We start from the raw sequence: 55,590 nt of genomic DNA, 5'->3' as shown, positions 1-55,590 counted from the left end.
CTTTTCCTTCAATAGAGACAACTATATGCGGCTTGTCCGCTGGTTCTTTTGCTTTTTTCTGAACGGCCTGCAACGATTTCGGCACTACATAAGAAGAAGGTCCAACTAAATAATGGGGGAGAAGCTTTTCACGCTTTTCCTGGTAAAGTGTTTGGAAGACGCAATCTGCGGCAGTACCACCCTCTCCAAAATCATCGAAATGAATGATAGTTGGTATGAATGCTTTCAATTCTTCTACAAATGGAACCTCTGTATTTCCACCATCATATATCACTAATTGAGGAGAGAGTTTTTTTAGCTCTGCTACTAACTCTTTCTCAGTTTGATAGCTAATGGGTTTAAAGCCTCTATTGATTAAATATTCGATTGCTTGTTGATCGTGTTTGATCAACAAGTTGGTATTTGATTTATCAAACATTGCAGCAAGCGTTGCAATTCGTTCAATTGGGTATAGGTTCATACACGAAGTTACAGCTCCAACAAAAACAGTCTTTTTCATTGATTCTTCATTATTTTGGTAGTTCATTATATCCCCATCCTTTCAGCGCTCTATTCAACTTATGGGACAGGGAGAGGTAATATGTATAGATTTCTAGTAATTGATGAACTTTTTGAAGAGTGCTAGCTTACGAATTTATTTGTTTAAATGTTGATCATATCCACTTCTAAATAAAAAATGACAAAGAGCGACTTATTCAGCCAAAAGACTGAATTGTTCGCTTTATAGGCATACTACCTTATACTAGGCTGTCGTATTTGTTACAATACCTATAGGAATTTTGAATTGGAGGTAACAACAAATGAAGATTTTGCTTGTCGACGGCACGCTTCTTGGCCGCAAAACAGGTGCCATTTTAGAGCAAGTGGAACAATATATCAAAGAATTGGATGAAGGGCTAGAAGTATCTCAGCTACATCTGGCAGACTTTGAACATCAATTTGTGGATGGACGTCCATTTGATCAATATAATGATGATATGAAAAAACTCGTAAAAACCATTGAGGAAGCAGATGGCTACATTCTGGCTACGCCTATTTTCCAAGGATCTATCCCAGGTGTCTTAAAGAATACATTTGATTTCTTACATCCAAAAGCATTGCGCTATAAACCAGTTTCTATCGTGGCGAACGGTGGGACTTATCAACACCACCTAGTTGTAGAAAACCAACTAAAACCTATTCTTGATTATTTCCGTGCGTTAGTGACACCGAATTACGTATATACACACGGAGATCATTTTGACTCAGAAAACAAAATTATCGATGAGAATGTACACGAACGCCTTCGCGAAATGGCACGTGTTTTCGTCAAATACTGCGAGCTAAGCAAAGATTTACCGAAAGAAACAATTGACCAGCACTAATAAAAAAATCCTTGGCCACTAGGGCCAAGGATTTTTATTTTAATCGAGTTTTAACCCTTTTAATGCCTCTGCTAAAGCATTATTCACAGGTTCATCCTCTTTTTGGTTTTTCAAATATTTTTGGACTGTCCGTTTATCCACTTTTCCTTTGGATTCTTTTTCACGTCTTTGTTTAAAAGTGGATAGTTTTTCACGATATCCACATTTACATGTGAATATCTGTCCTTCACCTTCACCACGTAATTCTAACTTCTTATGACATTGTGGACAACGTGCGTTAGTTACGCGCGCTACATTTTTACGATGTCCACATTCGCGATCTTGGCATACGAGCATTTTACCTTTTTTACCGTTCACTTCAAGCATTGGCTTTCCACAGTCTGGACAAGACTTTGTGGATATATTATCATGCTTGAATTTTTTGTTGCTGCTTTTAATTTCTGAAACGATTTCTTTTGTATGTTGCTTCATTTCATTGATAAATACATCTTTTTTCAGCTTGCCTTTTGCGATGAGCTCTAGTTTTTGCTCCCATTCCGCAGTTGTTTCAGGTGATTTCAATTCTTCGGGTACTAAATCAAGAAGCTGGCGGCCTTTACCTGTGATGTGGATATCTTTTCCGCGTTTTTCGATTAAGAAAGAATTGAATAATTTATCGATAATATCTGCACGTGTAGCTACTGTACCAAGTCCGCCAGTTGTTTTAAGCGTATCTGCGAGCTTTTTGTCATGTGTGTTTAGATATTTCGTTGGATTTTCCATAGCTGAAAGTAATGTCGCCTCAGTAAAACGTGCGGGTGGTTTTGTTTGGCCAGACGTTTGAGAGATTAATTTCACTTGCAGCGTTTCGCCTTTTTCAATGCGTGGCAGGAGTTGTTCTTTAATATCTTCATGAGTCTCATCTTCATCAAAACGGTTTTCATATACTTCTTTCCAACCACTTGAAAGTATAGTTTTCCCTTTGGCAATAAAGTTTTCGTCCTTAATTTTCGCGCGCAATGTTAGCTGTTCATATTCATGGGCTGGAGATAGAACTGCTAGGAATCGTTTGATGACCAAATCATAGATTTTGCGTTCTTTGTCATTCATCGCAGAACGATTAACGTAAGCTTCAGTCGGAATGATTGCATGGTGGTCCGACACTTTTTGATTATCAACAAATGCTTTCGTTGCCTTAATTGGTTTGGTTAAAATCCTATTGGCAATTGTACGATACTCACCAATGCCACAAGCCTTTAGACGTTCAGGCAAAGTAGCAACAATGTCTGTTGAAATATAGCGTGAATCTGTACGAGGATATGTTAACACTTTGTGCTGTTCGTATAGTTTTTGCATGATATTTAATGTTTCTTTTGCGGAATAGCCAAACATTTTATTGGCATCACGTTGAAGCTCTGTTAAATCGTATAACCCAGGGGAGAATGTCTTTTTCGCTTTCTTCTCTACCTCTACAACCGTTGCACTTTGGCTGCCCAGTTTATTCACAATGGCATCTACTTTTTCTTTATTAAAGCTGCGAGAATTGCCTTTTTCGTCTTGCCAAGTCAGTTTTAAGTTATTGGCTGTGCGTGCTTCAATACCGAAATATGTTTGCGGCTTGAAGTTTTTGATCTCATCTTCTCGTGCAGCAACCATTGCTACTACTGGTGTTTGTACACGACCACAATTAAGCTGTGCATTAAATCTGGTCGTCAAGGCACGGCTTGCGTTCAGGCCAATATACCAATCGGCCTCAGATCGGGCAACTGCTGCATGATATAAATGTTCGTAGGCTTTACCGGGTTTTAAATTTTGGAAGCCATCTTTGATTGCTTTATCTGTAACAGAAGAAATCCATAATCGTTTGATCGGCTTACGCACATGTGCTTTTTCAATAATCCAACGTGCGACCAATTCGCCTTCGCGTCCGGCATCTGTTGCGATGATAATTTCATTGACATCATTGCGGTTTAGCTGTGTTTTGACCGTGTTGAATTGCTTACCGGATTGTTTGATGACAGTCAATTTTAGTCGGTCGGGCAGCATTGGTAAATCTTCTAAATTCCACGTTTTATATTTTTTATCGTAAGTTTCTGGATCGGCTAATGTCACAAGATGCCCTAATGCCCATGTGACAATATATCGGTCGCCTTCCAAAAAGCCATTTCCTTTTTTATTGCACTTCAATACATCCGCAATATCTCTTGCGACAGAAGGCTTTTCTGCTAATACTAAGCTTTTTGCCATACTATTCTTCTCCTTTAAACTTGTGTATGGTTACTATAACATAGTTCCAGGATTTGAAATATGGATGAGAACTATTGGTAACTGGAGTTCATTAAATTTGTTCTTAAAAGGAAGGGGGATGAGTGTATGTCTCCTAAAGAATATTCAGATGAAACCTGAAGATATGCTTTGACAGAAGGAGCAAATAAAGAAACGGAAATCAAGAATGTCTATTCCAGAATCTTTGCGACAATTGATAGTATTAGTTCTAATGTAGATGAAAAAAATTAATGAAGTATAGTTTTTAAGAGGAAATAGTTAAGAATAAATGTGAGGAAACATTAAAGGATAGATAAGCCTTGGTGAAATTTCATTCAATTTCTCTTATAAGCAATGCCTTTAGGTGTTGCTTTTTTATAATGTTTAATAAATCATTAGGTAACGTTTATCCCACCAACATCATACGTTTTTATCAAACGACGTTACTTAAAAGAATTTTTTCTTTACCTGCATTCTAAATAATGCCATCTTACCTCTTTCATGCTATATACAAATTTACATTTCTTTTATTTATCTTAAAAATAGTAAATACATAGAATATTATTTGAGAATAATCCTGTTGTACGTTCGTTGTACTTTATGAAAAAGCTTTTTCCATCACATAAGGAGCGGAAATTATGAAAAGTTCATCGTCAAACTTTATCATCAGACTAAAAAAACAGAAAGAAGATGCACTCGATTATATTTTAGAGGTATATATGCCCCTTGTGAAAACAATTGCCTCTAAGATTTTGCACAATATGAGACAACTGGATATCGATGAATGTGTCAATGATGTTTTTTTAACTGTATGGCAAAATGCGCATCAGTTTCAGGGTGATCCACAAGATTTTAAAAAATGGATAGGCATGATAACAAAGTACAAAGCAATTGATCGTTACCGCCAGGCTGAAAAACAACTAGCACTTGAACAATCAGATGATCCACTTGAACAGACTGCAAGCCATTTACAGACAGATTTATCTGTATTAAAAAAAGAAGTGAAAAATGAGCTACTGCTTGCGCTAAGCAAATTAAGTGAAATGGATCGTGACATTTTCATTATGAAATATTACTTAGAGCTTACGAATAATGAAATCGGCGATAATCTTGGTCTTTCGAAGGCAGCGGTGGATAATCGCTTGTATCGAGGTAAGAAAGTATTAGCCACAAACACAAAATTAAAGGAGCTCTTTGTATGAGTAAAAAAGAATGGATGGACATAGATATAGATAACCTTGACCTGTTAGAGGTATCAAATGTCGAAAAAGCGCGCGTCAAACAACATGTATTAAAGAAACGTAAAAAATCAAAGACTTGGCGTAATATTGTCATCGCAGCTGTCATTATGGTTAGCGTTACTGGTGCAACTGGATTTGCATTTCCAACTATTGCAGCCCAAATCCCGTTTATGAATCATGTGATTAGCTATTTCAGCAATGAAGAACAACAGGTGTATAAAAACTTTGATACCTTCTCAACAGAGATGGGGCTTGCCAAGACAAGCAATGGAATTACGGTCATGATTGACAAAGCAGTATATGACGGCACGAATATAACTGTATCCTACGCACTAGAGACTAAGCATGACCTTGGGGATGAGAGGGAAATAACTGCACGTAATTGGTTCCGTGTCGAAGGTGCAGATGGAGGCACTTTTTCTGAAGATGTTAGGAAAATTAGTAATACACGTTATGTATGCATTGCCACATTTACCCCAGACTTTAAAGATAATAGAAAGCCAAATGAAGTCCAAGTTACTTGGAAACCTGAAGCTTTTTATAGTTTTTCTAAGGATCGAGAGTTTAAAGGTGATTGGACTTTTAACTTTTCATTAAATCGCATAGAGGGAGATAAGCTGCTTGTGAATAAAACAGTAAAAAATAAGAACATAGATGTTACATTGAGTTCAATTGTATTTACAGATGTCTCGACCATCATAGCCTATGATCAGATAGTGACAGACGAATTCCTGAAAAAATGGCCAAGTGTAACACCTATGTTTCGAGTAACAGATGACCTGGGGCATGTATATTTGGAGGGCTCTGGCGGTGGTGGAGTTACGAACGATAATGGAAAGACTTTCAAAGGGAGTACCACATTTCAATCAATCCAAAAAGATGCCAACAAATTAATTATTCAACCAATCGCGATTGCGAGTCTTATGTATGGGAACGGCCATAAAAAGATTGAACTGGAACCGATTATTGTAGATTTAAAGAGGTAAAATGGCTTCCTAAATTTTGTTGTACTTTTTGTAATATTGCAGATTGAAGACAAAATGAGGTGGGAATAAAATGAGATTAAAGAGGACGCTTCCTAAAAGGTATTTATTTTTGCGCCTATATATATTGCAAATAGTTATTATAATTTGTTTTACTTCTGGGAAATACAAAGTCATACATTCAATCAATTAGAAGACTTTGGACGATAAAAAGCCAATCGTTTTACTCCATAAAATTTTTTTTACAGGATAATTCCTCCTGTAAAGAGGAAGCCCTTTTGAGGGCTTCTTTTTCTTATAAATGTGTTTGAGGTTAAAGGGTACCTGTCTTAAGGGAAGTGCTAATGGTAGAAGAGTTTTACTTATCTTTCCCCATATACTCTTTAATTTTACGTTCTTCCCACTCTGCACCAAATCTTCCAGAAGAAAATGTTGTTATGCCGTGTATAGCAACCCCAATACCCCAACCTCCAAGCGGATATAAAAACCATAAATGACTTGAATCAGTGATGATGTTTATGAAGAAAAGCATAAGATTAACTAGAATATAAACCGTTAAATGAATGTAAAATGATTTTAAGTTTTCAACCCGCTTTTTAGCCCGCAAATAAATTTCATCATGCTCCACCTTAAAACACCTCCTTAAAATTATTTTCAATTTTTAATTAATTTTACCATACATCTAAATGGTGTTTTGAAGTTATTCACATTATCTTATGTACCGTGATATCCACGTATTATCCTAGAATCAAACTGTAGTGGCGATAGTCGGAGAAGTATAGGCAAATTGATAACTAGGGTGATAGCAAGAAGGAGTCTAATAACTAATGTAGAAATAGTTATAGAGCAGGGGAAGCCGTTTTTAAAATAAATTAATGTTAAATTAGCTAAAACGGAGGTAGGCAAATGATAATAGAAACAAAGCGATTACTCTTAAAACCATATGAACAAGAATTTGCAGATGCTATCTATTCAGTAGTGTCACAGGCGGAAATTGCTGACACAATGATTACCATTCCACATCCGTACCCAAAAGCACTTGTAAATAAGTGGATTGCCTACTTACAACTTAGTGCAAAACAAGGAACAGCTTTTGAATTTGCAGTTTTTTTAAAAGAAGACCCAGAGAAATACATAGGGAATTGCGGGTTGGTCAGTATTTCGAGTAGTCATCAAAAAGCGGAAATTGCCTACTTTGTTGATAAAAATGAGTGGGGTAAAGGTTATGCGACAGAAGTTGCTTCTTTTATGCTCAGTTATGGTTTTGAAGTACTGGGCTTAGAGAGAATATATGGACACTGTATGTCTAGAAATCCTGCTTCTCGGAAGGTGATGGAAAAGGTGGGACTTCAATTCGAAGGAACATTAAGACATGATATTAAAAAAGGTGAAGACTTTGAGGATTTGGATCTATTAGGTATGACAAGGTTTGATTATGAAAAATTAAATGCCAAGGATCATATACACTAGATTCGGATAACTTGGCTAATTTGAAAGAAGAATCTTATTTTTGAAGAATAACATTTTAGAAAATATACATACCTTAAAACAAATGCATGCAGATGGACTTTTAGGCGGGGAAGTGATGCCTGAGGATGTGTTGATTAATGTAGTGAAAGAAGATGAACTACTAGATGTTTTAACTATGGCAATGGCTTTAAACTATCAAAGAAATTCTTATTCGTTGTGGGAATCTGTTGTTAAAGCGTATCAAGATCCTAAAACGAGCTGGATATTTAATCCGATTGTTGTCGCCACAAAAGATATTCATGAGCTTCGTGAAGCATTGCTATTACATCGTGTGGGCTTACAGCCAAACCGCCATCCTGATATTTGGCAACGTGTTGCAAAAGGTATAGTTCATTCATCGGAACAAGGAAACGTCCAAGGGCTAATTGAGTCAGTAGAATTTGACAATTTACTATTAAAAGAAATCATGCAAGGCTCCAGGAAAACAGAATTCCCATACCTTTCTGGACCGAAAATATTTAATTATTGGTTATATGTTTTAGAGTGTTATGCAAAAGTATCCTGGAAGTCACGAGAACTAATCTCTATTGCACCAGATACTCATATTCTAAAAGCCACTGTGAAATTAGGATTATGTACAGAAGAAGTGTTGAATGGAAGTGGAGATGACCGAATAGCTGTGGCAAATGCTTGGATCAAAGCCCTTGCTGGAAGTGGATTAGCTCCTATTGATGTGCATACACCTTTATGGTTATGGAGCCGAGCGGGATTTCCTCTGCTTACTGCAACTTAAATGTGTTAAGAGAGGGGGGAGAACGATGCTCATATTTGCAGATATTTTAATGGTAATAGCAACACTATTAATCTTTTTAAGTGCAGCTTTTTATTTACGATATCTCGAAAAGGTTCGAAAGCAAAAAGGACTTACAACCTTTGAAAGGACCCTATACATATTGATACAGATTGCATATATTCTATTTGCAATTAGCTTGTTGATTAGAGTTTTTAGTTAATTGCTAAGGAATAAAGCTTTTCAAAGCACACCGGTACCAAAATTACTTCCTACTCAATTAGTTCAGATAATTTTTATTATGTGAAAAACTAGCCATTAACGGCATAGGGGGATTTTTTTGTCAAAAGGATTACTTCACCATATAGAGATATACGTTTCGGATTTAAAAAGAACCTCTGTTTTGTGGGGGTGGTTCCTTGGTGAGCTGGGATATAGCACGGTTCAAAAATGGGATGGGGGACAGAGTTGGAAACTAGGGGATACCTACCTTGTTTTTGTACAAACAGAAAAAAGATTCTTAGGGGATCCATATCATAGATGCCATGTGGGATTAAATCATTTAGCATTTCACGCGGAATCAAGGCAACAAGTTGATGAAATGACCGAAAAGTTGAAAGGCAGAGAAGTTACTTTACTATATACTGATCGGCATCCATTTGCTGGGGGTGAAAATCACTACGCTGTTTATTTTGAAGATCCGGACAGAATCAAGGTAGAACTGGTAGCTCCTTAGGAAGCTATATTTCCTTTTTATCAATATACGATGCCTTCCAAAGGGTAAAATGCATTGTCATTGAGGAATCTTTGAAGATACTAAAATTATATTTCAGTAGTCAAGTTAAAACTGAAATTCTACTCACCAATTGATTTATTTTAACTGAATTTTTAAATATGATAGGGGGCGAAGCTATGGTATTACGTTATTACAAATGGGGTAATCAAGACAATCCTGCACTTGTTTTCTTGCATGGACTGGGCTCCTCTGGCTTAAGTTTTGCGGAGCTAGCGAAACTTTTGCAGAATGATTTTTACGTTGTTGCTTTTGATTTACCAGGACATGGTGGAGAAGTTTCCATGGATAATGAGGAAGAGTATTTTCCAACAAGGATGGCTGAACGTCTATGTAATTACATCAACTCCTTGGGTTTAACCCATGTCTATCTTGTTGGCCACTCATGGGGAGCCCACCTTGCACTTTATATGGCTGAATTGTATTCGGGGAAAATCAAAGGACTGGTGTTATTGGATGGCGGTTACTTCCAGCAAGACCCGGCTGGTGTTTCACTTGATCAGCAGCTTATAGATGTAGGAGCTTTCATTGATAGTGCTCGCTTCGCTTCCTGGAATGAATTTCTCGACGCTGAAAGGGCTAACTCTTCACGATGGTCGAAGGAGATTGAGGATGGGTGTATTGCACAAGCTGCTGAAGTTGACGGTGAAATTAGGCTAGCCATATCTCCGTTTACAGCCAAAGCAGTGATGAAAGGAATGCATTTAGAACCAACAGCAGCTATTTTTCCAAAGGTCCAGTCACCAGTACTATTACTGCGTAGTACGATGCCCAAGGAAATAGAAGAAGAACGACATGAGGCAATTGAATATTTGATGAATGAAATTCCCCATGCAGAAGTTCAGGCTATTCCTAATACGAGTCACGAGATATATCGAGATGCACCCGAAATAATTGTTAGCAAATTAAAAGAGTGGTTCTATAGACAAACAAAATCCTGTGCCAATACCTAAACGAATACATATCATTGGTTCCATCGGAAGTGGCAAAACTACCTTGGCCAAGAAGCTATCTGATCAATTAAGCATTCCCTATTTTGAATGGGATAATGTTGTTTGGAAAAGGTTTGACACTGGAGATATTAAACGAAGCAAACAAGAGAGAGACGAATATTTAAGTAAAATAATTGCTACTGACAATTGGATTATTGAAGGGGCCCATCATAAATGGGTATCTTCCTGCTTTCAAAATGCTGATCTAATTTTATTTCTAGACATTAGCCTCCCAATAAGAAGATATAGAATAATCAAAAGGTACTTTAAACAAAAAATAGGCATTGAAAAATCAAATTATAAACCATCTTTAAAAGTATTAAAGGATTTATATAACTACAATACTGTCTTTGACTATAAAAGTAAGCCGGAAATACTTGCTTTGCTTATCCCTTATAAAAATAAGTTAATAACCTTAAAAAGTAATGCTGAAATTTTAAGACACTTCCATTGAAGGTAAGAGAATATAAAATTGTAATTTTCTTTAGTGAAGGGAGAAGAGCTAATGGCAATCTTTGTAGGGATACTAATTACAATCGTAGGGGCTTATGTAGCTTTTTTGCTTAGTACAGGTAAGTCTAAAAAGAGAAAATATATAGTTTGGGGAATTATTCTAATGCTACTCATTTCACCATCCATCTCTTTTGCAATGGGCTTAAGTTTTGCAGTAATCACTAAAAGCGGATGGTCAGCATTAGTGATGCTTTATATATTTCCCATTATTTTTCTAGTTGGTCTTATCCTGTTTTTTGTAGGTTTGTTTGAAAAAAAGGCAATCCATTAAACATTAAAGTCATTATGAAAGGGTGCAATATCATGTTAATTAAACCAAAAAAACTGCAAGTGGGAGATCGAATAGCAACAGTAAGCCCTTCTTGGGGAGGTGCGGGTGAACCAGACCTTAGATGGCGATATGAACAAGGTGTAAAAAGATTAGAAGACATCTTTGGTTTGGAAGTTGTGCCAATGCCAAATAGTTTAAAAGGCGAAGACTATCTTTATAATAATCCGCAAGCTCGTGCGGAAGACTTGATGACGGCATTCAAGGATAAGGATATCAAAGGGATCATTGCAAATATTGGCGGTGATGATAGTATCCGCTTGTTACCCTATATCGATTTCGACGTTATTCGTGAGAATCCGAAAATATTTATGGGTTACTCCGATGTAACCATTTCACATTTATTCTGCCATAAAGCTGGGCTTTCCTCTTTTTATGGTCCAGCCATTCTAACCGATTTTGCAGAAAATGTGGAGATGGATTCATATACAATTGAATCGGTGAATCGAACGCTCTTTTCAAATGAAGTAATTGGTGAAATACTTCCGGCGAATGAATGGACGAGTGAATATGTAGAGTGGGCAGAAGGAAATAAAACACGCCGGCGAGTCATGCAGAAAAATGCAGGAGTTGAAGTTCTTCAAGGTTCTGGAATAGCGCAAGGACGTTTGATAGGAGGCTGCATTGAAGTACTTGAATTTGTAAAAGGGACAGAACTCTGGCCAGAAGAAAAGTATTGGGAGAATAGCATCCTTTTCTTTGAAACCTCTGAAGAAAAGCCAGCGCCGGATCTTATTAAATATTGGTTGCGCAACTATGCTGCCCAAGGCATTTTACAAAAGAGTAAAGGAATTATCTTTGGGAAACCTCAAGATGAAAAATATTACGATGAATATAAAGAGGCTATTCAATTAGCTATGAAGGAATTTAATCTAGAAGATTTGCCGATTCTCTATAATTTAAATTTTGGTCATACGGAACCAAAGTTTATTTTGCCATATGGTGCATTGGCAGAGATAAATTGCGATAAAGGAACCTTTACCATTTTGGAAAGTGGTGTAGAATAATTTAGGAAGCATGCATTGAGATTTCGAATGCATGCCTTTTGATATTTTTTTGCTAGTTTTTAGTATTTTCTTTTGAACAGTTTTGGATATTCAATTACCAACCCATCTTTACCAACCTGAATAGTAGATTGAAATGAAGAGCTTCTATAATCAAACATTTGATAGTCTTTTTCTTCCTTGATTAGAGTATATACTTGTTCAACTTTTTTAAGAGTCAATTCTGGAACCTTGATATAAACCATTAGGAAACTCTGAGGTTTATTTAAGCGCCAATCCACTCTATTTATTGGTAATGAATTTGTAAACGGTGTACAAGATATATCAATATCAATTGCTCCAGAGAGTTCAGGGATTTCGTTCCCATGTTCGTCAAACCATTGATGATTTTGATTACTTTCAAGATAAAGAGATTTACCAAGGTTTAATAAATCGATCTTCACATTTTTTGTAAACCAATTAGTTAATTCAATTTTATATTCTATTTTTAAGGGAGTATCATTTTCAATTGATATAATTGAACTTTTTGCTATGGAAGTATCTTCTGATGATTTTACCTCTAAGAATTCAGAACCAGCAGATTTTTTATTTTCCCAAATTGCGATTTGTTTCATTATATCCATCCTCCTCATTCGAATATCCACTTGTTTACAATGGTATTTTTCCGATCCTTATGTATACGCGGAGGAATCGACCCCGCTCCGGAAAGCTAACAGTCTTATTTATTCCTTTTATCTTGCTCTAATAGTTCAATTATTCTATCTAGTTTTTGCTCCACTTTTATATTGTTTTCTGCTCTTTTTCTTTGAGTAGCAGACATTTTTCTAAAGAAGAGTGTAATTGATACAAAAAATAGGATTATTAGAACAATAATAATCAACGTAGATACAACGTCACCGATGTTTACTATGCTCATGGTTGTTACCTCTTTCGTTATTATTCAATCGTATCTGACCCATATATTTCATAGTTACCGAGCCTGTTTCAGTTTGAAAATAATCTTTTTAAGCTTGATTCCCTTTAATATAGGTTTTTATTGCTGGAGGGGTATATGAATGAAACTTTTCAATTAGTTTTGCTGGAGATGTATCATTCAAAAGCATTGATAAGTATTTTTCTTGAAGAAATTGTTGTTCATTCATGTGGTTAAAGAAATTAATTAATTGATCATAATAATGATCTATATTTAAAATCCCGCAAGGTTTTTGGTGTAGACCTAACTGTCCCCATGTAAATACCTCAAAAAATTCTTCCATCGTTCCCGGGCCTCCAGGTAATGCGATGAATCCATCTGCTAAATCTGACATTTTTGTTTTTCTTTCATGCATGGAATCTACCACAATCAATTCTGTTAAATGTTTATGAGAAATCTCTCTTTCTTCTAGCATTTTGGGAATAACACCAATAACCTGGCCGCCTGCTTCTAATACTGTATCTGCCACTGTACCCATAATACCTACACTAGCTCCGCCGTATACGAGTGTAATATTTTGTTCAGCTAATTCTTTTCCTAAAGCAATGGCTCCTTCTTTGTAAGTAGGTAAAGCACCCATACTAGAACCGCAAAATACTGCTACACTTTTCATAAGTTTCCTCAATTCTGCAAGTTTTTATTATACAATTGTAATTATAGGGAATATTTGAGATTGAACCAAGGGGGATTATAGTATGGATGTGAATGAATTTCAGCAATGGATTAACGATTATTATGAAGAGCGAGGATGGTCACAATTAGATATATTCATCCGTATTGGATTCTTAGCGGAGGAAACGGGAGAGGTTGCCCGAGCAATCAGAGCTCTTGAAATTGGACGCGATCGACCAGATGAAACTGAAAATACATATATTGAAAAGAAGCAGGAGCTTGTAAGTGAATTAGGTGATGTATTGGGAAATATCACTGATATAGCGAATAAATATGATATTAAGCTAGAAGATATCTTTAAAGTGCATCAGGCAAAGTTAGATGACAGGTATAGGGTCAAAAAGTAAACGAGTAATAGTGATCTAAAGAGCCTTGCTACGTATGGATTGTAGCAAGGCCTAATTTATTTTTCATTAATAAACTGTTTGGTTAACTACTATCCTTTTACAGCATGAAAGATAAAAGATTTGGTGTCTGATGTGGCTTCGGTAAACGCCCAATCTCCATAAACATGGATTTGCGTAAATCCAACTTGTTGTAATGATTCTTGTATTTCGTCTTGAGTTCGAAATATTGATTGCATTTTTTTCTGAATGACAACTTCATTTGTACGTGCGTTTTTTATAGTCTCATAAAAAGTAAATATATCGCCTACAAATCCATCGTATTCCGTCCAAATTTCTAGTGGTTCATTGTTCACCGGATTTGTTGCAAGATCAGGTGTCATATCTTCCTGCCACTGTTCCCACTCTTTGGCTAATGGATTACGTGTATCAAAAATAAAATGTCCACCAGGTTTTAAGGCTCGATATGCATCAGAAATGACATTTTGCCAACTGTCATCTGTAAGAAATACTTGCGCCACATTGGCTGTCATGATGACAGCATCAAAAGCATTTGGTTGTAAATTGGAGCTATCCCCAACAATCCAGGTCACTTCCTCTGGATACTCTTTCGCTTTGGCATATTCGATTGCTTCTTCATTCGGATCAATCGCTGTAATATGATAGCCTGACTCTGAAAAATGGGTTGTTAATCTCCCAGTTCCACAACCCAAATCTGCTATGTATTTCACATTCAATTTCTTCAACAGGGCTAAGAAGAATTCATTGTCTTTCCCACAGCCACTAAGTTGGTCATATACTAACGGAATCATGAATCTACCCACTTTCTACATCATGTTTATTTTAGCCATGATATCAAGAGTCTCGTTGTCCACCTCGGCCAAATTTTAAATCCTTTATTTTAATTTTCGTTAAAAACGGCACCTTCGTTTCAGATATAATAATCGCCCCTAAAATAAGAATTGCACCAAACGCCATTTTAATGGTCAAGACTTCATGCAAAATGAGTACGGAAAAGACCATGCCCCAAAAAGATTCTGTTGAAAGGATGATGGCGGCTTTTGTATCTGTGGTGAACTTCTGGGCAACTGTTTGAAGCAAAAAGGCAGCGCTTGTAGAAAAAATACCCAAATATAAAATAGAGAGTGTTCCGCCCATTTCAACCGTGTGGAAACTTTCCCCTTTGAAAAAGACAACAGCAAAACCAATAAGGGCAGCAGTCGTCATTTGGACTAATGTCAAAAGAATTGGATCGGCATCCTTTACAAATTTGGCTGTATAAAAAATATGGAAGGCAAAACCAACTGCACAGGCTAGTGTTAATAAATCCCCGATATTGATAGAAGAGGACAATTTCAGCGAGAGAACGCCGATACCGATAATGGCAAGGAACGCCCCAATGAGTTCGAAGTAGTCCATCTTTCTTTTATACAGAAGTAAGCCGATAAACGGTACAATGACGACATTCACCGCTGTTAAAAAAGCATTTTTAGAGGGGGTGGTAAACTGTAGACCGACTGTCTGAAGCGCGAAAGCCAAGTATAAGAAAGTCCCCAATATTGCTCCTTTGAAAATTGTTCCTCTGTTTATTCCTTTTAACTTTTTATAAAAAACAATGCCTAATATGACTGCTCCTATGAAAAAGCGAATCGCCAATATCTGATACGGCGTAAAATGCTCCAAGGCGATGGCACTCGCCACAAAGCCGCTTCCCCAGATAATCGCTGTAATCGTCAGAGCGAGTTCTCCTATGTATTTGCGCATTACTTCCCACCTTCTTTAATATTGATAGCACTAAACATATCAGAAAATAAAGAGTATTGCTATAATGATTGGTAGAAAAGTTGCCAGGAGGACGAGATGAGCACATCAACAAAAAGAGAAAAATATAAAATGGAAGAATGGTCGATCAAACAAATTCAAGAAGCTTTGCAGAATGGGGAATTGACGGTTGTAGAGTTAGTGGAATGGTATATAGAGCGAATTAAACAGTTTGATAGCAGCGGTCCTGCAATTAATTCAGTCCTCAACATAAATCCAGATGCATTAAACATAGCTGCTGATATGGATAAGGCAATGGGATCGGGGGAACAAGGCCCTCTTTTTGGAGTTCCTATTCTTTTAAAAGACAATATTGAAACAAAGGATCCGATGCCCACTACAGCAGGTGCCATAGCATTAAAGGATAACTATGCGAAGAAGGACTCCTGGGTAGCGAAAAGACTTCGAGAAGCAGGTGCGATCATATTAGGGAAAACCAATATGAGCGAGTGGGCATACTTTATGTCTACTAAGGCACCTAGCGGCTACAGTGGAGTGGGTGGACAGGTTAAAAATCCTTATGGGCCGGAGAATTTCGAGGCTGGATCTGTAGGCGGCTCAAGCTCTGGCTCTGGTGCAAGTATCGCCTCTAATTTTGCGGTGGTTAGTATTGGAACGGAGACATGTGGTTCCATTCTGAATCCATCGAGTTTGAATTCCATTGTGGGTATCAAACCAACAGTCGGACTAATTAGCCGAGGGGGGATTATTCCACTCGCCCTTAGCCAAGATACAGCTGGTCCTATGGCAAGGACGGTAAGAGATGCAGCTATTACATTAGGTGTGTTAACGGGTGTTGATCCAACTGATCCTATCACAGCAACAAGTGAAGGTAAGGCACTTCAGGATTATACAAAGCATCTCAAGATGGACGGTTTAAAAGGAGCTACAATTGGTGTTGATCCTCGCTTTTTGGATAGGCACGATGAAGAAACGACAGAGCTAAAAGAAATGTTGAATATAGCATTGGATGAATTGCGAAACCTAGGCGCTGTTATAAAGGAAGTGGAGGTCCCTGAACATAATCTCCGTTCCGATGTCCTGTCCTACGAATTCAAGCATCAAGTGAATCAGTATTTAAAGACAACCTCAGATTCTGTATCAGTGAAAACGCTAAAAGACATTATTGCCTTTAATGAAGAAGACCCTGATAACAGGATGAAGTATGGCCAAGATTTATTGATTGAGTCAGAGGGAAGAAGCGAGAGTCTAGAAAATCCAGTTTATCTGAAGCAACGCTCAGATGATGTGAAATTATCAGGAGAACTTGGCATTGATAAGGTAATGGAAGAGAATGGTTTAGATGCTCTGTTATTTTTAAGTGACTCTGGCGATGAATTGCCTGCCAAAGCGGGTTATCCTTCTATCACAGTTCCTGCGGGTTACACAAAAACCGGGCTTCCTGTAGGTTTGACGTTCTCAGGCTTGGCATATAGTGAACCAAAGCTAATCGAATTAGCCTATTCCTACGAACAACAGACGAAGAGGCGCGTACCACCAAAGTTTTAAATGAGAAGGTCATGAGTGGATATTATTCAGGGGAGGAGAATGATGAAAAAGAACTTTTTCCTGCAGCTAACGAGTGTTATGCTTTTGCTCACATTATTTGCTTGTTCTTCAAATGAAGTAAAGGAAACAAAGGAAGTCAAAGTACAAGAAATGGTTAGCTTTTCAAAGGAAAAACAAAACACCTTAAAAGTAATTTCTGATTCTCCGAAAGTGAAAGTTATTGTGAATGCTATCCGCCAAGCAAAAAAACAAAAGGGAATTGTCGATATAACAGACCCACAATATAGATTGGATACTGATCAAGACAGTTACTACTTGTGGTTCAATGAGAATGGCTCTGTCATCATAATGAATGATAAGGATAAAAATACGATTTTTAAAATAGCGGACGCGAAAGATTTGGAAAATGTCATAAAGTGAAACGTCTACTGCATGATGAGAAAAATGAATCTAGAACAAAAGATTAATCTAGACGTTTTTATGGTTTTCAAGAAGGAATGAAGCATAATGAAAGAATATTTACTACACGAAAATGGGATATCATTATTTTTATCTTTGATTATGTTACTGGTTATGTAAGCTCAGTTATCTTTATTGGAGGGCCAGCGACTTACTCAGGGCCAATAGGAGTTTTAATAGGGTTCCTTTTATTCCAAAGATTGAAGTACAAGAAATATTACAAATCCAAAAAATATTAATCAGTATATAGTTTGCCCTTAATCTCCGAGATTAAGGGCTTCTTTATGTTGACGGAAGTATACAGGTGAAATAGATGGAGATGTAGAATTATATAATTGGCTATAAAATATAATGTGAGCAGAGTGTGTTTTAGAAAAGTACTGTGAGCGGAGCTAAAGCTTTAATCTAACTTGTGATTATCTTCAATAAGATTTTCCGTTGTTGTGCACAATCCTTGAATAAGGATAAGCACTTAATTCATTTAAGGGCAATTAAAAGAAACATGTTGTGGAAGTAGAAATTTAATGGAGAGGGAGATTCGTGTGTCGGAAAGCGTTATTTCTAGAGCGGACATTCGTGGGACTGCTTCGGGGGTTATGTTTATGGCCTTTTTCGGGACAGTTTGGGCGGACGTTGGTATTGGAGGTTTGCAGGGCTTAGGTTCTATTTGGTTACTAATTCTTGCAATATTTATCGGTGCTACTTTATTTTTCTCGGGGATTGCATTGATTAGGAGTTCCCGAAACTTGGATAGTACAAATACCCATGGTTCTAAGAATGCCAATGTCAACAAGTGGTTTAATATTGTTTTTGCTACAGAATTTTTGTTGATTATTATTGCGGCTATCATTTGCAATACTGTTGGACATTTCGATTGGTTTTTTCCGATTATGGCTATAATTGTTGGGGTACACTTCTTTCCTCTTGCTTACCTTTTCAAAGTCAAGGCTTATTATGTTACAGGAACGCTCCTTTGTCTGCTTCCGATTGTGACACTACTCTTTGTGCCATTGAGGTCCAGTCTTGGACAGCATCAGATTAACACATGGTGGACATTGGTTGGCTTGGGTTCTATGTTGATATTATGGATAACCAGCCTTGTGATTTTGTCCGTGGGTAGGAGATTACTTAGGATGGCACGAGACCAATAATATTGTTACACACTGGGCGTTTTAGGTGAACATACAGAAACTTTGTTGCTGTTGTGGTTTTAGTTGTTACACTTTATTCCTCCAGAATCTAGTTTCAAATACTGAGACTATCGGTTTTCTATCGAGGTTGCAAGTTTAATTTGAAATAGTGGAAAAATATTCTGAGCCCCATTCGTCTATTTCCACTTTTCTGATATATTAATAGATGAAGATAAAAAAAGCTCTTATTTGTAAGCATATTCGACAATAGAGTTAGGATAAAAAGGGGAGGTTGTCGCCATGCATGTTTCGTCACTTCTGGAAAAACAGTATACGGATATAGAAAACCGCAAGAGGGCGCTTCGCCATAAAACAGCGGATGAGACTTACCGGAGGAACGCTCAATATCATAAGCCGAGACCATCTATTGAAACGTTGCTGAATTTATTGACGGGAAAGACAGATCAGGAGCACAATGAAGAGTATACTGCTTCTGCCCGCAACCAAAAGGGCAAAGACATAGGAAAGAATAGCATCTGGCGCATACATAATGATCCTGTTACTCAAATAACGAATACATCTCTCAAGGAGTCTACATTTGAGCAAGCACCATCAAAGCAGCACATAAGGGAAAAAGCAATTTCGCGTTATACTTTTCAAACCAGCATGGCCAGACAAGGTTTTCAATTTGCTGAACCAACCATCTACATGTTCATTTAGGAGGGGAGAATGCTAATGGCAAAACATAAGATACAAAAAACAAATGCCGTCCGTTTGTTGGATGGTCAAAAAATCCCTTATACATTGAAGGAATATGAAGTGGAAGACGGGAAGATTGACGGCGTAGCAGTGGCGCATAAGATTGGGCAGGCAGAGGAGAGTGTATATAAAACGCTTGTTGCAACAAGCGGCAAAGGCAATCTCTATGTTTTTGTCATCCCTGTAGCTTCTGAGCTGAATCTAAAGAAGTCAGCAAAAGCGGTTGGCGAAAAGAAAATAGAGATGCTGCCTGTGAAAGAGCTTCTGCCGAATACAGGTTATATCAGAGGAGGCTGTTCGCCGATTGGTATGAAAAAGCAGTATCCTACATGGATTGATGACGCAGCAGAAAAACTAGATGAAATATTTGTTTCAGCCGGGAAGATTGGTATGCAAATTTGCTTGTCGCCGGAAAGTCTAGCAAAAGCGGCACATGCAAAATTCACATCTCTAGTTTAAAATAGAAGTAATGAATGAAGGAAGGCATGTTCATGCATGGCTTTCTTTTTCTAATGGTGAAAGAAGGGATGAAGTGAAGAAAGTAAATACGTGGCGTTTGCTGTTCTTTTTCGCTGGCCTAATGGTTATAGGGCTGGGGATTGCACTGACAGTAAAAGGCCAGCGTTTTGGCGTCGGTTCATGGGATGTGCTGCATATTGGCCTGTATCAACAGTTTGGTTTATCAATTGGTACATGGTCGGAAATAATCGGCATTCTCATCGTGACACTATCCTCGATTGGTATTAGGCGATGGCCGCATATAGGCACATTCCTTAATATGATTGTGGTCGGGCTCTTCCTTGATTTCTTCAACTGGCTTTTGCCAGATCCGCATCACTTCGCTTTTCAATTAATGGATTTTATTCTCGGTACCATTCTCATCGCTATCGGTTGTGGCCTGTATATACCGGCCCATTTTGGGGCAGGGCCACGAGATACCGTGATGCTGTTGCTTGTTGAAAAACTCGACTGGAGCATTACTTCGGCACGTACCTTCATGGAATTCACTGTAGCAGTCGTCGGCTACTTCCTTGGTGGACCTGTCGGCGTTGGTACGGTTGTAATGGTCTTCGCACTAGGGCCCATCATCCAGGTAGCACTTCGGTATAGCGAGAAGGCTTTGAAAAAATGTATGAAAATAGATGACGGTAAACATAAGCAAGTAGAAAAAGAAATCATAGAGCAGTAGTGGCTGGCATAGAAATGCAAAACTAAAAATAGTTATGCTACAATACGATATAGATAAGCAGGAAAGGGATGAGGACTTTGTCACACGTACTTAATACATTCTTAAACGAAAATTTACAACAGCTTCGCGACCAAGGATTATACAACGAAATCGATGCCGTTGAAGGCGCGAATGGTCCAGTAATCCAAGTTAAAGGAAAAGAATTAGTTAACTTGTCTTCCAATAACTATCTTGGATTAGCGACAAATCCTGAATTAAAAGAAGTTGCCAAAAAGGCAATTGATAAATACGGCGTAGGTGCAGGTGCTGTGCGTACAATTAACGGTACGCTTGATTTGCATGTGAAGTTAGAAGAAAAATTGGCTGAATTTAAAGGAACAGAAGCGGCGATTTCCTATCAATCAGGCTTTAACTGTAATATGGCTGCAATTTCAGCTGTTATGGATAAAAATGATGCCATTCTTTCAGACCAACTAAACCATGCGTCTATTATTGATGGCTGCCGCCTATCAAAAGCGAAAATTATTGCATTCAACCATTCTGATATGGAAGATCTTCGCCAAAAAGCGAAAGAAGCGAAAGAATCAGGCCTATATAACAAAATTATGGTCATCACAGATGGCGTCTTCTCAATGGACGGTGATGTGGCAAAATTGCCTGAAATCGTAGAAATCGCAAAAGAATTTGATCTGATTACATATGTGGATGATGCACATGGTTCAGGTGTAATGGGCAAAGGGAAAGGAACAGTTAAACATTTTGGACTTCAAAATGAGATTGACTTCCAAATCGGTACATTATCTAAAGCAATCGGTGTTGTCGGCGGTTATGTAGCTGGTAAGAAGAACTTAATCGACTGGTTAAAAGTCCGTTCACGTCCATTCTTATTCTCTACAGCATTACCACCAGGTGACGTAGCTGCTATCACACGTGCAGTTCAAATGCTGATGGACTCTACAGAACTTCATGACAAGCTTTGGGAAAATGGCGATTACTTAAAAGCCGGTCTGAAAAAATTAGGCTTTAATATCGGTCATTCAGAAACACCAATTACGCCATGCATTATCGGCGATGAAAAATTAACACAAACATTCTCAGCTCGTCTTCTTGAAGAAGGCGTCTATGCGAAATCGATTGTGTTCCCAACCGTTCCAAAAGGCACTGGCCGTGTACGCAATATGCCAACAGCTGCCCATACAAAAGAAATGCTTGATAAAGCGCTAGCGATTTACGAAAAAGTCGGTAAAGAGCTTGGTGTTATTTCTTAATATCCTAAAATCTCGCCATTATGGCGGGATTTTTTTATGTTAAAGGACTTTCTAGTATCTCGTTTTTATATACTTTTTGATTCAGAAAAGATAGAATAATATGTAGATTTTTCGGAATTGAAAGTTTACTATGGGAGCGGAAAGTTCAAACGGAGGTGCGCAAACATGAAGATAGGATGCATTCAGTTAAATGTAGCATTTGGTGATGTGGAAAAGAACTTTAAAAGAGCTGAACAGTTCATTCGCGAAAGTGCTAGTAAAGGAGCCAAGCTTGTTGTCTTGCCTGAAATGTGGAATACAGGTTATGCGCTGAAAAAGTTGAATGAATTAGCGGATGATCATGGTGAAAGAACTAAGAACTTCTTGCAAAATTTAGCCACAGAACTTCACATCGATATTGTCGGCGGTTCTGTGGCAACAAAGAGAGATAATCATTTCTACAATACGATGTATGTTGTCGATAAAGAGGGCAAACTAGTAGGAGAGTATGATAAAGTCCATCTTTTCAGCCTCATGGATGAACATTTGCATTTATCCTCAGGAAGCGAAAAGAACAACTTTGCTTTAGGCGACTTGCAGGCGGCGGGCGTTATTTGCTATGACATCCGTTTTCCAGAATGGTTGCGCCTTCATACATTAAATGGGGCAAAAGTGTTGTTCGTGGTAGCACAATGGCCGACGCCAAGAATTGATCATTGGAAATTGTTACTCCAAGCAAGAGCTATTGAAAATCAATGCTTTGTTATAGCTGTCAATCGAATTAGCAACAAGAAAGAAAATTTCAACGGCCAGTCCATGATTATTGGGCCTTGGGGTGAAGTATTGTGGACGGGAAATGAGGATGAAGAGCTTGCTGTTATTGACGTGGACTTATCTAATGTCGATGAAGTGCGAGGACAAATCCCTGTCTATGATGACCGGCGCCCTGATTTATATAAAGATATTCTGGTGTAAGTTCAAGTGAGAGAAGCTATTTCTCTCGCTTTTTACTTTATTGTTCGAACCTGCCTCTTTGGATATAAACGTATATCCATCCCCTCACCGAATATAATATATTCACAAACCCTTTCTACATTCCTCTCGTTGTTTTTATCCCGCATTAACGGGCAGTAAGACCCCCACTTCAAAACTGCAGTATGTAAAGGAGAAGTTTAGTGGGGGGTAACTGCCCGTAAAAGCCCGATTGGTTCAACTAACCTTCAGTGGGGATAAAAAACCCCCACTGAATGAAGTTTCACTTTATATGGAAAATAAAACGTTACATTTTGGTAAATGCTCTTTATGACTTGTCATCTCACTTGTCTCATTTTAGAATTAGAACAAATGTTCTTTATTGAATGGAGGGAGTTCGCTGTGCTGTATGAAAATATGCCAAATAGATCGATTATGTGTATAGATATGCGTTGTTTTTATGCGAGCTGCATGGCGACACTCGCTGGTTTGAATGTGCTGAACGAAGCGGTTGCCGTTGTTGGTAATCTGGAGCAGCAAAGCAGTATCGTGCTTTCTGCATCTCCCATGGCGAAAAAACGTTTCCAAATAAAAACGGGCACTCGGTTATTTGAAATTCCGAAGCACCCCGATATCCATGTGTTTGAAGCAAAGATGGAGTACTTTGTGCGCATGTCTGTTGAAATCACTAAATTATTTACGAGCTATGTACCGAGCGAAGCGATTCATGTTTACAGTATTGATGAAAGCTTTATTGACTTAACAGGCACGGAGAAGCTATGGGGTGATCCAGAACGAACAGCGCGTGCCATCCAGAATGAACTTTACAAGCAATTCGAAATTCCAAGCACTGTCGGTATGGGACCTAACATGCTTCTAGCAAAGCTTGCACTCGATTTAGAAGCGAAAAAAACAGGTTTTGCAAAATGGGACTTTGAGGATGTTGAGAAAAAGCTATGGCCTGTTATGCCGCTATCTGAAATGTGGGGAATTGGACGCCGCACCGAACGAACGCTAAACCACATGGGTATTTTTTCAGTGGGCGATTTAGCAAATGCTGATTTATCTGCACTCGAAGAGAAGTTCGGCATTATGGGCAACCAGCTTTACCACCATGCATGGGGGATTGATTTATCTACCGTAGGAGAAGCACCAATTGTTGAAGGCCAAATCAGTTTCGGCAAAAGCCAGATATTAAAACGCGATTACCATACGAAAAAGGAAATCTTCATCGTGCTGCTTGAGATGTGTGAGGATGTAGCAAGGCGGGCAAGGGAAGCTTATAAAGTGGGCCGCACCATTACATTGGGCATATCGTATAGCCGCGATGCTTTTGGCGGAGGCTTCCAACGCGCAAAAACAATTGATGAAGCGACCAATGATACAATGGCGATTTATCGTGTATGTCTGCAGCTTTTTGAAGAGCATTACAACGAACGTCCCGTGCGACAAATCAGCATCAGCATATCAAAATTAGAATCGGAACAATCACTACAGCTTAGCCTCTTTGATACAAAACGCTGGAAACGTCGTAAGCTCGGCGCTGCAATGGATCACCTTCGTGCACATTACGGTTCGACAGCTATCCTTCGCGCCGTTTCGTATACAGAGGCAGGTACTGCAATTGGACGCGACGGATTGCTTGGAGGGCACAAGCGCTAAAGTCTGAGGGAATTTTACAGCTTGTTAATGCGAGACGGGATAAAAAGGAGATGTGTGTTAGTGCTACGCGACCGAGGGAATATCAAGTGGACGGCTATGATGCTGCCGGAACATGTTCACCGTTTAAAAAATTGGCAAAGTGAATTAAAGCAAATCAAAAAACCTGCATATGACGAATGGACACTGCAGGCGTTAGAAGAGGAAGTACTTCAAGCATACTACAGCAAAAAACAAGTAGTAGTAGAAGTATGGCATGACAAAACGAGCCGCAGCTTTACAGGCATCATTGCCAACCTTAACAGTGAAAAGAAAAAACTGTTAATCCAAGATCAAGATACATTTTCTAAAAATCATTGGGTGGATGTGGACTGTATTATTCATTTGGAAATATTAGCGTGAAAATCATAAATAATAATAATCAAATAAAATATAAAAGCCACAAACGTATAGATTCAACGTTTGTGGCTTTTTAGGTGTACACACAGAGTTTGCTAAAATCCCTTTCACATTTGAAGTTCTTTCATATCTTTCAAGGAATAATAAAGCATGTACTTCTGTACACCTCTTGCATGTTCGATTGCTTCAGCTGAGTATCGGCTAAAGTTTTCTTTATTTTTCTCCTTGGCAGAAATCAAACTTTCAATTGAAGGAGCCATCCATTTTTCAGTTAACCGCGGAAGCATTTCACGTGCGTTCTCGATATTTCCAAGCAGGGCTTCGCTATGGGCAATCATATAGCTTTGATAAGGCTCTTTCTGAATTTGTTTTGCTTCAGTCAGCGCTTGGTCATAATGTTCTTCTAGTAGGGCAAGCAAGCATGCGTAATTATGTTTGATATAAGGCTGTTGATGAGTGGAAATTATTCGTTGAAGTGCTTCTTTTTGTTCTGCTAAGGATTCATGGGCGATGGCGTATGGATAGGCAAATAATGCTTTTTGCTTGTTCCTTTTAAGGAAGCGGTCAATTTTTTTTAGATTATTTGTCCACCATAGTGCATTGAAGTGGGGATAAAGTGTAAACATAAATACATATAAGATAAGCAAAATTACGATTAGCCATGTAGGAATATCCATTAAAAGCAGAAAAGAGCATGCTAGGATGGCGAATAAATAAATAAGCGTTAATTTTACTAATTCCATTCGTTCACTCCTTTTTTCGTTTAGTATAAATGAAAATTCAAGAAAAGTCCCAGAAGAAATCAGTGGATAAGCACTAGTTGTGCTTTCTAGAAATACAGTATATAATAAACTCGGAAAATTACTTTAAATAATAGGTGCTAATGGGTTTATTTGTACACTGGGAGAATACAAATGTTTTTGAGAAGGGAAATTGTACTGTCGGAAAAAGCAATTGTATGTAATAGAGGGAGGATTATACAATGAAAAGAATAATGATAACAGGCGCGTCTGGCCAAATCGGTTCAGAATTAGTGGCGAAGCTAAGAAAAGAATATGGTACCGAAAATGTACTAGCTACAGATATAAAAGAGAGTGCAAACCAAGCAGGGCCATTTGAAAAATTAGATGTAACAGATGCAAAACGTATGCATGAATTAGCGAAGAATTTTGAAGCAGATACAATCATGCATATGGCAGCATTATTGTCAGCAACAGCTGAAGAAAGACCATTGTTCGCTTGGAATTTAAACATGGGCGGTCTTGTGAATGCTCTTGAAGTAGCACGCGAATTAAATATGCAATTCTTTACGCCAAGTTCTATCGGCGCGTTTGGCCCATCAACACCGAAAAATAATACGCCTCAAGATACATTACAACGTCCGACTACTATGTACGGCGTAAATAAAGTAGCGGGTGAACTTCTTTGTGATTATTATTTCACACGCTTTGGCTTAGATACGCGCGGCGTTCGTTTCCCTGGCTTGATCTCCAATGTGACTCCTCCAGGCGGCGGTACAACAGACTATGCGGTAGATATTTATTATAAAGCTGTACAAGAAGGCAAATATACTTCTTATATCGCACAAGGTTCATATATGGACATGATGTATATGCCTGATGCATTGCAAGCAATCGTTGACTTAATGGAAGCGAATCCAGAAAAACTAATTCACCGTAATGCATTCAATGTAACAGCGATGAGCTTTGAACCAGAAGAAATTGCAGCTTCCATCCGCAAGGTAATGCCAGACTTTACAATGGATTATAGTGTGGATCCTGTACGCCAAGCAATTGCGGACAGCTGGCCGAATTCGATTGATCCAACAGCGGCAAAAGAAGAATGGGGCTTTAAAGCAAAATTCGATTTAGACGCAATGACAATCGATATGTTAAATGTATTAAAAGAAAAATTAAAATAGACTAGGCAAGGAACAGCATTTTAAAAATGCTCATCCTATATGAAAAAGGGGCACGAAAAAGTGGCATATCACTTTTTGGGCCTCTTTTTGCTTATTCGGATTTTAATTCTTAAATAATAGTTTTTCAGAAGAAGGACTTTGTTATTGATCTTTGTATTTTATCAAAGCTTTATTATACTCTGTGCTCTCTTCACTTTTCTTATAATAAACCTTTAAAGTATTGGGCTTCCCCCACCAAATTGGCCATCTCACTATCTTTGCTGAATATGAAGATAAAAGCCTTATGTGTAAATGTGATTGTTGTAATGTAGTGGCTAGAGTAGAACACTACATTATAACGGGACAACAAATTCTTTGTGTGGCTATTTAAAAGGAAAAACTATTGCACGAGACCTTTCCTAAAAAACCATTATAAAAAAGACAAAATTCAATCAAAGCTGTTGTTTTTTTTATTCCTATAATTTTGATTTATACTTAATATAAAACGATTTTTGGAGGTATTTATTTGTTGTATAGTCCGAAATGGAGTAAAGCAAAAAAACAATTGAAAAGCTTCACTTGCGAATCTTTGCGTTCGAGAGTGGATTTTCAAGTTATTAATTATAGACGCGCGCACGACCAGTTAGGTAGAGCCGTCATTACGGTAGATAAAGTTGAAAAGTTAAATATGTGTACACTCATTGCAGAGAGAGAAGAATTTCGCAAAAAATGGGCTATACGAAAACAATTAGATGATTTTAACTTTGATGACGTAACTCATAATCGGGATCTTCAAGATGAAGCACATCAATTACTGAAAAATGAGGCGATTTATGGACAATATGATTTCTTTTTTGCTTTAGAACAATATTTCAATGCTTCAATACAAGAAAGTCGACAGTCCTCCGATATTTTAATCAAAATATTATCTCTTTTAGACCGTCGCATAGGTAAACGATCATTAATGAAAATAAATGACACTATTGCAAATGAACATCCATTTGTCCAAGACTTTTTTAAACTACGTTGTGAAGCGGAAAATATAAGAATCATCATTTAAAACAATTTATTAATAAATTAAACCAATTAAGGTAAATGGATATATTTATGATAAAGTATATCTTGGAACAAATACTATAAAGCTATTACAGGAGAGTCCTAACATGAAAAGGAAAATGAATTACATAATATTACTTTTAACGACCATCTTTATAGTCGGTTGTACCGAAGGTGGATCCATTAAAGATAAAGAAACAAATTCACAAGAAGTAAACACAGTTGATACAAATAAAAATAGTGAAAAAGATGAAACTATCACTTCGGTTATTGGTGAAACAGTAGCAAAGAAAACACCAACTAAACCAAATAAAAAACTGTTCTCAGGATACAAACTTATTAAAGTTTATGGTGGTGATCTTTCTGGGTATCGAAAATCAAACGTCGTCGTTGACATTGGTTTTGGAAATCGTGAATATTGGGGATTTACGAATGAGCATGGGCAACTGGTTCGTGTTATTGCCGACAAAATTGTTCTACAAGATGACCGTACCGAACCAGTAACATCGTCTGGTAGATACTACCCTGATGAAGCAAAAGTTCCAGGTGTTGAAAGAGCAGATTTAGATGAAGGACATATCATTGCGGATTCTCTCGGAGGGGTATCAAATGCTTACAATATTACTCCACAAGAAAGTACACTCAACCGACATGGTGATCAAGCATATATGGAAGATGCCATTCGTAAAGCTGGTGGGGCTACAAACTTTGAAGCCATTATTACCTATCCTAATACGCAAACACAAATTCCCTCAAGCTATCAGTATACCTATACGATAAAGGGTGAGAAAATCGTTGATAAATTTAAGAATGTGAACCCTGATAAAGTAAACAAATCGCTCGGTCTAACTGGCAATAAGGCTTCCAATTCAACTACAACTCGTTCAAACAGAAAAGGCAATATTTCTAGTGTTGATACAAATGGTGATGGACAAGTGACGATTAAAGAAGCAAAAGCAGCAGGTTATAGTATGCCAATAACGAGGAAACATTGGTTATACCCATATATGGATGATCGAGATAATGATGGTATGGTAGGGGAATAGGTATTTAGAAATTAAGGTAAAATAAATTTCAAAGAAATAGATGAATACAGGCCTTTATCGATTTTCATTCAAAAAACGACTAAACCTTGATTATAAAGGAGTTAGTCGTTTTTTGATGGTTTCAAATTAGAATGGAAAGTTTATTAACACTATTCTGGATAGAGTAGCATTCAAGGTAGACTTTTTCATTCTTTCTTCAAGTAAAGTGGCAGTCTAATTGTAGCTGTTATTCCACAATCGGGCTATTTAATGCTGTGGGAATATGTGAAAGATAATATTTTACTTTCAAAATAAACAAACCCTATAAAGGATTACTTGATGAGGATATAATTCTTGTTCAACTAACAGGCTAATTTAAGAAGGTATATTAATGTCTTTAGACGAATATTGTTTTTTAGATACATATTGCATATTGAAAGGGTGAAGGTGTATGGAGGATGTAATTAATGGAATAAACCACTGGATACAAACATTACCGAAGGTATATAACTCAATGTCAGAAACAGAAATATCAAATCGTCCATTACAAAATAAATGGTCCAAAAAGGAGATTTTAGGACATCTATGCGACTCTGCAATAAATAATATTAATAGTTTTGTAAAGATTCAGTACGAAGAACAACCATTTGTTATCCAATCATATAGGCAAAACCAATGGGTAATTCTTCAGAAATATCAAGAAAGACCACTTGATGAGATATTAAACCTTTTTTTATCATTAAATAAGCAAATCATAAATACTATCTCGAACATTCCAAAAGAGAGATTATCAAATCTTTGTGATATAGGAGATAATCAACAAAAAACATTAGAGTGGCTCGTAAAAGATTATCTTAAACATATGGAACATCATATTAACAATCAAATCCTTATTAAAAATAATGCCTAATATTGATAGCATTTCGGTAACTTACAGGTTCTTTAGTTGAATAATGTAATAAAGTTAGACTACACATCAGACATGTTTAATATGTGTGGCCTAATTGTCTAAACTGTTTTGCTTTCTTAACCTAAATGTAACGATGACCGAGATAATGATGTAATGAGTGATGAACTTGAAAGAGAATTTATGCAAAATAATTTTCCTAGTTTAGAGAAATAAAAGGTGATCATAAAAAAGTTCCAATCATCGAAAGGATGACTGGAACTTTTTTGGCTTGGTTGATTAACCTAGCCGTGTTTTTTTAAGGATGCTCAATTCATGAAGGGAAGGGAATTATTTTTTGTTAACTACTAATACAAGTTTGCCTTGGTCTAACTCTTTTTCGCCGGCATCTGCTTCTGCTTCGCTTAGACCCACAGCTTGCATTTCGGTGCGTAATTCATCGCCGCGTTTAGCCACTAAGTTTTTCATGGATTTGAAGAAACCTTGTTCTTTCATACCCACTTCAGCTGTATCTAATGCATCTGCAATATCATCTTCGCGTTCTTGATAGTGCGCGAATACATAGACATCATCACGGCTGTAGCCTTGAGCTTCTAACTTTTCGATTTCTTCTTTCGCTTGTACTGCGTTTTCTACTGTAATTTTTGTAACCATTTAAAATTCCTCCTCTGTTGATTATATTTATGGTATTCCCTGAAAAAGAAAGATTAAACCTGGCCACTTTAAATTTACTAATCTAGTCAACCAGCATTCATTAAAAGCTCTTAACCAGCATAAATATAGAAAGAGTTAATAGATTTGAAAGAAGGTAGACAAAAGGGAGCTGGTAGAACAATGATGGGAACGCCATTAGTATTAACTGATTTTGTAAAAAGAGCAGAGCGCTATTTTCCAGAGAAACTAATTATTTCACGAACTGCTGAAAATATGATTCACAGAATCAACTATCGAGAGTTCGGGAGACGGACAAGAAGATTGGCGGAGGCGCTCACGAAGCTAGGTATGAAAAAAGGAACGAAGGTAGGTTCTTTTGCATGGAACCATCATCGGCATTTAGAAGCTTATTTTGCAGTACCTTGTGCAGGCGCCGTATTGCATATGATCAATATTCGTTTGTCGCCTGAGCATATTGTCTACATTATCAATCATGCGGAGGACGAAATCCTATTAGTTGATGGCGATTTATTTCCATTAATAAAGAAGGCAATTCCATTATTAACATCTGTAAAGCATATTGTCGTAATGCAAGACAATCATGAGTTGCCGCCAACAGATTTGAAAAATGTCCATTCGTATGAACGATTGCTTGAAGATGCAAGCGATGCGTATGAGTTTCCTGAGGACCTGGATGAAAATATGCCGGCTGGGATGTGCTATACAAGTGCGACGACAGGCTTCCCAAAGGGTGTAGTATACACACATCGCAGCTTGGTGCTCCATAGTTTAGCGCTCGGCTTGGCAGATTCACTGGGATTGCGTGAAAACGATGTTTCGATGCCAGTGGTGCCAATGTTCCATGTCAATGCATGGGGTATGCCGTTTGCTGCGGTCAACTTTGGGACAACTCAGGTACTGCCAGGTCCAATGTTCACGCCATCTTTACTGCTTGATTTAATTGACAAAGAGAAAGTAACCATCACAGCAGGTGTTCCCACTATTTGGCTTGGTGTTTTAAAAGAATTGGAACAAAATAAGAGAGATATTTCATCCTTGCGCGTGATTGTCTGCGGTGGCGCCGCTTCTCCAAAAGGGCTAATCCAGACATTTGAAGAAAAATATAATGTCCCATTCATTGTCGGATATGGCATGACAGAAACAACGCCAATCGTTAGTTTATCTACCTATACGTCTGATATGCAGCATTGGTCTAAAGAAGACAAGCTCAATATTCGTGCCACGCAAGGTCTAACGGTTTCACTACTTGAAACGCGCGTCGTAAATGAACAAGGGGAAGTACCATGGGACGGCAAGACGATGGGGGAATTAACAGTTAGAGGGCCGTGGATTGCGGATGAATATTATAAAGATGAAAGAACAAAAGAAGCATTCAAGGACGGTTGGCTGTATACAGGTGATATCGCTGTGATGACGCCGGAGGGCTATATTAAAATCACCGACCGTGTGAAAGATTTAATCAAAAGTGGCGGAGAGTGGATATCGTCTGTGGATCTTGAAAATGCTTTAATGACACATCCGCAAGTATTCGAGGCGGCCGTGATTGCAGTGCCGGATGAAAAATGGCAGGAAAGACCGCTTGCATGTGTCGTCTTAAAAGAAGCGAGCACCACGACAAAAGAAGAGTTGCTAAGTTATTTGGAAGGCCAATTCGCAAAGTGGTGGGTTCCGGATGATGTAGTGTTTCTCAATGAAATTCCGAAAACCTCTGTTGGTAAGTTTTTAAAGGCTAAACTCAGGGATGATATCCACGTGCTGAGAAAATAAAAATAAAAAGGACCTGTGATTATTTCACAAGTCCTTTTTCTAATTAATCTTCTATCAATTTATTAAAATTAATGCGTTTATTAAGCCCCATCATTACTGGAATCCCAACAGCCATTACGGCAAGTTCACCTACAGCACATGTAAACCATGTGTAAAGGAAAGGAAGATCATAAAGAAGATGTAGTTCAATGGCGATTAAGAACATTGTTACTGTAAAGACGATTGTATTAAATATCATCTTCGCTAACTGTCCTTTAATAAAACGGATGGAAATAATCGTAATCGTAAGTGCTAACACAGATTGCCCAACACCAAAAGCTAAATCATATACGCCAAGTGGTGAAAAGAAATTAGCAATTATTACACCTACTACAATTCCAATCATATATTTCTTGTTAAAAACAACAAGATGGTTGAACATTTCCGAGATACGGAATTGTATCGCAGTAAATCCAAAAGGCGCGATCAGCAATGTAACGGCAACATAAAGAGCCGCAATAATACCGCTGATTGCGAGAGACTTTGTTTTCATTATTGTATTCCCCCTAGTTTTTTTACGTGGGATGGTCTCGAACCACGTGTTTAGAGCAAATCATTATTTTACTCCTGTTTAGCCGGGTTGTCAAAATGCTTTTGCAAACACTCAAAGAAGCTCTTTTGCATAAGATTCGTTATAATAGAAGAACAAAAACAGCAGTGCCTTTGCTTTAAAAGGAGCATTATATGGAGAAATATTTACCGAAAAACGTTTGCATTCTTTTTTTGCTTCTTGGCGGATTTGTAACAGTACTCGGCGTGCTTACCCAATTATCACATGAAACGCAGGCAGGAAGCTGGAGCTGGCGAGAAATTGTGATGGTTGTAGTCGGTATTGTAGTCTATTTCACTTTTGCCTTTACGGGTTTTTACTTTTTAATTGCTCGTATTAAAAAAAGAGGAATCGCCTGGACTAAAAGAAGAGTTTCAATAGATTTCAGCAATCATGAATTGTACTGGCATGAAATCGAGTCCATCGTTTTGAAGAAATATCCGGGGATTGGTAAGGTAACAACGATTGTGACTAAGCCAGAATACCGAGATGAGATTCAACAACGTTTAGAAAAAAGAAAATCGGCAGTAGAGTCATTTGATATATTGTGGATTGCAGTCCAAAAGCCAAACATTATGCACCAAGAGATGATGAAAGCTTTTAAGCAATTTGAAAACCTCCATAGGGTATAAGCTACCTATATGGAGGTTTTATTTTAGGAACACGAAAGGAGTTTAGCAAATGAAAATCATAATAGGAGTCGACGCAGGGGGCACAAAGACGGAAGCAGCTGCTTATGATTTAGACGGGAATCTATTGCATACAAGTATTTCGGGGTTTGGTAATGTGCTCATACATGAAGAAAGAGCACTTCATCATATAATGGAGGCAGTCGATGCCTGCCAATCTGCGCTTTCAAAAACAGAGTGTGTGCATTTATATATGGGCATTGCGGGATATGAAAGCTCATTAAATCAAGAGCTCATTCACCAACACTTCAAGAACTATTACAAGACAAAGGTAGATATAGTACAAGACAGCATCATCGCTCATGCAGCTTCTCTTAAAGGGCAAGATGGTATCTTGACGATTGCTGGGACGGGGTCTGTTTGTTTTGGTGTGCACGACGGTATTCAAAAGATGACAGGAGGCTTTGGCCATTTGCTTGGAGATGAGGGGAGTGGCTATTGGATCGTCATTCAATCATTGAAAGCCATGATTAAAGAGGAGGATCAGGGAGTAGCCTATTCATCTTTAACAAGGACAGTATTAAAAGAATTGGGACAAACCTCTGTTCAGGACATAAAAGATTTTGTTTATTCCTCTCCTAAGGCAGAAATTGCACGCCTCGTACCCGTCATTGTAAAAGACGCTGAAATAGGCGGTGAAAAAGCGCTGCAAATTTTAAGTGAGGCAGGAGAAGAGCTTGCCGAGCTGACATGGAATGCGTATAAAAAATTACAATACAAAGAAGAAGAAAAAGTGGCTATTGCCATAAAGGGCAGTATTCTCGTTAATATTCCTTTTGTACAAGAAAAATTCACTGAAATTCTTCGCCAGCGAATCCAAAACGTTCAGTTTATAACAGAAGATATTTCTTCTACGGCGGGATGCTATTACTTGGCGAAGTTAAATGGTGAAACTCCTTCTAATTGAATGCTTTTATATACATTCCAAAAGGTGCTAAGCTTGATGCATTATGGTAGAAACTTCTCCGAATGATTCCCATGATAATGGAATTCTTCCTGAGAGGTGAGCATACCTAGTAAGGACGTATCGCTGTTAAGGGGGAAATAAAATGATAACGATTAAGAGGTTAGTAGATTGTACAATTGCAGATGCGGTAACAGCCTGGAACGATGGGTTTGAAGGATACTTTGTGGATGCAACCACTACTCCAGAAAAATTATTAACAAGAATGGTTATGGAAGATCTTTCACCTGCTTTATCTATCATCGCCTTTGAAAACAATCGACCAATAGGGATTGTGATGAACGGTGTAAGAATGGATCACGGCCAAAAGGTTGCTTGGAATGGCGGCACCGGAGTTAGTAAGGATTATAGGGGTAAAGGGATCGGGAAATTACTAATAGAATCAACGCTCTCCATTCTACAAAAGGAGAATGTTAATATAGCAACACTTGAGGCGATAAGTGAAAATACGGTCGCCATTTCCGTCTATAAGAAGAAGGGTTATCTTGTTGAAGATACTGTAGAATTCTTAAATCTTAATGGAAAGCAAAAACAAAATCTAATTGGTGAGGTAAAAAGAAAATTTACGGTTGAACGAGTAGCGCTACAACAAATTGGTCAACTACCATTTTATAAATCGACGAATCCATGGCAGACCCGATGGCAAAGCGCGAAAAGTGGTGAGGGCCTCCTCGTAAAAGAAGAAAATGGTGATGTACTTGGCTACGCTTACTACAAAAAGAATTATAATGATCAAGGTGTCCATACAGGTACCACCATGTATCAGTGTGAGGCAAAACCAGAACGAGTAGACGCTGAAGAGATTATCTATCAATTAATAGGTTGTGTTTTTGGGGATTTTACAGATAATATCAATCGAACAGTTCCTAATTTACCAATGAACAAAAGTAAAAAAACCTATAGTGCCTTAAGAAAGATAGGTTTCGAAACAACAGCTCAGCAAGTGTATATGGTGAAAGAAATTTAAAGTAGTAAATATTATGATAGCTTGTATTAAATACCGGGACTTATAAAAATAAATTATATAAGGAAGGGGCGCTATTTACTGGCGTATACCCTTCTATTCCTCTTTTATCAAAATGCATAGTATGAAGAGTCGAAAATCTAAATTCGAAATTTTTATCTATTTTATTCCATTTGGCGCTTTTTTTATTGAAATGTGTTAATATTAAAATAACTTTAGTGAACGGAGGTGAGAAGAATGGAAAAGTTAGCTATGGAAACAGGTGTAAAAGTAAATACAGCTATGTATTTTGCATCTGTTATTGCTTTTGATTTTGCTACTAACGGGACAAGTGTGCCCTTTTTTAGAAAAATTAATAGTGTTTTAGCTAACTAACAACATTCTTTTCACAATTTTTAAGGAAAGACTGCTTAGTTATAGCAGTCTTTTTTTATTTCCAAAGGGGAGCTTTAGAGTATGCAATTAAAAGTAGAAAATATAACAAAAATATTAGGTGGAAACACCATTTTTACCAATTTATCAGTTGAAGTAAATTTAGGTGAACGAGTGGCTATTGTTGGACGTAATGGGTGCGGTAAAACGACTTTATTTAAAGTGATAGCGGGAATCGAGCAACCAGATGAAGGGCGTATAGTAAAGACAAAAGGTCAAACAATTGGTTACTTGCATCAAATTCCGATGTTTAAGGATATTACTGTGTTCAACGTATTGTCCCAAGCATTCGAGCAGCTACATGAAATGAAGGCTCGTTTAACGGAACTGGAGCAAATGATGGCTATAAACATGAGCGAAAAGGTTTTAACTCAATATGGGGATCTATTAGAGCAATATCAATTAGCTGGTGGTTATGAAATTGAAGCAAAGATTGCTTCTATCTCAAATGGGCTGAAGATCACGCAACTTTTGGAGCAACCTTTTGAAGCATTGAGTGGTGGTGAGAAGACGAAGGTAATGCTCGCGCAAATTTTGCTGAAGCAACCAAATATATTACTTTTAGATGAGCCAACAAACCATCTTGATTTAGCAGCTATTGAATGGCTAGAAGATTATTTAAACTATTTTAAAGGAACAGTATTGATCGTATCTCACGATCGGGCTTTTTTAAATAATGTCGTTAATAAAATATTAGAAATTGAGGATGGAGAAATTTGGGTTAGTAAAGGGAACTACGATCAATATGTGAGAAATAAAGAAGCAAAAATTGCTCAGCAGTTCGCTGAATATCAGGAGCAACAAAAAAAGATTCAAAAAATCAAAGAAGCAATACGCCGATTGCGTCAATGGGCAAATGAGGCATCACCACCAAATCCAGATTTATATCGAAAAGCAAAAGTTATGGAAAAGATGCTCGAACGTATGGATCTGGTGAAGAAGCCGAGAGTTGAGCGGCAGATGAACCTGCAGTTAAAAGCTGATGAGCGTTCAGGAAAAGAGGTGTTTTTACTCAATCACGTTTCACATGGCTTTGAAGAAGATTTCTTATTTATGAATGTACATTTACCAATCTTTTATCGGGATCGTTTAGCGATTGTTGGTAACAATGGGACCGGCAAATCAACGTTACTCAAAATATTACTTGGAGAATTAATACCAATAGATGGGGAAGTGAAGCAAGGAAGCAATTTAAAAATTGGCTATCTGGCTCAGCAGTTCGGACAATTTAATAAAGAAGAGCGATTAATTGAAGCCTTTCGTCGTGATGTTTCAATGACGGAATACGAGGCACGCCATATGCTCGCACAATTTTTATTTTATGGTCATGATGTGTTTAAAAAGGTAGAACAATTGAGTGGTGGAGAAAAGATGCGACTGAGATTAGCTCAGTTGATGGTTCAACAATGTAATGTGCTTGTGTTGGATGAACCTACAAATCACCTTGACATTGAATCGCGTGAAGCACTTGAAGAGGCGATTGAAAAATTTGACGGTACAATAGTAGCGATTAGTCATGATCGATACTTTTTACAAAAGCTGTTCACCAAAACAGCTTGGCTAGAAAATCAGCAATTAACACTGCATGATGGCCCATTTGAGTGGGCAAAAATGAAGCAGAAAAAGTTATACAACGAATAAGATCGAGAAAATCTTTGTAAGAGGAATTCTTAAACCCTAAAATATAAATACTACATTTTAGGGTTTTTCTATATTGGTTTTACATTTAAAAGCCAAAAGAATTACATAAAGTTTAATGAAGATTTGAGAAGAAGGAAGTGTTAACTTAAGCTAAAAAGAACATTGAACAAATTATAATTTTTTTGGAGGTATGACTGTTGGAGAAGACAAAAACACAGGTGAGGGTCTATTTAAGTATATTTGGCGATTCATTTCCCTTAGAAGATATTACTGAAAAATTAGGGATTGAACCTTCTAATACATATAGAAAAGGAGATAGAATTCCCAATCGTTCAAGTAAACTGTCGAGAAAAGAAACTTCGTGGCATTTAGATACAGGCTACCAAGAATCTTTTGATGTAGAAGAACAATTACAACAAATTATAATGCCGCTTCAAAATAAGGTATCCATAATTCAGGAGATCAAACAAACTTATTCTGTTGTATGTAAATTCTTTATTGTAATCATTATGGAAGAAGGAGATACCCCTGGTCTTTACTTAGATACGGACGTAATAAATTTTGCATCAAGTATTGGTGCTGAATTTGATATAGATTTATATGCAAACCCTTATGAAGATGATTTTTGTTTGGATTGAATTCTTGTTTTAAATAGTATATGATTTACAGAATTACATATAAAAGCTACGAAAAGAAGAGTAAACCCACGTACTATCTACAGAGACCTCTGATTGCTGAAAAAGAGGGATAGGAAAGGCGTTGAAACAAGGCTTGGAGCTGTGCATTGGATTTGTTCACTGGAATAATGATGATGCAACGTATTCTCACGTTACAGAGATAGAGTATCGCAGGTGAATTATTCACAAAGCCGTACTCGATAAGGCCTCTGCAGCAATGTAGAGATGAACTGGGGTGGCACCGCGATATGACTCGCCCCCAAGATAAATATCTTGGGGGTGAGTTTTTTATTTTGTTTTACAAAAATAAAATAGGAGTGGTGACATGTTCAGATGGAAGTATCCTTTCATACTATTAGGAGGAATAGGTATTTCAAATGTGGGCGCTTGGGTTTATCTCATTGCATTAAACTTAATTATATTGAATAAAACAGGTTCCCCACTTGCCATTGCTTTATTATATATACTACATCCAATTGCAACTATATGTTCAAATGCTTGGGCAGGTAGTCTAATTGATCGGGTAAATACAAGGCGACTGATGATGGGATTAGATATTTTTCGAGCAATATGTATTGCGTTCATTCCATTTTTACCGTCACTGATTTATGTTTATATACTAGCGTTTATCATTAATATGGGAAGTGCTATTTTTCAACCTACCTCTATGGTTTATATGACTAAACTAATACCTGAAGCTGATCGGCAACGGTTTAACGCACTTCGTAGTTTTATCAACTCATGTGGCTCACTAATAGGCCCTGCCATTGCTGGAATGTTATTTTGGATGGGCACTCCTTATACGGCTATTCATATAAATGCAGTAGCATTACTATTTTCAGCTCTAATTATTAAGATGCTACCTAATGTGGACTCGAGACTTAAAGAAACAGAGAGGCAAAGAATTACATGGCAATTGATAAAAAAAGATTTTCGAGTTGTTTTTCATTTCAGTAGAAGTAATACCTATGTCGTAAAAATATATTTATTATTTAGTGGTACTACTATAATCATGACCGCAATAGATTCGCTCGAAGCAGCTTTTGCTAAAGGCGTACTTTCAATGTCAGACACCAATTATGGGTTTTTATTAAGTGTCTTTGGAGGTGGAATAATAATAGGTTCAATTATTAACTCCCTCTATTCAAAAAAACTTGCAGTTAATCTTTTAATAGGTATGGGCACAATTTCCACTTCAATTGGTTATATAATATTTTATAGTTCGGATGGCTTTTTTAGTGCAACGCCTGGTGTATTTTTAATAGGAATTGCTGTGACGTTTGCTAATACAGGGTATATGACTTTCTACCAAAATCATGTTCCTGTCGGGATGATGGGGAGATTTGAAAGTCTTTTTAGTGTGGTGGAAGCAGGTTTTATTGTTGTTATAACTGTTTTAATAGGCTTTGCAGCTGAATTAACTTCGATCCGGCCTGTAGGGTTAATAGGCTCCTTTGCCTTTCTCGCTGTAGGGTTATTAGCATGGAAAGTCGTAACAGGTGAAAAGCGGCAGGAATACTTTTGAAAAAATGGTGCTTCTTTAAATAGTTAATTATAAAAAGGCTTGACCAATAAAGTAATGGGCAAGCCTTTTGCAACTCCAGCTTAAAAAAGCTTATATCAATATCATGGGCCACTCAGCAATTTATTCGGACAAAATCAAAGCTCTATTGTGGTCACTCACACTTAGAATTATAGCTTCTTTAGCTGAATCATGAACTTCAGTAATCGGGAGTTTCTTTAAAGATGGTGTTTTGGAATGTGATGAAATTAAACATATACAAAGAGGTGGCTCTTAATGAGAAAAGTTGAAGTGAAAGCATATAACGAGTGCTGGAATTCAATGTTTGAGGTAGAAGCAAATTTATTGTATAAGATATTCAGTTCCGAAATCATTGATATTCATCATATTGGTAGTACATCTGTAAAAGGTCTAAAGGCAAAACCAATCATTGATATAATGCCCGTGGTTACAGATGTAAATAAAGTTGATGAATTTAATATTCCTATGATGGCCATTGGTTATGTACCAAAAGGAGAAAACGGGATTTATCAAAGACGATACTTTCAAAAAGGCGGAGATCATCGAACTCATCATCTTCATTTTTACCAATTTGATAACCACAATATTAATCGTCATCTGGCTTTTCGTGATTACTTGATATCACATCCAGATGTCGCTAAAAAATATGGAGATGTGAAAGAGGGACTCTCCAAACGTTTTCCTTACGATATTGAGTCATATATTAAAGGCAAAGAGCAGCTAGTCTTGGAGATTGAACTAAAAGCAAATGCCTGGTATCAAAGCATAAGGCAACCAGACAGTAAAAATCTCCCTACATTTGAACTGTAGGCTATTACCGATCAGGAGAGAAATATTGAATGAATATATATATGTTGATTATAAGCTCCATATTTTTATTATTTATTGCAGGCAATGCCTTTTATGTAACTTTTAAAAGATTTAAAGAGGACAACGATTTTATTCTTAATACTTTAGATTGGATTGATTCGTTATTTAGTGTTCTCTTATTAATTTCTGAGAAATTTACAACACCAAAATATCATATTGTGATCTTTAAAATGCTTTCCTTCATATTTGGGTTGCTCTTTTTAGGATTTACTGTTTTATTATGGATTCTTTTTGTTTAATACAGAAGAGAAGCTGGAAGCAAGGGAGAATCCCTTGAAAGATAAAAAGGAAGCTAAGCTTTAACGGATTTCAATTGCAAAAGCATAGCTTGCGCTGCCTTTCTCCCAGTTTGCAGATACATCATACACATACAACCCTTTTTCTTTTGGCAAGATAATTGACTGTTTATTTAGTACGACATCTTCAACCTTATTATTTGGAAGCCATTTGCTTACTGATATCGTATTCTTTTTAGGTTCGTTTTTAAATACTATTTTCAATTTGGATGAGGGAGAAGCAACCACAGGTGAGAGGTTTTGGTTTTTAATAAGTTCAGGAGGAGGCATAGTATCAACACATTCACTGCTAACAAGTCCTTCCCAACAATAAGAGCCTCTAACTTTCGCAACATTTTCATGCCCAGCACGAATAATGGGGAGGGGTGGCTTACTATTAAGTAGGCTATTAACGTAAAAACCTCCGGCGATCACAAGAATCAATAAGAATGCCATTATTATTTTTTTCATAGATTACCCCTTTTTGAATATTATTCCAGATAAATGTACCATAGGATTGGTGAATGTCTCAATAGTATATTTTTTAATTAAAGGCTCTAGATTTTTTAAAAGAAAAGGGGCATACGTATTTTATGTCTGTTTAAATTTATCTTAATTCTCCAATAAACCAAATTTCACCTTCAAAGTGGTATCCATCTTCATCGGTAATTTCTTCTTTAAAACCTGTTATTTGTAAACCGTTAGGAACAGATAGTCCCCATTCATTTTGAATTTTTCTGTCATTTGGTAAATGCAGCCACTTTTGATATTCGTCGTCTCTGTTAAAGAATTCTTCAAAATGGGCGTCACCTTTAAATACAATAATTTGTGAACCCCATAAATCAGGTAAATCAATTGCAGCTACTACTCGATACTTTTGTTTGTCATTTGGTTTGAAACCAATTAGATATTCAGCTCTGTCCAATAGTGATTGAATGCAGAGTCTTTTAACTCTTTTTGGTGTTTTATTGGAATTTATAAAGTCTGGAGCAACTGGTAGGTGCAGATGCCAATAACCATTGTAAAAGTCTGTTGGGAATTCAAATGTGTTTTCTTCAATACGTTTCATCATATTATTGGTTTTACGTTTAATTCCTCGAATTTTTTTCTCCCGCATCATATTTCTCCTCAATCTCTTTAATAATCTCTTTTAAAGACAACGAAACAGTGCTAATTAAAAAGGCCCAGTTTATAAGAAAACTGGGCCTTTCTATGTTCTTAAAAACTGTCTTCGAAATCTTCATCAAAGCGATAGCTGTAGAAATGCTCGTTTGTAAACCAGTTATTTTCTGCAGTCGCGCCTTCTTCTTTGCGTTTTTCTTCTTCTTGAAGCATCCAGCCTGTTTGGGAAATATGAGCTCTCATAGAGTTCATTTTTTCCACGCGTACATCGTGAATATCATTAATAATATCCGGGTTACCAAGTTCTGCTACTGTATTGTTGGCGAATGCCACACAGTATAGTCTTGGGCGATCGCTCTCAGGCATGCGGCGTACAGCACGGACAACAGCTCTAGCAGTTGCTTCATGATCAGGGTGAACCGCATAATTCGGATAGAAAGTGATGATTAATGAAGGGTTGAGTTCATCAATTAAATTTGTCATCATGGCAACCATTTCTTCATCATCTTCAAATTCAACCGTTTTATCACGAAGGCCCATCATACGTAAGTCTTTGATACCAATGGCTTCACAAGATGCTTGAAGTTCCTTTTTACGGATTAATGGCAATTCTTCGCGTGTGGTAAATGGAGGATTGCCGAGGTTGCGTCCCATTTCTCCAAGAGTTAGGCAAGCATATGTGATAGGTGTGCCAGCTTTCGCATATTGCGCCAATGTGCCGGAAACTCCGAATGCTTCGTCATCAGGATGTGGGAACACAACAAGTATTTGACGTTCAGGTTGTAACATATTCAAAACTCCTTTTAATTTGGAAATTAATATGCGAATGGTGTTTCGCTGATTTCAAGCGCAATAGCTAATTTACCATCATAGCCATGGCCGGCCATAAGCAAACGATTTTGATCATCGAGCTCAAAATGCGTAATTCCTTGGGCATACACCCAGCCGCCATTCGATAGTTTTAAACCCACACGATGGGGTACATCAGGCGTCACTTTACCAAGTTCATAACGAATTAGTACATTGCGGATAAATGTGCCCGCATTGAATACTTTTTCATCGAAGTGAGAGGCATAAGCCCCATTCGTTGTTTCTAAGTGTATATAGACATCTTTATTCGCAAAGGAATTCAGAAGGTCCTGAAGTTTTTGTAGATTGACTGTTTCCATCTGATTATATGCTCCTCTCAAAAAGAGGCCTCATCGCTACATATAGCGATAAACTGCCACTGATTTAAGTACTACTATAGTATAGAGAAAAAAAGGATGAAATGCGATTCACACGCACTGTCTACTCTTTCAGTAAATGTTTATAAATGAACAAAATGTGGGAATACTATAGGGTAGGGGGTGAGTTTATGCACTTTACAACACCAGTTTTAGAGGAAGAAACAAAAATAACAAATGCTTGGATGACAGCTATGCTGCCATTTTCTTTTATGACCAAAAAGGAGATAGCGCTATCTGAGGAATTGCTCGGCAATGGCTACAGCTTCTTTAATCTCAATGATAAGAAGCAGCAATCCGAATTTTACGGTGACATCGAGTTATCAAGTATTGCCCTTAAGCAAAATTTTTTATCCTACATAGAGCGGAGGCTGTTTCCGAAAAATATACGAGATGATGGTTTTCAGCGTTTCTCTAAGGAAATTTCAAAGACAGGTAGCCTCCAAATTCACGACAGACACTATCTTTTTACTATACTTAGCATTGATATTACCCTATGTCCATTTGGAATTGGCTTTGTATCGATTCGTGTGAAGTTAGAGGATGTTAATTTATTTTCAGATGCACTTGATTTCATGCATCACTTTCGCATTCTAGAGCCTAAAACAAATAACCAATTAGGGATGGAAGTCCAATATGATGGGGAACCATTTACTTGTATACACGATTTTATCATGAAGCATCTTTGCCCTGAAATTCAAAAATATACGGTTCATGATGACCGTCGGGACGGTTACTTTGGTAGTCTTCCTTACTTTGAAGATGAGCGAATGCTTGTCACGAATTATATTGAGTTGGATGAAGACCACTTGCCAATTGAACAACTCTATAGAGCCAGTCAATTGGATGGGTACACGGAAGAATCTGTTCCCTTTATCTCTGCAGCCAATACAGAGCATATGGAGGAGTACCTAAAAACGCGTGTGAACACGCGCTATATGCCTAAGTTATGTGACATAACAACAGAGCATGTCCAAACAACGATTGTCTATCGTGATACGACAGAGGCTTTTAGAGAAAAAGCAAGAGTTCGATTTATGGGCGTTCACTATTACACCATCTTACTTCACTACTTTTACAAATTAACACTACTCGAACTCTCCTTCCGATATTGTGAGCTCGCTTGGAAAAAGGATGAAATTTATGTAGAGAAATTAATGCAGTTGATTACCATGTTTTCTTCTAAATATTACTTCCAAGAGGTCAGCAGCCGTTCATCAAGTCGTGAAATGTCGAAGCGCTTGAGAGAGATTTTTAAAATCGATGAGCTTTTCAGTGAGGTCTCTAAAACGCTTGATGCCCTTTATGTGAACCAGCAAAAAGCGGCAGACAAAAGGCAAAACTACTTGTTATTCGTATTGACGATGTTTACGGTTGTCTCAGGTATATACGGGATGAACCTGATTATTGAAGAATGGGACGGAAATTATAACTGGTCGGAAATATTCCATTACAATATTTATGAATGGATTTGTCTGATAACAGCTGTTGGTGGGATTTTAATGACTTTCTTTTTATTAGTAAGTACTTTCTACAACTATATAAGAAAAAGATTGCAGTTTTGGCTGAAATATTAAGCATAAAGACATTTTGTCCCAACATAGAGTAAATTAAAAAGCTTCCACCCATTTTGGAGTGGAAGCTTATTTATTGAAGAATACTACAGTTCTGTCACCGTAATTTCGGGTGCGCCATATACATTCTTCGCACCATGCATCACAGGGCCGACATATTGATTTAATTTCCAGCCATGTGTAATTGCTGCAGCAACGAATTCTTTTGATTTAATAACCGCTTCTTTGACATCAAGACCATTTGCAAGATTAGCAGTAATGGCAGCAGCGAAAGTGCATCCAGCACCATGATTGTATGTTGTCTCAATTTTAGGCGTTTCTAATAAAAAGTGTTTTTCGCCGTCATAATACAAATCAAATGCTTTGTTTGGATCAATAGAGCGGCCGCCTTTAATGACGACATGCTTAGCGCCAATAGCATGGATTTTCTCAGCAGCTGCTTTCATTTCGTCAATACTTTTTGGTGTTTTCATGCCAGCTAATTGACCAGCTTCGAATAGATTAGGTGTGGTAACTAAAGCAATCGGCAGCAAATGTGAAATCATCGCATCTACATTTCCTGGATTTAATACTTCATCTTCCCCTTTACATACCATTACAGGATCAATAACCACATTTTTAAGCTGAGCCTCTTTAATCGCATCGCCGGCAGTAAGAATGACTTCTTCGGTTGATAACATGCCGGTTTTAACTGCATCTATTCCAGTAGAAAAGGCAGTTTTTAACTGAGCTTTTAGAACATCAATAGGTAATGTATAAACACCATGTGACCAATTTTCATCAGGATCCATAGTAGCAATGACTGTTACAGCAGCCATACCGTAAGTGCCATATTCTTGGAAAGTCTTCAAGTCAGCTTCCAAACCAGCTCCGCCAGAAGCATCAGATCCGGCAATCGTTAATGTTTTCTTTAGTGACATGTTAAACACTCCTTCATAACATGATAGGACATAGTGTAGGTTGTCCAATAATAAATGCCTCATAAATAATTTCTTTTCCTATCTATTATAGCTGTTAAACTGGCCAGTAAAAATAGCCAGAATGTAGAGGAATGAAAGGGTCAGAAACGCTGCTAAAAGGAGCCATTTAAAAATGATTTTCAGGAACCCTTAAATTTCGACAAAACGTCTACTAACCGCTAAAATAACAATAGTAGTATGCTAGATGGTAGAAAAAGAGTATAAAAGGAGGAAGTTTATGCCAAGAAACAACAAAAAGTTAACTCAATTGTTTAATAAGTATTATCGAGATAATGAACAGGCTGCGACTGTGGTGGAGGGAACCTCGATGCGACGACGCAGCTTTAGAAATATAGTAGTACTGGCTCTATTAAAAAATAAATATATGTGGGCCAGCCTTTTAGTTTTATTAGTTATTTTGCTTGTACCTTTTGCTGCTTGGAAAATGATTCAGGGAAGTACTTACCAAGAGCAGAAGGGCTCTTTAGTCGAGCGCATCCAAAATTTGAATGAATTAACAACAGCAGAGGCATTTACAAAAGTTATCATTGAAAAAGAGAACAATGAGTTATTCGGGAAAGAAATCGGTATTGATTTGCCAGGTACAAAGAGAGAGTTATTAGTAGTTGTTCCAGGTGGGGTTAAAGCTGGTGTCGATTTCGAGGATGTTTCAGAAAAAAATGTGAAGCTTGACCAAAAGAACAAGGAAGCAACGATTACCTTGCCTGCCCCAAAGATTCTTGGTGAACCAGAAGTAGATTTTGATAATGTGCAAGTATTCTCCAGCGAAGGTCTTTTTCGTAACAAACCAGATATGAAAGAAGCCTTTGGTTTAACGGCTGAAGCGAAAAGGGAAATGATCAAAGAAGCCAAAACACAGGGATTGTTGAGTAGAGCAAAAAGTAATGCCAAAAACTCTGTTGCAGATATGTTTGCTTTAGTTGGCTATGATGTGACCGTAAAATTTAAGGAGTGATACGATGCCAAAAAGAATCTTTGACAACGATTGGCAAGAAATCGTCGGCGCAGAGTTTGATAAGCCTTACTATCAAAAGCTGCGCGATTTCTTAAAAGAAGAATATGCCACACATACCGTATACCCACCAATGGAGGATATATGGAATGCGTTCCGTTATACACCCTATCATAAAGTGAAGGTAGTTATGCTGGGGCAGGATCCTTATCACGGTCCGAATCAAGCACAAGGTTTAAGCTTTTCAGTAAAAGATGGTGTGCGAAAGCCGCCAAGCCTGCAAAATATGCTGAAAGAATTACACGAGGATCTTGGATTTGGTATACCAAAGGATGGGTCACTGATTAAATGGGCAAAGCAAGGTGTGCTCTTGTTGAACACTGTACTGACTGTACGAGCGCATGAAGCCCATTCGCATAAAAATCAAGGATGGGAACAGTTTACAGACAACGTCATAGAAAAACTGTCAGAACGGCAAGAGCCGATTGTGTTTGTCCTTTGGGGAAAACCGGCACAGCAAAAGGAAAGATTAATTGATACTTCTCGCCATGCCATTATTAAATCACCCCATCCAAGTCCTTTAAGCGCTCACCGAGGTTTTTTTGGCAGCCGCCCGTATTCTAAAATCAATAATCAGCTTTTATCGTGGGGCGAAGAGCCGATTGACTTTAATCTGACAGATAGTGAGTAGAGACACCCTTCATCTCCACTTCGAAACATGGTAAAGTAATAGTAAAAGAAGTAGCAGTGGATAAGAGAGGGGTACACAATGATTTCTTATGATGCGGTCATCCGCGAACTAGAAAAACATATTCATCAAGCGGGCCAAAGAAGTAGTGAAGCTAAGATGCGTGAAGAATTGTCCGCTATTCGAGCTTTATGCGACCTAGCGCTGCAAAGTGACAAATCACCGACACCTCATACCGTTATGCCAAAGATGATAGGGGAGACTGTACAAGACTTGTCCCATTCATCCGTTTCTTCCATGCCTAAATCGCTCACAGCCAATAAGCTGGAAGAAGATGATGCGAACGGTGATTCACTATTTGATTTTTAGAAGGGATTGTCATATAAAATGAGTTTTTATATTTTAATTGGTGCTATACTCGCATTCTTAGCAGTAGCATTCGGAGCATTTGGCGCTCATGCGTTAAAAGATGTTTTGACAGACCATTATGCGACAGTGTATGAAACAGCCGTACAATACCAAATGTTTCATGCAGTAGGTCTTATTTTGATAGGGATTTTAATGAGTAAAAGTTTATTTGGTCCCATTCCCTTGCTATCACGTGCAGGCATGATTATGCTGATCGGTACGATTGTATTCTCTGGTAGCCTGTATGTACTGGCAATTACTCAAATTAAAGTGCTTGGTGCAATTACACCAATTGGAGGCGTCTTATTTTTAATTGCTTGGGTATTGGTTATGATTGCTGCAGTAAAGTTCGGTAAATAGTAATAGTCAATAATAAAAATGCCAAGTTTGTTTAATACTTGGCATTTTTGTGTGTGTTCAATCAGTTCGTTTTTTAAGGAGTTTGGTCAAAATACTGTAACGGTTCATCGAATTCCGCATAATCAAAGTAAATCATCGGCATGAGATAACGATGATTTGTTTTGATATCGCGTAAAATAACATGATCTCGTCCGGCCGCTTCAATTACCCCTCTGATAATGACCACATTTTGTCCTTGAGCTGTTGCATGCTCAAATGAAAAGTGGAAAGTTCCCGGCTTACTTCTGTTTAAACGCATAATATTTTCGATGTATGACTGCTCTCTGCCCAAGTGCAGCCCCCCAGTTGCTGGTCCCTGGCTAGGAGTTGTTTGTACGGTGCCTGTTGGAATAGTCACACCGCCTGCTGGGTAAGTCTGTTGTTGATAGTTCGGTGTCCAATAATATTGAACCATTTCATCTTCCCTTCTTCTATTTATACTTGCGGGCAGTCAGCTTCTGTAGGCGCATAGAAACAATGCGATTTATATCGCCCGGTGTTCCATTGTCCATACCATTGCGCAGGGCAGTCGCCAGTTGGCTTAAAGAACCATAGTCCTCGGGTTGCTGGGTGAAAACGTTCTCCGTTAATGGTTCTTTGGGCTAAACGACGATCTTGCTCTCTTGCACGTTGATAAAAGTAGCTCTTCGTTGTAGCTTCAAAGCCACCCGGACTCTGAAAAACCATTTGTTGAAGATTTCTCACATCGCGGAAATCTAAACAATCTGCAAGGACTCGATTGACGCCCACGTTTCCGACCATTAACATTCCTAGTTCCCCTTCGCCTTCAGCTTCTGCCCGCATAAGTCGTGCTAAAAGGTCAAGTTCTTTTGATGTACTTTTGATGACAGGCATAACATAACCTCCTCTTCTTTATATATGCGAAGAAGATAAAATAAGAACCACCATAAACGTATAATTTGAATAGAAGAGGGGAAATAATGTAAAACGGGAGATTAGGTGTGTGGATCCTGCTTTAGTCTTTTTTTTTCTTTATTCATTATTATCCTGCGCCTCTCTGTTAATTTCCAAGCCTGTTGGGAGACGGCTTTCCTGCTACTGATAGGTAAAAATGCTCCAGAGAATGTTATATAGAAAGAGAAGTGTTGAGCCATGCAATTTGTCTTTGATTTAGAGGGAACAATCTGTTTTGAAGATCAGCCTGTGCCAGATTCAATTACGTACAGTTTAGAATGCTTGGTCCAAAAAGGACATGAGGTTATTTTTTCTTCGAGCCGTCCTATTCGCGATATGTTACCATTGTTGGCCAAAAGATTTCACGGCAACAAAATGATAGGACGAAATGGGGCCATTCTCTGCCATAATGGAAACGTAAAGCCGAATGTTGTATTTGATGAAGAAACATTAGAGAGTATACGGTTATTGATGAAAGAATATAAAGTAACTTATTTCATAGAAGGCGAGTGGGATTATTCATATACCGGTCCAGCTGACCATCCGATTGCTGAAACAATCGATCCTAATGGCCTTGGGGTTAATAAACCCTTAGATAAGCTTGAACATGTTGTAAAGATTACGATTGTCACGTCATTTAATATGGCGATTCTGCGTAAAAAACTAGATGAATTAAATGTGATTATCCATACACATTACCAACTAGGTATGCTTGATATCACACCATGTGGCATTCAAAAGTGGAAAGCATTAAAAAAGCTGGGCATTGAGAAAGGGGCATACATTACCTTTGGAGATGATGAATATGATATTCCAGTTTTTGAGCATGCGAAGCACAGTGTCATGGTAGGTGATCATCCGCTGTTAGCGCTATATGCGGATGAATGCATATCAAAGAATCAGCTAATTGAGGAGCAAATTGTAGAAAAGCTTGAAGAATTGGATCAGCGATTTGCCTACTAAAAAAGACCAGCCATCTCATAATATGAGAGCTGGTCTTTTCGTATTAATCTTTAATCGCTAAAAATTTCTCTAATTTTTCGTTGTCCATAATATTGCCGACGAAGAATTCACCGAAATCAGCGTAGCGTGCTGATACTTCATCAAAACGCATTTCATAAATCAATTTTTTGAATTCCAATACATCATGCGCAAATAATGTAACGCCCCATTCGTGGTCATCGAAACCAATAGAACCAGAAATGATTTGTTTTACTTTTCCTGCATAGCTGCGGCCGATTAGTCCGTGGGAGTGCATTAATTTACGACGTTCATCCATTTCTAACATATACCAGTTAGCGCCTTTTTGGCGGCGTTTGTCCATTGGGTAGAAACAGATATGTTCCCAGCGAGGCAATTCAGGATATAGGCGTGCACGCACATGCGGGTTTTGATATGGATCTTCTGCAGGACCATCATCTTTAGGCTTGCCTGCTAAATAGTTGGAAAGCTCCACTACTGAAACATAGGAATAAGTAGGGATTGTGAAATCAGCAATCGCAAGTTTATTGAATTCATTTTCAAGTTCTTGCAATTCTTCCATTGTTTCACGCAATGTCATAATCACGAAATCAGCTTTTTGTCCTACGATTGAGTAGAATGCATGGCTGCCTGTTTTGTTTACGTCCGCTTCGTTCAGCTTATCAAGATATTGAATAAATTCATCAACAGCTGCTTTGCGTTCTTCTTTCGAAACTAATTTCCATGATGTCCAGTCCATTGCACGAAAATCATGCAATACGTACCAGCCGTCAAGTGTTTGTGCTGCTTCAATCATTGTAAGAAACACTCCTTTAAACTCTAAAATCAATACTCCCTCATTTTAACAGAAATAAAGCGAAACTTCACTTAGTGAAAGCTCTTCAAGCTACAGATATACTCTTTTATGAACGTTTTGAGGCGAGAGTCAGGAGAGAGTTTCTTTCACCTTTGATTCATGTATTATTCGTGAGATAATGAAACAATAATACTAACCATGCAGGAGAAGAGAACATGAAAGATTATTTACATCAAAAAGTTTGGCGTTTTATAGATCAATCCATGAGTGGTGTTGACCGTTCTCCATTAGAATCTTTTGCTGCTGATGATACATTATGCCAGTTAGTAGGGCAGGGACAATCTCCTGCTAGTGTGCGAACATGGGTGCATAACGATTCGGTAGTGCTCGGGATTCAAGACCATCGTCTACCTAATATAAAAGAGGGCATAGACTTATTAAGTAGTCGAGGCTACGCGCCAATCGTACGGAATTCAGGTGGCTTGGCTGTTGTGTTAGATCCTGGAGTCCTAAACATTTCGTTAATTTTATCAGAGCAGGAAGAACGGATTGATATTAATACAGGCTATGAAATTATGGTAGAACTCATCAAAAGTCTCTTTCCACAAGTAGCTGACCAAATAGAAGCGTATGAAATCGTCGGCTCTTATTGTCCAGGCTCTTATGATTTAAGCATTAATGGAAAGAAATTTGCAGGCATCTCGCAACGAAGAATGCGCCAAGGAATCGCGGTGCAAATCTATCTGTGCGTAGAAGGAAGCGGTGTAGAGAGAGCTGCATTGATCAAAGATTTTTATCAAGTCAGCTTGCGGGGGGAACAAACAAAATTCCATTACCCTGACATCAAGCCAGAGGTCATGGCTTCACTAAGTGAATTATTAGGCGAAGAGATTACAGTACAGCAAACGGTCATTGAATTGCAAAATTTATTAGCATTACTAAGTGATCAATTAGTCATCGGTCAATTTCAGGAAGAGGAAATTGAATTATATTCATTTTATCTAAAGAGAGTTTTCGAACGAAATCAATCAATGCTACCGATAGATGAGTAGAATACTGTCGATTTCCCGGGAAATAGGTTAAAAACTAGATATCATAAAGAGGCTTGGTCAGAACAAATTTAATAAAATATTTAAATAGCGTGAAGTGGGGGACGGCGCCTCCTACAAAATGCGCCGTCTGAAACGGAGCAAAAAGAATAACCGAACAAATGTGACAGTGAAAGTCACATCATTGTTCGGTTTTTTCTTTAAACTATTTCTTGATATTATTCTTCAATTCCAACGGTTGGTACATCTTCTTTTTTCACAAGATTACCGTTGCGTTCCATCGTAAAGACAGGTGCGATATGTTCATCCTCTGTCCCAAGTGTCATAAGGCGTCTTGCACGATTCATTACTTGCATGAATTGCTCATAGTCTTTTTTCATGTTGCGGTGTTCTTTTTCTAAACGTAAGACTTCTTTCTCTAATTGTGACGCTTTATCATTTGCAATATTTGCTAGGTGGCGCCATCTTGTCACCTCTTCATCATGAAAATCGCTCTGTTGCAAACGCATTAGATACGCAATGACTAAATCAATTGACATGGCAGATAGAGGGATGGACCTTGTTGTTTCACTATGTTTATCGTTAGGCAATAAGTAGAGACCAGCTGTTCTTCTTCGTACGGTAGTACCGTAGACTCGCATTCTTTCCTTGCGTTCTTTCTTTGCTGAAGATAGTTCTTTCTCATAGTTTTTGCGTACTACTGCATTCCAGCGGAAGCCACAAGCTGCAGCCGTACGGTTAAGTGCATCACCAGCTTCTTCAAAGGCCGTCAGCTGTGTGCTCCCTTCTTTTACGTGGCGTAAAACGGCTTCTGCCAATAGTTCGTCGTTTTCTGGTAACCAAGCATCTTGTCTCGTTTTCATTGTTTAAAACCTCCTATTTGTTTCATAGGATTAGCGTAGACAGTTTTACTATTTTTTATTCAATAACTTCTAATAGGTTTAAAAGAAAATGTCTTGAATGAGAGATAGAAAATACGATACACTATAATTAATATGAACTAAAAGAGCGTTATGACTTGAAAGCGGGAGAGTCCACCTGTAGCGGAAATGCAGTATAGTAAGTATAAAAATTAGTTCATTTTTAGAATGATACTAACTTGAAATTGAGATATAGAAAGGGTTGGAGACAAAATGGCAAACGAATTTCGTGTTTGCGATGAGTGTCAAGCCGTTAATTTAAAAACATTAATACCTAAGTTAAAGACGGTAGATCCAGATGCAGTGATTGATATCAAATGTCAATCTTATTGTGGGCCGGGTCTTCGAAAAACATTCACAATCGTAAATAATCGTCCATGTGCAGCACATACAGAAGAAGAATTGATTCCCAAAGTAGTAGCTAAATTAAAGTCTCAAAAGAAGCTGCCAGAAAGTTATCAAGAATAAATATGTACAATTACTATTCCACCTTTCAATAAGGTGGTTTTTTCGTATATAATGGTGAAATATAGTGCATAATAGGACACTTTGGAGAAAAAGGGAGGTTCCGAATTGGATTATGCGACAAAAAAATTAGCGGAAGAAAAGGTGTTTAAAGATCCGGTACATCGCTATATCCATGTGCGAGATCAAGTGATTTGGGATTTGATCGGCACGAGGGAATTTCAGCGTTTACGACGGATTAAACAGCTCGGTACGACGTATTTAGTGTTTCATGGTGCAGAACATAGTCGTTTTAGCCATTCTTTGGGGGTATACGAAATTGTCCGCCGAATGGTAGACGATATCTTCATAGACATGCCAGAGTGGGATGAAAGCGAACGTCTCGTGGTTCTTTGTGCTGCATTATTGCATGATCTTGGCCACGGCCCTTTTTCACATTCCTTTGAACATGTTTTTGATTTAGACCATGAGGAATTCACACGAGCTATTATTTTAGGAGATACAGAGGTAAACCATGTATTGACACGCGTTTCACCTGAATTTCCGCAAAAAGTTTCAGACGTCATTGCCAAAACATATGAGAATAAACAAGTTGTCAGTATGATTTCCAGCCAAATTGATGCGGATCGCATGGATTATCTGCAGCGAGATGCTTACTTTACAGGTGTCAGCTATGGTCACTTTGATATGGAACGAATCCTGCGTGTCATGAGACCAAAAGAAGAGCAGGTCGTCATCAAATCAAGTGGGATGCATGCGGTAGAAGACTATATTATGAGTCGCTATCAAATGTATTGGCAGGTTTATTTCCACCCAGTTTCCCGCAGCGCAGAAGTAATCTTAACGAAGATTCTTCATCGTGCAAAAGACTTGAGCCAGGGAAACTATCAATTCAAGCAAGAACCTACACATTTTATGGCGTTTTTCCAAAACAATATCGAACTAGAAGATTATATTGCACTTGATGAAAATATTTTGCTTACTTATTTTCAAATGTGGATGCAAGAAAGCGATCCGATATTAAGCGATTTAAGCCGCCGTTTTATTAATAGAAAGTTATTTAAATATATAGAATTTGATCCTGCAAATGAATATGAAAAATTAAGTGATCTAAAAGAGTTATTTTATCAAGCGGGCATTGACCCTAAATATTATTTAGTTCACGATTCTATCTCAGATTTACCATACGATTTTTACCGGCCAGGAGAAGAAGAAGAGCGTGTACCCATCCAGTTGTTAATGCCGAATGGTAAAACGCGTGAACTATCAAGATGCTCTGAAATTGTTGAAGCTATTTCAGGAAAACGAAGATCTGATCATAAGTTATATTTTCCGGAAGAAGTACTGCTGCAGGATGGTACTCAAAAAACGCTAAAAAAACAAATATTAAAAGTACTGAGAGGTTAAGCTTCTCGAAAGGAGAAAAACGTGCTAGAAGAACATGCAAAAGTCGTACAATTTGTATCTTTAGCTGGAAGTGTTACGGGGCGAAAAAAGCTGCAGAAGATGGTTTATATCGCAAAAAAAATGAAGTTTCCTTTCAATGAGAAATACCAATTTCATATTTATGGCCCCTATTCGGAGGAGCTTACATTGCGCGTAGAAGAGCTATGCACGATGGGTTTTTTAACGGAAGAAATGGAAGATAAGGGGTCCTATGTGCAGTACACATATCAAGTGACTGATAAAGGAACAAACTTTTCGAAGCATATGTGCGAGGAACAGCAGCATTTAAATGAAGTCGTAGAGGTACTAAACAGTAAAAGTGCCCGCTTTTTAGAGCTTGTTTCTACGCTATTGTTTTTTGATGAACTTCCGAAAGAAGAACGGATTCAAAAAGTGCATGTGGTAAAAGGAAAATTGAAATTTACAGAGACAGAAATGAATGAAGCATTTTCACTTATTGAGGCATTAGAGGAAATCAAATTGAATGCAAATTAATTATGGAATGTGGACAAGGAATCTTGTTCACGTTTTTTTATAGCAAAGAAAAAAGACAAGGGGAAACTTTTAGTCTTAGAAATAGTATAAGTAGAATGGTTCCGTTCCAACCGGGGCTTTCCGCTTAAGCTTATGCCGCAGGAGTCAACGGCTTCCGCTGCATAAATGTTATAAATTTTTTGATGCAATATTTTAATGAAGTGGGCATTCGACTCGCAGATTCGATACACCCACTTCAATTAGCACATTCAATGAAATCTCATTCAATGTCTGTCTGTTTTAAATGCTTATTAGACTTCGCTTTTACGGACGCCGCCTACTGCGTAGTGTTCTTTTTTCATCTCT

The 55,590-nt window shown here is 37.8% G+C and carries 65 protein-coding genes, 1 riboswitch and 1 other annotated feature (2 of these 67 running past the window's edge); of the genes, 44 read left to right on the top strand and 21 right to left on the bottom strand.

The window, feature by feature from the left end:
• Positions 1-526 carry the 5' portion of a PseG/SpsG family protein gene (locus RCJ93_RS09990; protein ID WP_066791569.1) on the bottom strand. Its footprint begins 551 nt before the window's first position, so 526 of the gene's 1,077 nt are visible here — the first part of the coding sequence; it begins with the start codon at positions 524-526; its stop codon lies beyond the left edge, outside the window.
• Positions 527-800: 274 nt separating this feature from the next.
• Between RCJ93_RS09990 and RCJ93_RS09985 the strand changes: the two genes are divergently transcribed.
• A complete protein-coding gene (locus RCJ93_RS09985; RefSeq protein ID WP_066791571.1) occupies positions 801-1,364 on the top strand; it encodes an NADPH-dependent FMN reductase in 564 nt (187 codons plus the stop codon).
• 39 nt (positions 1,365-1,403) lie between these two features.
• On the opposite strand, the gene RCJ93_RS09980 is transcribed toward RCJ93_RS09985, so the two are convergent.
• Positions 1,404-3,590, bottom strand: a complete 2,187-nt coding sequence (locus RCJ93_RS09980; protein WP_150283384.1) for a DNA topoisomerase III — start codon at positions 3,588-3,590, stop codon at positions 1,404-1,406.
• Between the two features lie 656 nt (positions 3,591-4,246).
• Here RCJ93_RS09980 and RCJ93_RS09975 point away from each other — a divergent pair.
• Both RCJ93_RS09975 and RCJ93_RS09970 read left to right on the top strand, forming a co-directional pair.
• Positions 4,247-4,810, top strand: coding sequence for a sigma-70 family RNA polymerase sigma factor (locus RCJ93_RS09975; RefSeq protein ID WP_150283385.1), 564 nt, complete (start codon positions 4,247-4,249; stop codon positions 4,808-4,810).
• Positions 4,807-5,835 (top strand): DUF4179 domain-containing protein, encoded by a 1,029-nt coding sequence (locus RCJ93_RS09970; RefSeq protein ID WP_150283386.1) that lies wholly within the window; start codon positions 4,807-4,809, stop codon positions 5,833-5,835. Before RCJ93_RS09975 ends, RCJ93_RS09970 begins: the two co-directional genes overlap by 4 nt.
• A gap of 355 nt (positions 5,836-6,190) precedes the next feature.
• On the opposite strand, the gene RCJ93_RS09965 is transcribed toward RCJ93_RS09970, so the two are convergent.
• Positions 6,191-6,460, bottom strand: a complete 270-nt coding sequence (locus RCJ93_RS09965) for a 2TM domain-containing protein (protein WP_150283387.1) — start codon at positions 6,458-6,460, stop codon at positions 6,191-6,193.
• 278 nt (positions 6,461-6,738) lie between these two features.
• Here RCJ93_RS09965 and RCJ93_RS09960 point away from each other — a divergent pair, with 278 nt between their 5' ends.
• The 7 genes from RCJ93_RS09960 (at position 6,739) to RCJ93_RS09930 (ending at position 11,725) form a co-directional block, all read left to right on the top strand.
• Positions 6,739-7,302, top strand: coding sequence for a GNAT family N-acetyltransferase (locus RCJ93_RS09960; RefSeq protein ID WP_150283388.1), 564 nt, complete (start codon positions 6,739-6,741; stop codon positions 7,300-7,302).
• A 40-nt stretch (positions 7,303-7,342) separates the two neighbouring features.
• Positions 7,343-8,095: a hypothetical protein gene (locus RCJ93_RS09955; RefSeq protein WP_223823495.1), complete on the top strand. Its 753-nt coding sequence runs from the start codon at positions 7,343-7,345 to the stop codon at positions 8,093-8,095.
• A gap of 337 nt (positions 8,096-8,432) precedes the next feature.
• The gene (locus tag RCJ93_RS09950; protein WP_150283390.1) at positions 8,433-8,828 is read left to right on the top strand and encodes a VOC family protein; all 396 of its coding nucleotides are present in this window, start codon (positions 8,433-8,435) and stop codon (positions 8,826-8,828) included.
• A 176-nt stretch (positions 8,829-9,004) separates the two neighbouring features.
• Entirely contained in the window at positions 9,005-9,838 is an 834-nt protein-coding gene (locus tag RCJ93_RS09945) for an alpha/beta fold hydrolase (protein WP_190323346.1), read from the top strand.
• A 43-nt stretch (positions 9,839-9,881) separates the two neighbouring features.
• Positions 9,882-10,331, top strand: coding sequence for a DNA topology modulation protein FlaR (locus RCJ93_RS09940; RefSeq protein WP_223823496.1), 450 nt, complete (start codon positions 9,882-9,884; stop codon positions 10,329-10,331).
• A 51-nt stretch (positions 10,332-10,382) separates the two neighbouring features.
• Entirely contained in the window at positions 10,383-10,661 is a 279-nt protein-coding gene (locus RCJ93_RS09935) for a hypothetical protein (protein WP_150283393.1), read from the top strand.
• A 32-nt stretch (positions 10,662-10,693) separates the two neighbouring features.
• Positions 10,694-11,725 (top strand): S66 family peptidase, encoded by a 1,032-nt coding sequence (locus RCJ93_RS09930; protein ID WP_150283394.1) that lies wholly within the window; start codon positions 10,694-10,696, stop codon positions 11,723-11,725.
• Positions 11,726-11,784: 59 nt separating this feature from the next.
• On the opposite strand, the gene RCJ93_RS09925 is transcribed toward RCJ93_RS09930, so the two are convergent.
• The 3 genes from RCJ93_RS09925 to RCJ93_RS09915 all read right to left on the bottom strand — a co-directional run bounded on the left by RCJ93_RS09925 (position 11,785) and on the right by RCJ93_RS09915 (position 13,308).
• Positions 11,785-12,336, bottom strand: a complete 552-nt coding sequence (locus RCJ93_RS09925) for a putative glycolipid-binding domain-containing protein (RefSeq protein ID WP_446738917.1) — start codon at positions 12,334-12,336, stop codon at positions 11,785-11,787.
• Positions 12,337-12,440: 104 nt separating this feature from the next.
• The gene (locus tag RCJ93_RS09920; protein WP_446738916.1) at positions 12,441-12,638 is read right to left on the bottom strand and encodes a DUF4083 family protein; all 198 of its coding nucleotides are present in this window, start codon (positions 12,636-12,638) and stop codon (positions 12,441-12,443) included.
• A gap of 88 nt (positions 12,639-12,726) precedes the next feature.
• Positions 12,727-13,308 (bottom strand): LOG family protein, encoded by a 582-nt coding sequence (locus RCJ93_RS09915; RefSeq protein WP_150283396.1) that lies wholly within the window; start codon positions 13,306-13,308, stop codon positions 12,727-12,729.
• An 82-nt stretch (positions 13,309-13,390) separates the two neighbouring features.
• Here RCJ93_RS09915 and RCJ93_RS09910 point away from each other — a divergent pair, with 82 nt between their 5' ends.
• Positions 13,391-13,714, top strand: coding sequence for a MazG nucleotide pyrophosphohydrolase domain-containing protein (locus RCJ93_RS09910; RefSeq protein WP_150283397.1), 324 nt, complete (start codon positions 13,391-13,393; stop codon positions 13,712-13,714).
• Positions 13,715-13,803: 89 nt separating this feature from the next.
• Here RCJ93_RS09910 and RCJ93_RS09905 read toward each other — a convergent pair whose 3' ends face one another.
• The gene (locus tag RCJ93_RS09905; protein ID WP_446738915.1) at positions 13,804-14,523 is read right to left on the bottom strand and encodes a class I SAM-dependent methyltransferase; all 720 of its coding nucleotides are present in this window, start codon (positions 14,521-14,523) and stop codon (positions 13,804-13,806) included.
• Between the two features lie 43 nt (positions 14,524-14,566).
• Positions 14,567-15,475: a DMT family transporter gene (locus tag RCJ93_RS09900; protein WP_446738914.1), complete on the bottom strand. Its 909-nt coding sequence runs from the start codon at positions 15,473-15,475 to the stop codon at positions 14,567-14,569.
• A gap of 96 nt (positions 15,476-15,571) precedes the next feature.
• Between RCJ93_RS09900 and RCJ93_RS09895 the strand changes: the two genes are divergently transcribed.
• The 10 genes from RCJ93_RS09895 to RCJ93_RS09850 all read left to right on the top strand — a co-directional run bounded on the left by RCJ93_RS09895 (position 15,572) and on the right by RCJ93_RS09850 (position 24,858).
• A complete protein-coding gene (locus tag RCJ93_RS09895; RefSeq protein WP_446738913.1) occupies positions 15,572-17,041 on the top strand; it encodes an amidase family protein in 1,470 nt (489 codons plus the stop codon).
• A gap of 42 nt (positions 17,042-17,083) precedes the next feature.
• Positions 17,084-17,461 (top strand): hypothetical protein, encoded by a 378-nt coding sequence (locus tag RCJ93_RS09890; protein ID WP_446738912.1) that lies wholly within the window; start codon positions 17,084-17,086, stop codon positions 17,459-17,461.
• A 581-nt stretch (positions 17,462-18,042) separates the two neighbouring features.
• Positions 18,043-18,651 (top strand): DUF7010 family protein, encoded by a 609-nt coding sequence (locus tag RCJ93_RS09885; RefSeq protein WP_223823498.1) that lies wholly within the window; start codon positions 18,043-18,045, stop codon positions 18,649-18,651.
• A gap of 279 nt (positions 18,652-18,930) precedes the next feature.
• Entirely contained in the window at positions 18,931-19,350 is a 420-nt protein-coding gene (locus RCJ93_RS09880; RefSeq protein WP_150283401.1) for a hypothetical protein, read from the top strand.
• A gap of 15 nt (positions 19,351-19,365) precedes the next feature.
• Complete coding sequence (ybaK, locus tag RCJ93_RS09875) at positions 19,366-19,848, top strand: Cys-tRNA(Pro) deacylase (protein WP_446738911.1); 483 nt, start codon at positions 19,366-19,368, stop codon at positions 19,846-19,848.
• Positions 19,849-19,921: 73 nt separating this feature from the next.
• Positions 19,922-20,578 carry a YczE/YyaS/YitT family protein gene (locus RCJ93_RS09870; RefSeq protein ID WP_446738910.1) on the top strand — a complete coding sequence of 219 codons (657 nt, stop codon included), beginning with the start codon at positions 19,922-19,924 and terminating at the stop codon, positions 20,576-20,578.
• A 68-nt stretch (positions 20,579-20,646) separates the two neighbouring features.
• The gene (locus RCJ93_RS09865) at positions 20,647-21,846 is read left to right on the top strand and encodes a glycine C-acetyltransferase (protein ID WP_184117531.1); all 1,200 of its coding nucleotides are present in this window, start codon (positions 20,647-20,649) and stop codon (positions 21,844-21,846) included.
• Between the two features lie 165 nt (positions 21,847-22,011).
• Entirely contained in the window at positions 22,012-22,800 is a 789-nt protein-coding gene (locus RCJ93_RS09860) for a carbon-nitrogen family hydrolase (RefSeq protein ID WP_446738909.1), read from the top strand.
• A 402-nt stretch (positions 22,801-23,202) separates the two neighbouring features.
• Positions 23,203-24,459 (top strand): Y-family DNA polymerase, encoded by a 1,257-nt coding sequence (locus tag RCJ93_RS09855; protein WP_150284872.1) that lies wholly within the window; start codon positions 23,203-23,205, stop codon positions 24,457-24,459.
• A gap of 60 nt (positions 24,460-24,519) precedes the next feature.
• Positions 24,520-24,858 (top strand): YolD-like family protein, encoded by a 339-nt coding sequence (locus RCJ93_RS09850; protein ID WP_190323349.1) that lies wholly within the window; start codon positions 24,520-24,522, stop codon positions 24,856-24,858.
• Positions 24,859-24,962: 104 nt separating this feature from the next.
• Here RCJ93_RS09850 and RCJ93_RS09845 read toward each other — a convergent pair whose 3' ends face one another.
• Positions 24,963-25,598, bottom strand: coding sequence for a hypothetical protein (locus RCJ93_RS09845; protein WP_150283405.1), 636 nt, complete (start codon positions 25,596-25,598; stop codon positions 24,963-24,965).
• A 239-nt stretch (positions 25,599-25,837) separates the two neighbouring features.
• Between RCJ93_RS09845 and RCJ93_RS09840 the strand changes: the two genes are divergently transcribed.
• The 4 genes from RCJ93_RS09840 to RCJ93_RS09825 all read left to right on the top strand — a co-directional run bounded on the left by RCJ93_RS09840 (position 25,838) and on the right by RCJ93_RS09825 (position 29,746).
• The gene (locus tag RCJ93_RS09840) at positions 25,838-26,776 is read left to right on the top strand and encodes an L-threonine 3-dehydrogenase (RefSeq protein ID WP_150283406.1); all 939 of its coding nucleotides are present in this window, start codon (positions 25,838-25,840) and stop codon (positions 26,774-26,776) included.
• A gap of 505 nt (positions 26,777-27,281) precedes the next feature.
• Positions 27,282-27,815 carry an SF0329 family protein gene (locus tag RCJ93_RS09835; RefSeq protein WP_150283407.1) on the top strand — a complete coding sequence of 178 codons (534 nt, stop codon included), beginning with the start codon at positions 27,282-27,284 and terminating at the stop codon, positions 27,813-27,815.
• Positions 27,816-27,918: 103 nt separating this feature from the next.
• Positions 27,919-28,857 carry a DNA/RNA non-specific endonuclease gene (locus RCJ93_RS09830; RefSeq protein WP_150283408.1) on the top strand — a complete coding sequence of 313 codons (939 nt, stop codon included), beginning with the start codon at positions 27,919-27,921 and terminating at the stop codon, positions 28,855-28,857.
• A 430-nt stretch (positions 28,858-29,287) separates the two neighbouring features.
• Positions 29,288-29,746 (top strand): DinB family protein, encoded by a 459-nt coding sequence (locus RCJ93_RS09825; RefSeq protein ID WP_150283409.1) that lies wholly within the window; start codon positions 29,288-29,290, stop codon positions 29,744-29,746.
• 327 nt (positions 29,747-30,073) lie between these two features.
• Here the strand turns inward: RCJ93_RS09825 and RCJ93_RS09820 are convergent, their stop codons facing one another.
• Positions 30,074-30,397: a general stress protein gene (locus RCJ93_RS09820; RefSeq protein WP_066791620.1), complete on the bottom strand. Its 324-nt coding sequence runs from the start codon at positions 30,395-30,397 to the stop codon at positions 30,074-30,076.
• A gap of 180 nt (positions 30,398-30,577) precedes the next feature.
• Between RCJ93_RS09820 and RCJ93_RS09815 the strand changes: the two genes are divergently transcribed.
• Positions 30,578-32,185 carry a long-chain fatty acid--CoA ligase gene (locus RCJ93_RS09815; RefSeq protein WP_446738973.1) on the top strand — a complete coding sequence of 536 codons (1,608 nt, stop codon included), beginning with the start codon at positions 30,578-30,580 and terminating at the stop codon, positions 32,183-32,185.
• Positions 32,186-32,228: 43 nt separating this feature from the next.
• On the opposite strand, the gene RCJ93_RS09810 is transcribed toward RCJ93_RS09815, so the two are convergent.
• On the bottom strand, positions 32,229-32,717 hold the full coding sequence (locus RCJ93_RS09810; protein WP_066791621.1) for a QueT transporter family protein: 489 nt from the start codon (positions 32,715-32,717) through the stop codon (positions 32,229-32,231).
• Between the two features lie 7 nt (positions 32,718-32,724).
• A riboswitch (PreQ1 riboswitch) is annotated at positions 32,725-32,769 on the bottom strand.
• 139 nt (positions 32,770-32,908) lie between these two features.
• Here RCJ93_RS09810 and RCJ93_RS09805 point away from each other — a divergent pair.
• The 8 genes from RCJ93_RS09805 (at position 32,909) to RCJ93_RS09770 (ending at position 40,494) form a co-directional block, all read left to right on the top strand.
• Positions 32,909-33,406, top strand: coding sequence for a hypothetical protein (locus RCJ93_RS09805; protein ID WP_150283410.1), 498 nt, complete (start codon positions 32,909-32,911; stop codon positions 33,404-33,406).
• Between the two features lie 49 nt (positions 33,407-33,455).
• Positions 33,456-34,370 (top strand): N-acetylglucosamine kinase, encoded by a 915-nt coding sequence (locus RCJ93_RS09800; protein ID WP_150283411.1) that lies wholly within the window; start codon positions 33,456-33,458, stop codon positions 34,368-34,370.
• 142 nt (positions 34,371-34,512) lie between these two features.
• Positions 34,513-35,394, top strand: coding sequence for a GNAT family N-acetyltransferase (locus RCJ93_RS09795; RefSeq protein ID WP_150283412.1), 882 nt, complete (start codon positions 34,513-34,515; stop codon positions 35,392-35,394).
• A gap of 234 nt (positions 35,395-35,628) precedes the next feature.
• On the top strand, positions 35,629-35,766 hold the full coding sequence (locus RCJ93_RS09790) for an RAxF-45 family protein (protein WP_173668500.1): 138 nt from the start codon (positions 35,629-35,631) through the stop codon (positions 35,764-35,766).
• 81 nt (positions 35,767-35,847) lie between these two features.
• Positions 35,848-37,464 (top strand): ribosomal protection-like ABC-F family protein, encoded by a 1,617-nt coding sequence (abc-f, locus tag RCJ93_RS09785; protein ID WP_150283413.1) that lies wholly within the window; start codon positions 35,848-35,850, stop codon positions 37,462-37,464.
• Positions 37,465-37,661: 197 nt separating this feature from the next.
• Positions 37,662-38,102: a DUF4279 domain-containing protein gene (locus RCJ93_RS09780; RefSeq protein ID WP_150283414.1), complete on the top strand. Its 441-nt coding sequence runs from the start codon at positions 37,662-37,664 to the stop codon at positions 38,100-38,102.
• A 39-nt stretch (positions 38,103-38,141) separates the two neighbouring features.
• Positions 38,142-38,405: a binding site (T-box leader), on the top strand.
• 61 nt (positions 38,406-38,466) lie between these two features.
• Positions 38,467-39,666, top strand: a complete 1,200-nt coding sequence (locus tag RCJ93_RS09775) for an MFS transporter (protein ID WP_150283415.1) — start codon at positions 38,467-38,469, stop codon at positions 39,664-39,666.
• 273 nt (positions 39,667-39,939) lie between these two features.
• Positions 39,940-40,494 (top strand): GrpB family protein, encoded by a 555-nt coding sequence (locus RCJ93_RS09770; RefSeq protein ID WP_150283416.1) that lies wholly within the window; start codon positions 39,940-39,942, stop codon positions 40,492-40,494.
• A gap of 359 nt (positions 40,495-40,853) precedes the next feature.
• Here the strand turns inward: RCJ93_RS09770 and RCJ93_RS09765 are convergent, their stop codons facing one another.
• From RCJ93_RS09765 to RCJ93_RS09750, 4 genes are all read right to left on the bottom strand, one after another.
• Positions 40,854-41,300: a hypothetical protein gene (locus tag RCJ93_RS09765; protein WP_150283417.1), complete on the bottom strand. Its 447-nt coding sequence runs from the start codon at positions 41,298-41,300 to the stop codon at positions 40,854-40,856.
• A gap of 136 nt (positions 41,301-41,436) precedes the next feature.
• On the bottom strand, positions 41,437-41,946 hold the full coding sequence (locus tag RCJ93_RS09760; protein ID WP_150283418.1) for a DUF3916 domain-containing protein: 510 nt from the start codon (positions 41,944-41,946) through the stop codon (positions 41,437-41,439).
• A gap of 101 nt (positions 41,947-42,047) precedes the next feature.
• Positions 42,048-42,740: a bacillithiol biosynthesis deacetylase BshB2 gene (gene bshB2, locus RCJ93_RS09755; protein ID WP_150283419.1), complete on the bottom strand. Its 693-nt coding sequence runs from the start codon at positions 42,738-42,740 to the stop codon at positions 42,048-42,050.
• Positions 42,741-42,766: 26 nt separating this feature from the next.
• On the bottom strand, positions 42,767-43,120 hold the full coding sequence (locus RCJ93_RS09750; protein ID WP_066791641.1) for a YojF family protein: 354 nt from the start codon (positions 43,118-43,120) through the stop codon (positions 42,767-42,769).
• A 188-nt stretch (positions 43,121-43,308) separates the two neighbouring features.
• Here RCJ93_RS09750 and RCJ93_RS09745 point away from each other — a divergent pair, with 188 nt between their 5' ends.
• The gene (locus tag RCJ93_RS09745; RefSeq protein WP_150283421.1) at positions 43,309-44,754 is read left to right on the top strand and encodes a hypothetical protein; all 1,446 of its coding nucleotides are present in this window, start codon (positions 43,309-43,311) and stop codon (positions 44,752-44,754) included.
• Between the two features lie 83 nt (positions 44,755-44,837).
• On the opposite strand, the gene thiD is transcribed toward RCJ93_RS09745, so the two are convergent.
• A complete protein-coding gene (thiD, locus tag RCJ93_RS09740; protein ID WP_150283422.1) occupies positions 44,838-45,671 on the bottom strand; it encodes a bifunctional hydroxymethylpyrimidine kinase/phosphomethylpyrimidine kinase in 834 nt (277 codons plus the stop codon).
• A 277-nt stretch (positions 45,672-45,948) separates the two neighbouring features.
• Between thiD and RCJ93_RS09735 the strand changes: the two genes are divergently transcribed.
• The 4 genes from RCJ93_RS09735 to RCJ93_RS09720 all read left to right on the top strand — a co-directional run bounded on the left by RCJ93_RS09735 (position 45,949) and on the right by RCJ93_RS09720 (position 48,139).
• Positions 45,949-46,686: a DUF4230 domain-containing protein gene (locus RCJ93_RS09735; RefSeq protein WP_190323350.1), complete on the top strand. Its 738-nt coding sequence runs from the start codon at positions 45,949-45,951 to the stop codon at positions 46,684-46,686.
• A gap of 4 nt (positions 46,687-46,690) precedes the next feature.
• Positions 46,691-47,374: a uracil-DNA glycosylase gene (locus RCJ93_RS09730; RefSeq protein ID WP_446738908.1), complete on the top strand. Its 684-nt coding sequence runs from the start codon at positions 46,691-46,693 to the stop codon at positions 47,372-47,374.
• A 78-nt stretch (positions 47,375-47,452) separates the two neighbouring features.
• Positions 47,453-47,740 (top strand): YwdI family protein, encoded by a 288-nt coding sequence (locus RCJ93_RS09725; RefSeq protein ID WP_150283424.1) that lies wholly within the window; start codon positions 47,453-47,455, stop codon positions 47,738-47,740.
• A gap of 18 nt (positions 47,741-47,758) precedes the next feature.
• Entirely contained in the window at positions 47,759-48,139 is a 381-nt protein-coding gene (locus RCJ93_RS09720) for a DUF423 domain-containing protein (RefSeq protein ID WP_150283425.1), read from the top strand.
• Between the two features lie 73 nt (positions 48,140-48,212).
• On the opposite strand, the gene gerQ is transcribed toward RCJ93_RS09720, so the two are convergent.
• Positions 48,213-48,593 (bottom strand): spore coat protein GerQ, encoded by a 381-nt coding sequence (gene gerQ / locus RCJ93_RS09715; RefSeq protein ID WP_150283426.1) that lies wholly within the window; start codon positions 48,591-48,593, stop codon positions 48,213-48,215.
• 20 nt (positions 48,594-48,613) lie between these two features.
• On the bottom strand, positions 48,614-49,033 hold the full coding sequence (locus RCJ93_RS09710) for a cell wall hydrolase (RefSeq protein ID WP_066791656.1): 420 nt from the start codon (positions 49,031-49,033) through the stop codon (positions 48,614-48,616).
• A 258-nt stretch (positions 49,034-49,291) separates the two neighbouring features.
• On the opposite strand from RCJ93_RS09710, the gene RCJ93_RS09705 reads away from it, so the two are divergent.
• Positions 49,292-50,056 carry an HAD-IIB family hydrolase gene (locus RCJ93_RS09705; protein WP_066791657.1) on the top strand — a complete coding sequence of 255 codons (765 nt, stop codon included), beginning with the start codon at positions 49,292-49,294 and terminating at the stop codon, positions 50,054-50,056.
• A gap of 43 nt (positions 50,057-50,099) precedes the next feature.
• Here RCJ93_RS09705 and hemQ read toward each other — a convergent pair whose 3' ends face one another.
• A complete protein-coding gene (gene hemQ, locus RCJ93_RS09700; protein ID WP_150283427.1) occupies positions 50,100-50,870 on the bottom strand; it encodes a hydrogen peroxide-dependent heme synthase in 771 nt (256 codons plus the stop codon).
• Between the two features lie 215 nt (positions 50,871-51,085).
• Here hemQ and RCJ93_RS09695 point away from each other — a divergent pair, with 215 nt between their 5' ends.
• Entirely contained in the window at positions 51,086-51,922 is an 837-nt protein-coding gene (locus tag RCJ93_RS09695) for a lipoate--protein ligase family protein (RefSeq protein WP_150283428.1), read from the top strand.
• Positions 51,923-52,137: 215 nt separating this feature from the next.
• Here RCJ93_RS09695 and RCJ93_RS09690 read toward each other — a convergent pair whose 3' ends face one another.
• Complete coding sequence (locus tag RCJ93_RS09690; protein ID WP_066791663.1) at positions 52,138-52,782, bottom strand: RsfA family transcriptional regulator; 645 nt, start codon at positions 52,780-52,782, stop codon at positions 52,138-52,140.
• Positions 52,783-53,052: 270 nt separating this feature from the next.
• Here RCJ93_RS09690 and RCJ93_RS09685 point away from each other — a divergent pair, with 270 nt between their 5' ends.
• The 3 genes from RCJ93_RS09685 (at position 53,053) to RCJ93_RS09675 (ending at position 55,245) form a co-directional block, all read left to right on the top strand.
• Positions 53,053-53,307 carry a DUF1450 domain-containing protein gene (locus RCJ93_RS09685; RefSeq protein WP_066791665.1) on the top strand — a complete coding sequence of 85 codons (255 nt, stop codon included), beginning with the start codon at positions 53,053-53,055 and terminating at the stop codon, positions 53,305-53,307.
• A 105-nt stretch (positions 53,308-53,412) separates the two neighbouring features.
• Positions 53,413-54,711 carry an HD domain-containing protein gene (locus RCJ93_RS09680; protein ID WP_147195483.1) on the top strand — a complete coding sequence of 433 codons (1,299 nt, stop codon included), beginning with the start codon at positions 53,413-53,415 and terminating at the stop codon, positions 54,709-54,711.
• A gap of 21 nt (positions 54,712-54,732) precedes the next feature.
• Positions 54,733-55,245, top strand: coding sequence for a YwgA family protein (locus tag RCJ93_RS09675; RefSeq protein WP_066791669.1), 513 nt, complete (start codon positions 54,733-54,735; stop codon positions 55,243-55,245).
• A gap of 290 nt (positions 55,246-55,535) precedes the next feature.
• Here RCJ93_RS09675 and RCJ93_RS09670 read toward each other — a convergent pair whose 3' ends face one another.
• Positions 55,536-55,590 carry the final stretch of a 2-hydroxymuconate tautomerase gene (locus tag RCJ93_RS09670; protein WP_066791671.1) on the bottom strand. 131 nt of this gene lie beyond the right edge of the window, so only the last 55 of its 186 coding nucleotides appear in the window; the start codon falls outside the window, past its right edge — the gene reads right to left on this strand; the stop codon is at positions 55,536-55,538.

It is taken from the genome of Rummeliibacillus sp. BSL5, from assembly GCF_052928305.1.
Note: the sequence above shows the minus strand (reverse complement) of the source record. Positions and strands in the feature narration are given on the sequence as shown.

Excerpts from the sequence above, each read along its gene's own strand:
- RCJ93_RS09750 (WP_066791641.1), bottom strand. The coding sequence starts at position 43,120 with ATGGAAACAGTCAATCTACAAAAACTTCAGGACCTTCTGAATTCCTTT.
- hemQ (WP_150283427.1), bottom strand. The coding sequence starts at position 50,870 with ATGATTGAAGCAGCACAAACACTTGACGGCTGGTACGTATTGCATGAT.
- abc-f (WP_150283413.1), top strand. The coding sequence starts at position 35,848 with ATGCAATTAAAAGTAGAAAATATAACAAAAATATTAGGTGGAAACACC.
- RCJ93_RS09935 (WP_150283393.1), top strand. The coding sequence starts at position 10,383 with ATGGCAATCTTTGTAGGGATACTAATTACAATCGTAGGGGCTTATGTA.
- RCJ93_RS09925 (WP_446738917.1), bottom strand. The coding sequence starts at position 12,336 with ATGAAACAAATCGCAATTTGGGAAAATAAAAAATCTGCTGGTTCTGAA.
- RCJ93_RS09845 (WP_150283405.1), bottom strand. The coding sequence starts at position 25,598 with ATGGAATTAGTAAAATTAACGCTTATTTATTTATTCGCCATCCTAGCA.
- RCJ93_RS09760 (WP_150283418.1), bottom strand. The coding sequence starts at position 41,946 with ATGCGGGAGAAAAAAATTCGAGGAATTAAACGTAAAACCAATAATATG.
- RCJ93_RS09910 (WP_150283397.1), top strand. The coding sequence starts at position 13,391 with ATGGATGTGAATGAATTTCAGCAATGGATTAACGATTATTATGAAGAG.
- RCJ93_RS09710 (WP_066791656.1), bottom strand. The coding sequence starts at position 49,033 with ATGCCTGTCATCAAAAGTACATCAAAAGAACTTGACCTTTTAGCACGA.
- RCJ93_RS09790 (WP_173668500.1), top strand. The coding sequence starts at position 35,629 with ATGGAAAAGTTAGCTATGGAAACAGGTGTAAAAGTAAATACAGCTATG.
- RCJ93_RS09725 (WP_150283424.1), top strand. The coding sequence starts at position 47,453 with ATGATTTCTTATGATGCGGTCATCCGCGAACTAGAAAAACATATTCAT.
- gerQ (WP_150283426.1), bottom strand. The coding sequence starts at position 48,593 with ATGGTTCAATATTATTGGACACCGAACTATCAACAACAGACTTACCCA.
- RCJ93_RS09975 (WP_150283385.1), top strand. The coding sequence starts at position 4,247 with ATGAAAAGTTCATCGTCAAACTTTATCATCAGACTAAAAAAACAGAAA.
- RCJ93_RS09985 (WP_066791571.1), top strand. The coding sequence starts at position 801 with ATGAAGATTTTGCTTGTCGACGGCACGCTTCTTGGCCGCAAAACAGGT.
- RCJ93_RS09980 (WP_150283384.1), bottom strand. The coding sequence starts at position 3,590 with ATGGCAAAAAGCTTAGTATTAGCAGAAAAGCCTTCTGTCGCAAGAGAT.
- RCJ93_RS09830 (WP_150283408.1), top strand. The coding sequence starts at position 27,919 with ATGAAAAGGAAAATGAATTACATAATATTACTTTTAACGACCATCTTT.
- RCJ93_RS09945 (WP_190323346.1), top strand. The coding sequence starts at position 9,005 with ATGGTATTACGTTATTACAAATGGGGTAATCAAGACAATCCTGCACTT.
- RCJ93_RS09890 (WP_446738912.1), top strand. The coding sequence starts at position 17,084 with ATGAAAAAGAACTTTTTCCTGCAGCTAACGAGTGTTATGCTTTTGCTC.
- RCJ93_RS09865 (WP_184117531.1), top strand. The coding sequence starts at position 20,647 with ATGAGGACTTTGTCACACGTACTTAATACATTCTTAAACGAAAATTTA.
- RCJ93_RS09815 (WP_446738973.1), top strand. The coding sequence starts at position 30,578 with ATGATGGGAACGCCATTAGTATTAACTGATTTTGTAAAAAGAGCAGAG.
- RCJ93_RS09800 (WP_150283411.1), top strand. The coding sequence starts at position 33,456 with ATGAAAATCATAATAGGAGTCGACGCAGGGGGCACAAAGACGGAAGCA.
- RCJ93_RS09880 (WP_150283401.1), top strand. The coding sequence starts at position 18,931 with ATGCATGTTTCGTCACTTCTGGAAAAACAGTATACGGATATAGAAAAC.
- RCJ93_RS09690 (WP_066791663.1), bottom strand. The coding sequence starts at position 52,782 with ATGAAAACGAGACAAGATGCTTGGTTACCAGAAAACGACGAACTATTG.
- RCJ93_RS09770 (WP_150283416.1), top strand. The coding sequence starts at position 39,940 with ATGAGAAAAGTTGAAGTGAAAGCATATAACGAGTGCTGGAATTCAATG.
- RCJ93_RS09765 (WP_150283417.1), bottom strand. The coding sequence starts at position 41,300 with ATGAAAAAAATAATAATGGCATTCTTATTGATTCTTGTGATCGCCGGA.
- RCJ93_RS09915 (WP_150283396.1), bottom strand. The coding sequence starts at position 13,308 with ATGAAAAGTGTAGCAGTATTTTGCGGTTCTAGTATGGGTGCTTTACCT.
- bshB2 (WP_150283419.1), bottom strand. The coding sequence starts at position 42,740 with ATGTTACAACCTGAACGTCAAATACTTGTTGTGTTCCCACATCCTGAT.
- RCJ93_RS09805 (WP_150283410.1), top strand. The coding sequence starts at position 32,909 with ATGGAGAAATATTTACCGAAAAACGTTTGCATTCTTTTTTTGCTTCTT.
- RCJ93_RS09820 (WP_066791620.1), bottom strand. The coding sequence starts at position 30,397 with ATGGTTACAAAAATTACAGTAGAAAACGCAGTACAAGCGAAAGAAGAA.
- RCJ93_RS09960 (WP_150283388.1), top strand. The coding sequence starts at position 6,739 with ATGATAATAGAAACAAAGCGATTACTCTTAAAACCATATGAACAAGAA.
- RCJ93_RS09730 (WP_446738908.1), top strand. The coding sequence starts at position 46,691 with ATGCCAAAAAGAATCTTTGACAACGATTGGCAAGAAATCGTCGGCGCA.
- RCJ93_RS09860 (WP_446738909.1), top strand. The coding sequence starts at position 22,012 with ATGAAGATAGGATGCATTCAGTTAAATGTAGCATTTGGTGATGTGGAA.
- RCJ93_RS09930 (WP_150283394.1), top strand. The coding sequence starts at position 10,694 with ATGTTAATTAAACCAAAAAAACTGCAAGTGGGAGATCGAATAGCAACA.
- ybaK (WP_446738911.1), top strand. The coding sequence starts at position 19,366 with ATGGCAAAACATAAGATACAAAAAACAAATGCCGTCCGTTTGTTGGAT.
- RCJ93_RS09720 (WP_150283425.1), top strand. The coding sequence starts at position 47,759 with ATGAGTTTTTATATTTTAATTGGTGCTATACTCGCATTCTTAGCAGTA.
- RCJ93_RS09795 (WP_150283412.1), top strand. The coding sequence starts at position 34,513 with ATGATAACGATTAAGAGGTTAGTAGATTGTACAATTGCAGATGCGGTA.
- RCJ93_RS09745 (WP_150283421.1), top strand. The coding sequence starts at position 43,309 with ATGCACTTTACAACACCAGTTTTAGAGGAAGAAACAAAAATAACAAAT.
- RCJ93_RS09735 (WP_190323350.1), top strand. The coding sequence starts at position 45,949 with ATGCCAAGAAACAACAAAAAGTTAACTCAATTGTTTAATAAGTATTAT.
- RCJ93_RS09810 (WP_066791621.1), bottom strand. The coding sequence starts at position 32,717 with ATGAAAACAAAGTCTCTCGCAATCAGCGGTATTATTGCGGCTCTTTAT.
- RCJ93_RS09895 (WP_446738913.1), top strand. The coding sequence starts at position 15,572 with ATGAGCACATCAACAAAAAGAGAAAAATATAAAATGGAAGAATGGTCG.
- RCJ93_RS09920 (WP_446738916.1), bottom strand. The coding sequence starts at position 12,638 with ATGAGCATAGTAAACATCGGTGACGTTGTATCTACGTTGATTATTATT.
- RCJ93_RS09705 (WP_066791657.1), top strand. The coding sequence starts at position 49,292 with ATGCAATTTGTCTTTGATTTAGAGGGAACAATCTGTTTTGAAGATCAG.
- RCJ93_RS09970 (WP_150283386.1), top strand. The coding sequence starts at position 4,807 with ATGAGTAAAAAAGAATGGATGGACATAGATATAGATAACCTTGACCTG.
- thiD (WP_150283422.1), bottom strand. The coding sequence starts at position 45,671 with ATGTCACTAAAGAAAACATTAACGATTGCCGGATCTGATGCTTCTGGC.
- RCJ93_RS09900 (WP_446738914.1), bottom strand. The coding sequence starts at position 15,475 with ATGCGCAAATACATAGGAGAACTCGCTCTGACGATTACAGCGATTATC.
- RCJ93_RS09775 (WP_150283415.1), top strand. The coding sequence starts at position 38,467 with ATGTTCAGATGGAAGTATCCTTTCATACTATTAGGAGGAATAGGTATT.
- RCJ93_RS09840 (WP_150283406.1), top strand. The coding sequence starts at position 25,838 with ATGAAAAGAATAATGATAACAGGCGCGTCTGGCCAAATCGGTTCAGAA.
- RCJ93_RS09695 (WP_150283428.1), top strand. The coding sequence starts at position 51,086 with ATGAAAGATTATTTACATCAAAAAGTTTGGCGTTTTATAGATCAATCC.
- RCJ93_RS09905 (WP_446738915.1), bottom strand. The coding sequence starts at position 14,523 with ATGATTCCGTTAGTATATGACCAACTTAGTGGCTGTGGGAAAGACAAT.
- RCJ93_RS09685 (WP_066791665.1), top strand. The coding sequence starts at position 53,053 with ATGGCAAACGAATTTCGTGTTTGCGATGAGTGTCAAGCCGTTAATTTA.
- RCJ93_RS09825 (WP_150283409.1), top strand. The coding sequence starts at position 29,288 with ATGGAGGATGTAATTAATGGAATAAACCACTGGATACAAACATTACCG.